The 56316-nt window shown below is 64.0% G+C and carries 50 protein-coding genes and 1 tRNA gene (1 of these 51 only partly in view); 22 read left to right on the forward strand and 29 right to left on the reverse strand.

The window, feature by feature from the left end:
• Window positions 1-403: 403 nt before the first annotated feature.
• The 3 genes from GGQ99_RS24505 to GGQ99_RS24515 all read right to left on the reverse strand — a co-directional run bounded on the left by GGQ99_RS24505 (window position 404) and on the right by GGQ99_RS24515 (window position 7000).
• Entirely contained in the window at window positions 404-2119 is a 1716-nt protein-coding gene (locus GGQ99_RS24505) for an ABC transporter permease (protein ID WP_246389735.1), read from the reverse strand.
• Window positions 2120-2200: 81 nt separating this feature from the next.
• Window positions 2201-3247, reverse strand: coding sequence for a Fe(3+) ABC transporter substrate-binding protein (locus tag GGQ99_RS24510; protein ID WP_183264569.1), 1047 nt, complete (start codon window positions 3245-3247; stop codon window positions 2201-2203).
• 249 nt (window positions 3248-3496) lie between these two features.
• Window positions 3497-7000: a PAS domain S-box protein gene (locus GGQ99_RS24515; RefSeq protein WP_183264570.1), complete on the reverse strand. Its 3504-nt coding sequence runs from the start codon at window positions 6998-7000 to the stop codon at window positions 3497-3499.
• Window positions 7001-7242: 242 nt separating this feature from the next.
• Here GGQ99_RS24515 and GGQ99_RS24520 point away from each other — a divergent pair, with 242 nt between their 5' ends.
• Window positions 7243-7701 (forward strand): phasin, encoded by a 459-nt coding sequence (locus GGQ99_RS24520; RefSeq protein ID WP_108609133.1) that lies wholly within the window; start codon window positions 7243-7245, stop codon window positions 7699-7701.
• A 259-nt stretch (window positions 7702-7960) separates the two neighbouring features.
• Window positions 7961-8037: transfer RNA gene (locus GGQ99_RS24525), tRNA-His, on the forward strand.
• 235 nt (window positions 8038-8272) lie between these two features.
• On the opposite strand, the gene GGQ99_RS24530 is transcribed toward GGQ99_RS24525, so the two are convergent.
• On the reverse strand, window positions 8273-8584 hold the full coding sequence (locus tag GGQ99_RS24530) for a hypothetical protein (RefSeq protein ID WP_183264571.1): 312 nt from the start codon (window positions 8582-8584) through the stop codon (window positions 8273-8275).
• Window positions 8585-8926: 342 nt separating this feature from the next.
• Between GGQ99_RS24530 and GGQ99_RS24535 the strand changes: the two genes are divergently transcribed.
• Window positions 8927-9301 (forward strand): hypothetical protein, encoded by a 375-nt coding sequence (locus GGQ99_RS24535; protein WP_183264572.1) that lies wholly within the window; start codon window positions 8927-8929, stop codon window positions 9299-9301.
• 35 nt (window positions 9302-9336) lie between these two features.
• On the opposite strand, the gene GGQ99_RS24540 is transcribed toward GGQ99_RS24535, so the two are convergent.
• From GGQ99_RS24540 to GGQ99_RS24560, 5 genes are all read right to left on the reverse strand, one after another.
• Window positions 9337-10155 (reverse strand): ABC transporter permease, encoded by an 819-nt coding sequence (locus GGQ99_RS24540; protein WP_183264573.1) that lies wholly within the window; start codon window positions 10153-10155, stop codon window positions 9337-9339.
• A gap of 1 nt (window position 10156) precedes the next feature.
• A complete protein-coding gene (locus tag GGQ99_RS24545) occupies window positions 10157-11068 on the reverse strand; it encodes an ABC transporter permease subunit (RefSeq protein ID WP_183264574.1) in 912 nt (303 codons plus the stop codon).
• Window positions 11069-11076: 8 nt separating this feature from the next.
• Window positions 11077-12216, reverse strand: coding sequence for an ABC transporter ATP-binding protein (locus GGQ99_RS24550; RefSeq protein WP_183264575.1), 1140 nt, complete (start codon window positions 12214-12216; stop codon window positions 11077-11079).
• A gap of 67 nt (window positions 12217-12283) precedes the next feature.
• On the reverse strand, window positions 12284-13384 hold the full coding sequence (locus tag GGQ99_RS24555; RefSeq protein WP_183264576.1) for a polyamine ABC transporter substrate-binding protein: 1101 nt from the start codon (window positions 13382-13384) through the stop codon (window positions 12284-12286).
• 241 nt (window positions 13385-13625) lie between these two features.
• Window positions 13626-14576, reverse strand: a complete 951-nt coding sequence (locus GGQ99_RS24560; protein ID WP_183264634.1) for a DMT family transporter — start codon at window positions 14574-14576, stop codon at window positions 13626-13628.
• A 237-nt stretch (window positions 14577-14813) separates the two neighbouring features.
• Between GGQ99_RS24560 and GGQ99_RS24565 the strand changes: the two genes are divergently transcribed.
• Together GGQ99_RS24565 and GGQ99_RS24570 are read left to right on the forward strand one after the other, a co-directional pair.
• Window positions 14814-15362, forward strand: a complete 549-nt coding sequence (locus GGQ99_RS24565) for an NADPH-dependent FMN reductase (RefSeq protein ID WP_183264577.1) — start codon at window positions 14814-14816, stop codon at window positions 15360-15362.
• Window positions 15359-16588, forward strand: coding sequence for an MFS transporter (locus tag GGQ99_RS24570; RefSeq protein ID WP_183264578.1), 1230 nt, complete (start codon window positions 15359-15361; stop codon window positions 16586-16588). Before GGQ99_RS24565 ends, GGQ99_RS24570 begins: the two co-directional genes overlap by 4 nt.
• Window positions 16589-16591: 3 nt before the next feature.
• Here the strand turns inward: GGQ99_RS24570 and GGQ99_RS24575 are convergent, their stop codons facing one another.
• Window positions 16592-18034 carry a helix-turn-helix domain-containing protein gene (locus GGQ99_RS24575; RefSeq protein WP_108609148.1) on the reverse strand — a complete coding sequence of 481 codons (1443 nt, stop codon included), beginning with the start codon at window positions 18032-18034 and terminating at the stop codon, window positions 16592-16594.
• Between the two features lie 244 nt (window positions 18035-18278).
• Between GGQ99_RS24575 and aceA the strand changes: the two genes are divergently transcribed.
• The 3 genes from aceA to GGQ99_RS24590 all read left to right on the forward strand — a co-directional run bounded on the left by aceA (window position 18279) and on the right by GGQ99_RS24590 (window position 20581).
• Entirely contained in the window at window positions 18279-19568 is a 1290-nt protein-coding gene (gene aceA / locus GGQ99_RS24580) for an isocitrate lyase (protein WP_018426580.1), read from the forward strand.
• Window positions 19569-19663: 95 nt separating this feature from the next.
• Window positions 19664-19906, forward strand: coding sequence for an SMc00767 family acetate metabolism repressor (locus tag GGQ99_RS24585; RefSeq protein ID WP_018426579.1), 243 nt, complete (start codon window positions 19664-19666; stop codon window positions 19904-19906).
• 234 nt (window positions 19907-20140) lie between these two features.
• Entirely contained in the window at window positions 20141-20581 is a 441-nt protein-coding gene (locus GGQ99_RS24590; RefSeq protein ID WP_183264579.1) for an ANTAR domain-containing protein, read from the forward strand.
• 3 nt (window positions 20582-20584) lie between these two features.
• On the opposite strand, the gene GGQ99_RS24595 is transcribed toward GGQ99_RS24590, so the two are convergent.
• Complete coding sequence (locus tag GGQ99_RS24595; protein WP_108610030.1) at window positions 20585-21286, reverse strand: HAD family hydrolase; 702 nt, start codon at window positions 21284-21286, stop codon at window positions 20585-20587.
• Between the two features lie 149 nt (window positions 21287-21435).
• Here GGQ99_RS24595 and GGQ99_RS24600 point away from each other — a divergent pair, with 149 nt between their 5' ends.
• The 3 genes from GGQ99_RS24600 to GGQ99_RS24610 all read left to right on the forward strand — a co-directional run bounded on the left by GGQ99_RS24600 (window position 21436) and on the right by GGQ99_RS24610 (window position 25206).
• Window positions 21436-22869, forward strand: coding sequence for a glutamine synthetase family protein (locus GGQ99_RS24600; protein ID WP_108609150.1), 1434 nt, complete (start codon window positions 21436-21438; stop codon window positions 22867-22869).
• Window positions 22870-22992: 123 nt separating this feature from the next.
• Window positions 22993-24279, forward strand: coding sequence for an NAD(P)/FAD-dependent oxidoreductase (locus GGQ99_RS24605; protein ID WP_183264580.1), 1287 nt, complete (start codon window positions 22993-22995; stop codon window positions 24277-24279).
• A gap of 225 nt (window positions 24280-24504) precedes the next feature.
• Entirely contained in the window at window positions 24505-25206 is a 702-nt protein-coding gene (locus GGQ99_RS24610) for an RNA polymerase sigma factor (protein WP_108609153.1), read from the forward strand.
• On the opposite strand, the gene GGQ99_RS24615 is transcribed toward GGQ99_RS24610, so the two are convergent.
• Window positions 25203-26327, reverse strand: coding sequence for a beta-ketoacyl-ACP synthase III (locus tag GGQ99_RS24615; RefSeq protein ID WP_183264581.1), 1125 nt, complete (start codon window positions 26325-26327; stop codon window positions 25203-25205). The two genes, GGQ99_RS24610 and GGQ99_RS24615, sit on opposite strands and share 4 nt — an antisense overlap.
• A gap of 108 nt (window positions 26328-26435) precedes the next feature.
• The gene (locus tag GGQ99_RS24620; RefSeq protein WP_183264582.1) at window positions 26436-27182 is read right to left on the reverse strand and encodes an SDR family oxidoreductase; all 747 of its coding nucleotides are present in this window, start codon (window positions 27180-27182) and stop codon (window positions 26436-26438) included.
• 259 nt (window positions 27183-27441) lie between these two features.
• Here GGQ99_RS24620 and zwf point away from each other — a divergent pair, with 259 nt between their 5' ends.
• From zwf to GGQ99_RS24645, 5 genes are all read left to right on the forward strand, one after another.
• Window positions 27442-28911: a glucose-6-phosphate dehydrogenase gene (gene zwf / locus GGQ99_RS24625; protein ID WP_108609156.1), complete on the forward strand. Its 1470-nt coding sequence runs from the start codon at window positions 27442-27444 to the stop codon at window positions 28909-28911.
• 5 nt (window positions 28912-28916) lie between these two features.
• Window positions 28917-29618: a 6-phosphogluconolactonase gene (gene pgl / locus GGQ99_RS24630; protein ID WP_183264635.1), complete on the forward strand. Its 702-nt coding sequence runs from the start codon at window positions 28917-28919 to the stop codon at window positions 29616-29618.
• Window positions 29619-29746: 128 nt separating this feature from the next.
• Window positions 29747-31570: a phosphogluconate dehydratase gene (edd, locus tag GGQ99_RS24635; protein WP_183264583.1), complete on the forward strand. Its 1824-nt coding sequence runs from the start codon at window positions 29747-29749 to the stop codon at window positions 31568-31570.
• Window positions 31571-31626: 56 nt separating this feature from the next.
• The gene (locus GGQ99_RS24640) at window positions 31627-31881 is read left to right on the forward strand and encodes an AbrB/MazE/SpoVT family DNA-binding domain-containing protein (protein WP_108609159.1); all 255 of its coding nucleotides are present in this window, start codon (window positions 31627-31629) and stop codon (window positions 31879-31881) included.
• Window positions 31878-32285 carry a PIN domain-containing protein gene (locus tag GGQ99_RS24645; protein WP_183264584.1) on the forward strand — a complete coding sequence of 136 codons (408 nt, stop codon included), beginning with the start codon at window positions 31878-31880 and terminating at the stop codon, window positions 32283-32285. The genes GGQ99_RS24640 and GGQ99_RS24645 overlap by 4 nt, the downstream gene beginning before the upstream one ends.
• A gap of 25 nt (window positions 32286-32310) precedes the next feature.
• Here the strand turns inward: GGQ99_RS24645 and GGQ99_RS24650 are convergent, their stop codons facing one another.
• From GGQ99_RS24650 to GGQ99_RS24675, 6 genes are all read right to left on the reverse strand, one after another.
• Window positions 32311-32661: an MliC family protein gene (locus GGQ99_RS24650; protein ID WP_183264585.1), complete on the reverse strand. Its 351-nt coding sequence runs from the start codon at window positions 32659-32661 to the stop codon at window positions 32311-32313.
• Between the two features lie 95 nt (window positions 32662-32756).
• Complete coding sequence (locus tag GGQ99_RS24655; protein ID WP_183264586.1) at window positions 32757-34286, reverse strand: ABC-F family ATP-binding cassette domain-containing protein; 1530 nt, start codon at window positions 34284-34286, stop codon at window positions 32757-32759.
• A gap of 304 nt (window positions 34287-34590) precedes the next feature.
• On the reverse strand, window positions 34591-36246 hold the full coding sequence (locus GGQ99_RS24660; RefSeq protein WP_183264587.1) for a vWA domain-containing protein: 1656 nt from the start codon (window positions 36244-36246) through the stop codon (window positions 34591-34593).
• 76 nt (window positions 36247-36322) lie between these two features.
• The gene (locus tag GGQ99_RS24665) at window positions 36323-37285 is read right to left on the reverse strand and encodes a GlxA family transcriptional regulator (RefSeq protein WP_108609163.1); all 963 of its coding nucleotides are present in this window, start codon (window positions 37283-37285) and stop codon (window positions 36323-36325) included.
• A 67-nt stretch (window positions 37286-37352) separates the two neighbouring features.
• Complete coding sequence (folD, locus tag GGQ99_RS24670) at window positions 37353-38249, reverse strand: bifunctional methylenetetrahydrofolate dehydrogenase/methenyltetrahydrofolate cyclohydrolase FolD (RefSeq protein WP_183264588.1); 897 nt, start codon at window positions 38247-38249, stop codon at window positions 37353-37355.
• Between the two features lie 112 nt (window positions 38250-38361).
• Complete coding sequence (locus tag GGQ99_RS24675) at window positions 38362-40677, reverse strand: GumC family protein (protein ID WP_183264589.1); 2316 nt, start codon at window positions 40675-40677, stop codon at window positions 38362-38364.
• Window positions 40678-40839: 162 nt separating this feature from the next.
• Here GGQ99_RS24675 and GGQ99_RS24680 point away from each other — a divergent pair, with 162 nt between their 5' ends.
• The gene (locus tag GGQ99_RS24680; protein ID WP_183264590.1) at window positions 40840-42135 is read left to right on the forward strand and encodes a lipopolysaccharide biosynthesis protein; all 1296 of its coding nucleotides are present in this window, start codon (window positions 40840-40842) and stop codon (window positions 42133-42135) included.
• A 1-nt stretch (window position 42136) separates the two neighbouring features.
• Here GGQ99_RS24680 and GGQ99_RS24685 read toward each other — a convergent pair whose 3' ends face one another.
• The 3 genes from GGQ99_RS24685 to GGQ99_RS24695 are packed head-to-tail and all read right to left on the reverse strand — an operon-like array spanning window position 42137 to window position 44963.
• Window positions 42137-43012, reverse strand: coding sequence for a DUF6492 family protein (locus GGQ99_RS24685; protein WP_246389736.1), 876 nt, complete (start codon window positions 43010-43012; stop codon window positions 42137-42139).
• Window positions 43013-43023: 11 nt separating this feature from the next.
• Window positions 43024-43791: a WecB/TagA/CpsF family glycosyltransferase gene (locus GGQ99_RS24690; RefSeq protein ID WP_183264591.1), complete on the reverse strand. Its 768-nt coding sequence runs from the start codon at window positions 43789-43791 to the stop codon at window positions 43024-43026.
• Window positions 43788-44963 carry a glycosyltransferase gene (locus tag GGQ99_RS24695; RefSeq protein ID WP_183264592.1) on the reverse strand — a complete coding sequence of 392 codons (1176 nt, stop codon included), beginning with the start codon at window positions 44961-44963 and terminating at the stop codon, window positions 43788-43790. The genes GGQ99_RS24690 and GGQ99_RS24695 overlap by 4 nt, the downstream gene beginning before the upstream one ends.
• 170 nt (window positions 44964-45133) lie before the next feature.
• On the opposite strand from GGQ99_RS24695, the gene GGQ99_RS24700 reads away from it, so the two are divergent.
• The 4 genes from GGQ99_RS24700 (at window position 45134) to proC (ending at window position 49451) form a co-directional block, all read left to right on the forward strand.
• Window positions 45134-46132, forward strand: a complete 999-nt coding sequence (locus tag GGQ99_RS24700; protein WP_183264593.1) for a glycosyltransferase family 2 protein — start codon at window positions 45134-45136, stop codon at window positions 46130-46132.
• Entirely contained in the window at window positions 46101-47408 is a 1308-nt protein-coding gene (locus GGQ99_RS24705) for an O-antigen ligase family protein (protein ID WP_183264594.1), read from the forward strand. The genes GGQ99_RS24700 and GGQ99_RS24705 overlap by 32 nt, the downstream gene beginning before the upstream one ends.
• A 45-nt stretch (window positions 47409-47453) precedes the next feature.
• On the forward strand, window positions 47454-48569 hold the full coding sequence (locus GGQ99_RS24710; protein WP_183264595.1) for a metallophosphoesterase: 1116 nt from the start codon (window positions 47454-47456) through the stop codon (window positions 48567-48569).
• A 66-nt stretch (window positions 48570-48635) separates the two neighbouring features.
• Window positions 48636-49451 (forward strand): pyrroline-5-carboxylate reductase, encoded by an 816-nt coding sequence (gene proC, locus GGQ99_RS24715; RefSeq protein WP_108609171.1) that lies wholly within the window; start codon window positions 48636-48638, stop codon window positions 49449-49451.
• On the opposite strand, the gene GGQ99_RS24720 is transcribed toward proC, so the two are convergent.
• The 4 genes from GGQ99_RS24720 to modA all read right to left on the reverse strand — a co-directional run bounded on the left by GGQ99_RS24720 (window position 49452) and on the right by modA (window position 52522).
• The gene (locus tag GGQ99_RS24720) at window positions 49452-49793 is read right to left on the reverse strand and encodes a winged helix-turn-helix domain-containing protein (protein WP_183264596.1); all 342 of its coding nucleotides are present in this window, start codon (window positions 49791-49793) and stop codon (window positions 49452-49454) included. It lies immediately after the preceding gene.
• A 15-nt stretch (window positions 49794-49808) separates the two neighbouring features.
• Window positions 49809-50921: a molybdenum ABC transporter ATP-binding protein gene (gene modC / locus GGQ99_RS24725; protein ID WP_183264597.1), complete on the reverse strand. Its 1113-nt coding sequence runs from the start codon at window positions 50919-50921 to the stop codon at window positions 49809-49811.
• Window positions 50918-51613, reverse strand: a complete 696-nt coding sequence (modB, locus tag GGQ99_RS24730) for a molybdate ABC transporter permease subunit (protein WP_183264598.1) — start codon at window positions 51611-51613, stop codon at window positions 50918-50920. The genes modC and modB overlap by 4 nt, the downstream gene beginning before the upstream one ends.
• Window positions 51614-51715: 102 nt before the next feature.
• Window positions 51716-52522, reverse strand: a complete 807-nt coding sequence (gene modA / locus GGQ99_RS24735) for a molybdate ABC transporter substrate-binding protein (RefSeq protein ID WP_183264599.1) — start codon at window positions 52520-52522, stop codon at window positions 51716-51718.
• A 275-nt stretch (window positions 52523-52797) separates the two neighbouring features.
• Between modA and GGQ99_RS24740 the strand changes: the two genes are divergently transcribed.
• The gene (locus GGQ99_RS24740) at window positions 52798-53649 is read left to right on the forward strand and encodes a sulfite exporter TauE/SafE family protein (RefSeq protein WP_183264600.1); all 852 of its coding nucleotides are present in this window, start codon (window positions 52798-52800) and stop codon (window positions 53647-53649) included.
• A gap of 60 nt (window positions 53650-53709) precedes the next feature.
• Here the strand turns inward: GGQ99_RS24740 and pcaF are convergent, their stop codons facing one another.
• The 3 genes in view from pcaF to GGQ99_RS24755 are tightly spaced (each overlapping or abutting the next) and all read right to left on the reverse strand, a layout consistent with a single transcriptional unit that may run on beyond the window.
• A complete protein-coding gene (gene pcaF / locus GGQ99_RS24745) occupies window positions 53710-54915 on the reverse strand; it encodes a 3-oxoadipyl-CoA thiolase (RefSeq protein ID WP_183264601.1) in 1206 nt (401 codons plus the stop codon).
• The gene (locus GGQ99_RS24750; RefSeq protein WP_183264602.1) at window positions 54908-55717 is read right to left on the reverse strand and encodes a CoA-transferase subunit beta; all 810 of its coding nucleotides are present in this window, start codon (window positions 55715-55717) and stop codon (window positions 54908-54910) included. Before GGQ99_RS24750 ends, pcaF begins: the two co-directional genes overlap by 8 nt.
• Window positions 55714-56316 carry the 3' portion of a CoA transferase subunit A gene (locus GGQ99_RS24755; RefSeq protein ID WP_108609177.1) on the reverse strand. Its footprint extends 255 nt past the window's final position, so the window shows 603 of its 858 coding nt (coding positions 256-858); its start codon lies beyond the right edge, outside the window; the stop codon is at window positions 55714-55716. Before GGQ99_RS24755 ends, GGQ99_RS24750 begins: the two co-directional genes overlap by 4 nt.

Raw genomic sequence — 56316 nt, forward strand, 5'->3', positions numbered from 1 at the left:
GCCGTCGCCGACATCCCGCGCACCAAGTCGGGCAAGATCACCGAACTCGCCGTCCGCGACATCGTCCATGGCCGACCCGTCAAGAACCAGGAAGCACTGGCAAATCCCGAAGCGCTCGAGCTCTACAAGGACATCGAAGCCCTCGGGAGCTGAGGGCCTCATGCTTAACGAAGGGTAACCACCAAATTTACCTAGACTTCAGGAGTGGTACACTTTCGTAAACTTATCATTATCTCGGTAAGGAGCTGTTAAGGTTCGACCCCGATAGTCATGCCTAACTTGAAGGGAGAAATCCCTTTCCTCGTCTTCGAGGATGGCACGTTAGCTCAAGTCCCCGTTGTAAACAGCATCTCCTTTCAAGGCGCCAATCTGGCGCCTTTTTCTTTGGCGTTTGTTGGAGAAGCTAGAGCGACGCCTCGGCGTCGCGCACCAGAGCGCCGGAAAGCAGTACCACCGGCACCATGGCGGTGATGATGATGACGATGGCTGCGACGGCACCCTCCTCCGGCACGCCGCGCGAGGCGTTCTCATAGACATGGGTGGCGAGGGTGCTGAAGCCGAAGGGGCGCAGCAGGATGGTCGCCGACAGTTCCTTGACGGTATCGACGAACACGAGAACGGCGGCTGTCAGGATTGCCGGCTTGAGCAGCGGCAGCAGCACGCTGGTGGCACTCTGCGCCGGCGTCTTGCCGAGGCTGCGGGCGGCCTCGTCGAGGCTGCCGGGCAGCTTTTCCATGCCGGAGCGGATCGCGCCCTCGGCAAGCGCGACGAAGCGGATGGTGCAGGCGAGGATGACGGCGGCGGCCGAGCCGGTGAGCAGCAGCCCGGTGGAGACGCCGAGATAGGCGCGGGCGAAGGCGTCGACCGAATTGTCGAAGCGGGCAAGCACGAAGAGCAGGCCGAGGCCGAGGATACCGCCTGGCAGGGCGTAGCCAACCGACGCGAGCCGGACCATCGCCGCCATGCTGCGTGTCTTCGACAGGCGCTGGGCGTTGAGCAGGAACAACGCGATGCCGACGGTGACGACGGCGGTGATCGAGGCAGTCATCAGGCTGTTGACGAAGGCGCGTGCGACGTCGGGCGAGGCGAACTGTTCAAGGCGGCGCGATGCATACTGGCCGAAGATGGTGATCGGCACGCCGAATCCGCTGAGGATGGGCAGAAGCAGGGCCGCGGGCATGGCAAAGCGTGTCCAGCCCTTGAGCGCAAGGCGCGGCGGGTGGACCTTGAGGTGGGTGCCGCGGCCGGCATGGAAGCGTTGGCGGCGGCGCGCCCATTGCTCGGCGACCAGAAGCAGCACGACCAGCACCAGCATCAGGATGGCGATCTGCGCCCCGCCTTCGAGGCTGCCGCGGTTGAGCCAGGTGGTGTAGACGGCGACGGTGAGCGTGCGGACGCCGAAATATTCGGCCGCACCGATGTCGTTGATGCTCTCCATCAGCACCAGCGCCACGCCGGCGACGATGGCCGGCCGCGCGACGGGCAGCAGCACGCGCCAGAACACCCGCGCCGGCGAGGCGCCGAGCGTGCGCGCGACATCGGCGATATTGCGTCCCTGCATGAGAAAGACGATGCGGGTGGTCAAATAGACATAGGGATAGAGCACAGAGGCAAGCACGAAGGCCGTGCCCCAGGTCGAGCGTATGTCGGGAAACCAGTAATCGCGGATGGTCTGGAAGCCGAAGACGGCGCGGACCAGGCTCTGCACCGGCCCCTGATAGTGGAAGAACTCGCCGAAGGCATAGGCTGCGAGATAGGGCGGCACGGCAAGCGGCAGCACCAGCGCCCAGGACAGCATGCGGCGGAACGGAAAATCATAAGCGACGACCGCCCAGGCGCAGGCGACGCCGGCAACCGATGTCAGCGCTGCCACCATGACCAGCAGCGCAAGCGTGGTGCGCGTGGCGCCCGGCAACACGTTTTCGATCAGGTGCGGCCAATCCTCCCCGGTGCCGGAAAGGGCGACGAAGACAAGCGAAAACACCGGCAGGACGACGACGACGGCGATGGCGAGCGCCAGCGTGCCGAGCAACGGGTGGCGCGAGCGCTTGACGGGCAAAGCTCGGGCGTCCGCGGCAATCGCCTCGCCCGAAATCCCCTGACCTGCTCCGCTTGTCATCGGCAAGGCCGCTCCCCGGCAATGCAGAAAAGCCGGACCGATTGCCCGGCCCGGCTCTTCTTCAGTTCATATACCCGCCTATCAGCTGCTCGGGCCGTCGTCGAGGCCGACGCGGTCGACCATCTCGGAGGCAGCCTTGCGGCCCTTGGCGATGTCGACCAGCGGCAGCGTGTCAGCCTTCAACTCGCCGAAAGCCTTGACGGTCTCGGACGGCTCGAGGCCGGGCTCGACCGGGTATTCGTAGTTCTTCTCGGCGTAGACCTGCTGGGCCTCGTGGCTGGCCAGGAAGCGGATCAGCTTGACGGCGTTGTCACGGTTGGGCGCGTTCTTGGCGAGCGCCGCACCCGAGATGTTGACGTGAGTCAGGCCGTTCTCGAAGGTCGGGAAGAGCACGTTGATGGCGTTGCCCCATTCCTTTTCCTTCGGGTCCTTCTCGTTGTTGCGCATCAGGCCGACATAGTAGGTGTTGCCGATGGCGATGTCGCACTCGCCGGCAGCGATGGCGCCAGCCTGCGGACGGTCGCCGCCGTCGGGCTTCTTGGCGAGGTTGGCCTTCAGGCCCTTCATCCACTCTTCGGTCTTCTCAGGCCCCCAATGGGCAATTGCTGCCGAGAACAGGGCCAGATTGTAGTCGTGCTGGCCCGAACGCATGCAGATCTTGCCCTTCCACTTGGGATCGGCGAGCTCGGCATAGGTGATCGCCGTGTCCTTGACGCGCTCCTTGGAGGCGTAGATCACGCGGGCGCGCTTGGTGACGCCGAACCAGTTGCCTTCCGGATCGCGATACTCGGCCGGCAGCAGCTTGTTGATTTCCTCGTCGACCAGCGGCTGGGTGACGCCCTTTTCCTTGGCCGAGGTGAGACGGGCGATGTCGACGGTCATGATGACGTCGGCAGGCGAATTCTGGCCTTCCGCCTGGATGCGTTCCTCAAGACCCTTGTCGAGGAACAGCACTTCGGTCTTGATGCCGGTCTCGGCGGTGAAGGCATCGAGCACCGGCTTGATCAGATCGGGCTGGCGATAGGTGTAGATGTTGACCACGCCATCGGCGAGCGCCGAGGTGGTGAAGAGCGCCGCAATCGCGAGGGCGCCGCCGGCAATTGCCGACCTGGCGTTTCCAAACTTCATTTTTTCTCTCCTGGCCAAAGGGGGCAAAGTCCCTTGAGGAACATATGGCAGCCTCGCTCGCGAGACCCCCTTCCCTATGGCCATTGTGACACTTGCGGTCAAGTTTAAAGGCCAACAAATTCAATAGTTTAGAAATGTTCTAAACTGGACTGTTTTTCACCGGATTCAATGGCTTGTTCGACAAATTCTAACAACAGCCGGCGAGGATCACGCAGATGTGCACAAAATGTCGCACCCGGCGGGCGCCCACTACTCTGCGAGAACCCTCGTCGAGGGGAAGGTCACCTCTATCAGAGTGCCTTCGCCCGGGGTCGACGCAATGGTGAAACGGGCGCGATTTGCCTCGACCATCGCCTTGGTCAGCGGCAGGCCGAGGCCGGTTCCGTCGCCCCTGCCGCGCTTCAGCGAATTGATCTGCTTGAACGGTTTCAGCGCCTGCTCGATCTCGGCCTGGCTCATGCCGATGCCGGTGTCGCGCACCCGCATGACGATGTCGCCCGAGGTTTCGTAGGCGGTGGAAACGATGACCTGGCCGCCAGCCTGGGTGTAGCGCACGGCATTGGACAGGATGTTGAGCGCGATCTGACGGATGCTGCGCCGGTCGGCGACGATTTCCGGCAGGCGCGAGGCAAAGCTGGAGCGGATGATGACGCGCTCGCGATTGGCCTGAGGCTGCATCATGGCCACCGTCTCGGCGAGCGTATCGTTGAGCGACACCGCCTCGTAGTCCATCTCCTGCTGGCCGGCCTCGATCTTGGAGATGTCGAGCAGGTCGTTGACCAGATCGAGCACATGATTGCCGGAGCGGTTGATGTCGCGGAGATAGTCGCGGTAGCGGTCGTTGGCGACCGGTCCGAACTTCTCGTCGACCATCAGTTCGGAGAAGCCGATGATGGCATTGAGCGGCGTGCGGATCTCGTGGCTGATGCGGGCGAGGAAATCGGTCTTCTGCGACGACGACCGCTCGGCCACAGCGCGCGCCTGGGTCAGTTCCTCCTCGGCGCGCTTCCACTGGGTGATGTCGCGGACGACAGCGCAGAAGCCGCTGTCGTTGGGCAGGCGGCCAATGGTCATGAACAGCGGTATGAAGCGGCCCTGCGATTCGCGGCCGATGACCTCGCGGCCATCGTTGAGCACGCTCGCCACGCCATGCTCGGACAGGCCGACCAGATAGTCGCGCGCGGCGCGCTGGCTCTCGATGGCAAACAGCGAATGGAACTGCTTGCCGGTGACCTCGTCGCTGTCGAAACCGAACAAAGCTTCGGCCGGGCGGCTGATCGAGCGAATGGCGCCGTCGCGGTCGATGAGCACGACGCCGTCGGTGGCAGTGTCGATGATGGTGCGCATCTCGGCGAGACGCTCTTCAAGCTCGGCTATCTGGCCTGAGGCGTCGTCGAGGTCGTCATCGCCGCTGATGCGACGTACCACCAGCATCAGCGCCTTGCCGTCCTGCCAGGGCACCGAGCGCAGCACCGCCTCGATCGGAAACTCCTCGCCGTCGCGGGTCTTCAGTTTCAGCTCATGGTCTGAGCCCGGTTCGTCGCCGTAGCTCTCGGCAAACAGCGCGTCGAGGCCGCCGGCCTGCGCCAGTTCATCGACCGAACCGTAGCCGGTCAGGTCGAGAAACTCGGCATTGGCATAGTGCAGCACGTCGCCGGCATGGATGAGCACCGGTACCGGCAATTCCTCGAGGATCGGGGCATCGACGGGCGTGTCGCGTCCCCCCGAGAACGACGGGATGACGTCCTCAGTGCGCAGCGGAGGCCTTGCGGGCTCGTCGCGCGGAGGTTCGGCCTGTTCGGCTGCCGGTTCGCTTGCTCGCACGGACGACAGAGCCACGACCTCTGCACCCTCGCCCGCCGGCTGATCTTCCGGCGCCACCTGAGTGGCACCAGGGGCATCCTGTTCGGCAAGTTCGGCGGCGGCGGCTTCGGAATAGCCGGCAATTTCGGCCGACGCCGCTTCGCCGTTGTTCTCGGCTGCCGCCACGTCCGCTTCTGGTGCGCCCGATCCTGGCTGCTGCCGAGCGGCGACAATCTCGCCCGCCCGTTTGAGCTTTTCGCCGATCTCGCGGAAGGCGTTGCGCTCGACGGACGAAAGCCCCTTGCCGTTGGCGGGCTCCTCCGGCGCGGTCGGCCGATGCTCGGCAAGCCGGATCACCTTGTCCGAATAGCGGCGATCGTGCGTCGGCTCGATTTCCAGCGCCGGCACCTCGCCGGAGAATGGGTCGGCGGGAGCGGCTGCTTCGGCTGCGGGCCCGTCCGATGGAGCAGTCCCGGCTTCCGCCTGCTCAGCAGGGTCGACGGCCCCCGGTTCGGCGGCCGAAGACGCAGGTTCCGCCAACTCTTCGGCGGCGTCTTCAGGCGTAGCTTCCAGCGGCGGCGTGCCGTTGGGCACCAGGGCCAGGCCGATGCGCTCGTGGTCGATCACGGCCTCAGCCGGGCGCGCCACGCCAAATCCTCGAAAACCCTCGAAACTGCGGTCGCGCCCATAAACCGGCAATGCGGCGAGATCGACCGGGATACGCTGTTCCGAGCCGGCCACCGGCCATAGCACCGAACGGCCCGACCAGGTGTCGCGGCGCTGGAGCAGTCCGGCGATCTCGCCGGAGGGATCGAGCTCGAACGTGTTCGAGACATCCTGGAAGCGCCGGCCGATGACATCGGCTGCATGCTCGCCGACCACGGCGGCGAATTCAGGCGAAATCGCGCTGAAACGTCCCTCGGCATCGGTGCGCCAGACAAAGCGGACCGGTGCCGCCGATCGTTCCGTCACCGGCTCGGGGCGTTTCGCCGGCGGCCCGGCGGCCTCGCCAGTCACGACAGCCGGCCTTTCCACGAGTTCGGCGACAGATCCCGGCTCAGGCAGCTTGGGCGAATGCTGCGCGGCAGCCATCTCGCGGACCGCGGCCCCGCCTCTGCTTTCGCGTTCTTCCGGGCTGAAATACCAATGATCGTGGTCTGAATGCGGAGAGACTTGTGGCTGCGCTGGGGCGGTCGCCTGAGTCCGCTGGGGATCGGCATCCCGGGCAGGCTCCAGCGCAGGTCCGGCCGGAGCCTCCTCGGGGGGGCTGCCTTCGAAGGCTTCGATGCGTTCATCGACGACGACAAGCAGATGCCGCGCCGGATCGTCGACAAGCCGCGCCAGTCCGGCAGGCAGGTAGCCACCGGCGGCGGGGATGGCCCGCTTGATGATGCGGTCGCGTTCGCGGCTGACGGCAGAGACCAGACCGGCAAGGGTCGAGGTGGCGATGCCAAGGTCGGCAAATCCCTCGGTCGCCGCTTCTATTTCGCCTCGACCATCGACAAAGGCGAGAAAATGCCCCGGCTCGGTGAAGCCACGGATGGCGTTGGCGGCAATGTCCCTGACGCCGCGCGCGCTCGCCTGGGTTACGGGAACGGCAAGCATGATTGCGGTTTCGTCATCGGGCAGCCGGACCGAGCTCGCCGTGAAGGCCACGGCGCTGCTGGTCATGCCCGATGCCACCCGCACCATGATGGCGCGGTCGCTGCCGATTTCGGGAAAGCCCGAAGTCGCGGCGATCTGCCGACGCGCCGCCAGGCCCAGGCGCGCCGGGGCGCCGATCACCGCATCGATGTCGTCATAACCGAGCACGGCAGCACCCGGACCATTGGCCCAAACAACGTCCTCGAGGTCGGCAGTCAACACGACGATAGCGTCGCCAGCAGCAAAATGCTGCCTGACACGGTCGACCACCGCGACGTCGATGAAGGAATAGGCTGCTGACGGCATTCACATAACCCGCAAGGCACGCATTCTCGTAATTAACGCTTTGTTAATAAAAGCCGTCATCGCCAAGGTCTAGCAAACAGGTGTCATAGAGCGAGATTATTCTCGCCACGTGGTTAACCCCGCAGAAGCCAGAAATGGTGCACTGCAACATAGATATTGCATTGCACCATAAAATGCCCTATATGAGATATGCGAATAAACGAGACGGGTGACAACACCCCGTCCAGTCACAGGGTGAGACAATGTCCAAGACCAAAACCGCAGAATTCGCAGACACCATCGAAATGCCGAGCTTCGACGTTTCCAAGGCCACCGACCAGTTCCGCGTCTTCGCAGAAAAGGGCGTCGAGCAGTCCAAGGAAGCCTACACCAAGCTCAAGACCGGCGCCGAAGAGGCGCAGAAGACGATCGAGACCAGCTATGAGACCGCCCGCAGCGTGACCAACGAGCTGTCGCTCAAGGCGATTGCCGCACTCCGCACCAATGCCGAAGCCGGCTTCTCGCATCTCGAAGCTCTCGCCGGCGCCAAGTCGCTGTCGGAAATCGTCGAACTGCAGACCTCTTATCTGCGCAGCCGCGTCGAGCAGACCGTCGAGCAGGCCAAGGACTTCCAGGCCGTTGCCTCGAAGGCCGCCGAAGACGTTTCGAAGCCGGTCAAGACCGCCTTCGAAAAGGCGCTGAAAGACCTCAAGGCCGCTTAACAGCGTCCGACAAGATACCCGGCGGGCGGTTCCTCCTCCCTCTGCCTGCCGGGCGAAGCGGCCAGCACCTCCTCCCGCTGGTCACACAAAGGAAAAGGCCGGCACCTCCTCCCGTCGGCCTTTTTCTTTTTCCGGGGCTGATATCCCGCTGAATTCAGCGACTTCGCGCTATGGGCACAAATCGCCGCAGTGGATGGTTCGCAAAGCTCTTGAAATGTGTTGGAATTGTCCGTAAGGACGCTGCGCCAGAGCAAGGCACGCGGTTGTAGCTCAGTTGGTTAGAGCGCCGGATTGTGGATCCGGAGGTCGGTGGTTCGAGCCCACCCAACCGTACCAACACCTTCCCCCGACAGACTGATATGCACGGCAAAGCCTGGTTTTCCTGATGGCGTTGTGCGTCGTCACATCCCTATCGCAATGCTTGCCACCAACATGGCGATTCGGACTGAGCACACCGTTCCGCGATTCGCGGCTCGGCAATCGGCAGCAGCGCACAACGCAAAACGGCGCGCCTCGCTTGAAGCGCGCCGGTTTTGCGGTCTCTGGGACGAAGGTGTCGTCCCGGCGTTTGTTACTGGCAGGGGGCCAGGTAGGTCACCGGCCTGCCATTGCGGTCATACATCGGCCGACCGCGGTTGTCGTACTGGTGGTAACGGCATTCGCCAGGTGCGGTGCCCGCGCCGATCATTGCGCCGGCGAGGCCGCCAATGACGGCGCCAGCAACGGTCGAGCCCGTATTGCCGCCGATGGCCTGGCCGACCAGGGCGCCGCCCACCGCGCCGACGGCACCGCCGCCGACAGCGCGTTCCTGCGGGGTGTTACAGGCCGTAGCGGCCAATGCGACGAAAGACAAAACTGCAGCTGTGGCGAGAAAACGCGTCATTACCCCTACTCCTCAAAGTTGATCGCCATGACGCTATCATGGCGACATTGGCTTATCCAGCGGCACATCCTTGGAAAGGTTAGCCTTTTTGCGCCGCTCCAAGATCAGCCTATACTTGCGGACGAGCGATCTCCGGGGTTGCCGATGTAGCGATGGCTGTCACCCGTTGCGCGGCTTGTTCGTCACGCAAGCGCTGAACCTTACGTGCTTATCCGCCAAAACATGGCTTCGCATCGAGATCTGTAACTACAACATGGATCTGCAATACATAAAATCTGCCATAAAGCTTTCATCTCTCCTTCTGGCGTCATGTGACTTCATGGCGACTTTCAGGAGAGAGCAATGACAAGACTTTACCTCGCCGCCATCATCATTCTAACTGCAAATACAGCTGCCTGGTCGCAAATGATGCCGCTGAGAGGCGGTCGCGCGCCTGACGGATACATCTCCCTGTCTTCAAACATCACCATTTCCATGCCATTCGACAAATCGCAAGACATCGAAGCGCAGCAGAAGGCGGCAATGGAATCCGTCTACCGGATGATCAAGAACAGTTGCGAGCTCGTCGTCGACGCGTTTGCCGAGAGCTGCGAAATCACCGGCGTCAGCAGCAACGTCAACATGAGCAACCGAAACGACCGCGAAATGTCCGTGACGGTCAGCGGCCAGGTGCAGATGGTTGCGAAGCCCAGAGCGGTCGCCGCTCCCAATCCGTGAGCGGCGACAAATCGCCAGATCGTAAATGCCGCAGCCTAGCCCCGCTGCGCCGCCTGTTCGTCGCGCAGGCGCTGAACCTCGCGCCGCTTGTTGACCAGCGAGGCGGCGATGACGCCGACGGCGACGATGCCGATCAGGATGGTGCAGGCGGCGTTGATTTCGGGCGTCACGCCAAGCCGGACCTGGCTGTAGATCTTCATCGGCAAGGTCGTTGCGCCCGGACCGGAGGTGAAGCTCGAAATCACCAGGTCGTCGATCGACAGGGTGAAGGCGAGCATCCAGCCGGAGACGATCGCCGGCAGGATGACCGGCAGCGTGATCTGGAAGAAGGTCTTGACCGGCGGCGCGCCGAGATCCATCGCCGCTTCCTCGAGCGAGCGATCGAAGGTGACCAGCCGCGACTGCACCACCACCGCCACGAAACACATCGAGAAGGTGATGTGGGCGAGCGTCAGGGTGAAGAAGCCGCGGTCGAGCCCGACGGCAACGAACAGCAGAAGCAACGACAGGCCGGTGATGACCTCGGGCATGACCAGCGGGGCGAACACCATGCCCGAAAACAGCACCCTGCCGCGAAAGCGGGTGTAGCGGGTGAGTGCCAGGGCGGCGAGCGTGCCGAGCACGGTGGCCAATGTCGCAGACACCAGGCCGACGCGGATAGTCACCCAGGCGGCATCCATCAGGCCCTGATTGTGGAACAGCGAGACGTACCACTTGGTCGAGAAGCCGCCCCAAACGGTGACGAGCTTGGATTCGTTGAAGGAGAAGATAACCAGAAGCACAATGGGCAAATAGAGGAAGGCAAAGCCCAGCACGATCGACGTGATGTTGAAGCGACTCCAGCTCGCGTTCATCTCAGCGCCCCTCTTCCTGGGCGCGGGCCTGCGCCTGCTGGAAGAACATGATCGGGACGACCAGCAAGAGCAGCAGGATGACGGCCACCGCAGAGGAGACCGGCCAGTCGCGATTGGCGAAGAACTCGTTCCACAGCGTCTTGCCGATCATCAGCGTCTGCGAACCGCCGAGCAGGTCGGGGATGACGAACTCGCCGACGGCCGGGATGAAGACCAGCAGGCAGCCGGCGATGACGCCGGGCAGCGACAGCGGAAACGTGATTTTCCAGAAGGCGGCGATCGGCGGGCAACCAAGGTCCTGCGCCGCCTCGATCAGCGAATAATCCATCTTCTCAAGCGCCGAATAGAGCGGCAGGATCATGAACGGCAGGTAGGAATAGACAATGCCGATGAAGATCGCCGTATGGGTGTTCAGGATCACCAGCGGCTGGTCGATGATACCGGTGCCGAGCAGCAGTTGGTTGAGCAGCCCCTCGGGCTTGAGGATGCCAATCCAGGCGTAGACGCGGATCAGGAAGCTGGTCCAGAACGGCAGGATCACCAGCATCAGCAGCGTCGGCCTGATCGTCGCCGGCGCGCGCGCCATGCCGTAGGCAATGGGATAGCCGACCAGCAGCGCCAGGAATGTCGAGATGCCGGCGATGACCACGCTCGATACGTAGGCGTTGAAATAGAGCGCGTCCTGGGTCAGCCAAAGGTAGTTGTCGAAGCTGAATTCGCCGATCTGCGACATCAGGCCGGAAAAGCCGTCGGCAAGGCCAAGGACGGGCGTATAGGGCGGCATGGCAATGGCCGTCGTCGAAAGCGATATCTTGAAGACGATGACGAACGGAATGAGAAAGAAAAACAGCAGCCAGAGATACGGAACGAGGATGACCAGGCGGTTGGTGATGGCCGAGAGGGGGCTTTTCATCTCTCCACCTATCGCGTCAGAACGACGCCGGCGTCGTTGCGGAATGAGATCCATGCCTTGTCATCCCAGCTCAGCGGGTCCTCGGTGGCGCGCGTCGCATTGAGCGAGCTTGCCTTGACCACCTGGCCATTGCCGAGCTGGACGTGGAAGATGGTCATGTCGCCAAGATAGGCGATGTCGTAGATCTCGCCTTCCATGACATTGTCGCCGCTTTCCGGCTTTTTCGACGAGACCTTGATCTTCTCGGGCCGGATGGCGAAGGCGACCTCGCTGCCGGCCGCCGCATCGCCGGCATTGGCGGTGCGTATGGTGACGCCATTGGCGCTGGCGATGGTGGCGCCCGCGCCGTCGCGGTCGGCGACCTTGCCTTCGAACATGTTGATGTTGCCGACGAAGTCGGCGACGAAACGCGAGCCTGGTGCCTCATAGACCTCGGCTGGCGTCGCCACCTGCATCACCTCGCCCTTGTCGAGGATGGCGATGCGGTCGGCCATGGTCATGGCTTCTTCCTGGTCGTGGGTGACGACGACGAAGGTCAGGCCGAGCGTCTGCTGCAGGTCCATCAGTTCGAATTGGGTTTCCTCGCGCAGCTTCTTGTCGAGCGCGCCAAGCGGCTCGTCGAGCAGCAGCACCTTGGGCTGCTTGGCGACTGCGCGGGCGAGCGCGACGCGCTGGCGCTGGCCGCCCGAAAGCTGGTGCGGCTTGCGCTTGGCGAACTGGCTGAGCTTGACCAGCTTGAGCATCTCGGCGACACGCGTGTCGATGTCGGCCCTGGCCATGCCGTCCTGCTTGAGGCCGAAGCCGATATTCTGCTCGACCGTCATGTGCGGGAACAGCGCATAGGACTGGAACATCATGTTGACCGGCCGCCGGTAGGGCGGGATGCCGCGCAGGTCCTGGCCGTCGAGCAGGATCTGGCCAGAGGTCGGCTCCTCGAAACCGGCCAGCATGCGCAACAAGGTCGACTTGCCGCAGCCCGATGCGCCGAGAAGCGCGAAGAATTCGCGCTCGTAGATCGACAGCGACAGGTTGTTGACCGCGGTGAAGTCACCAAAACGCTTGGTGACATTCTTGAATTGAATGTAGGGCTTGGCGTCTGGCTTGTTCCAGGGCGCAAACTCCCTGCGGATATTGCCGAGCGATTTCATTTCCCTCTCCCACCTGCCCCTGATGCGAAATCCCGGCGCGCCATGGCGCCGGGATCGGGTGGCCTGGCTATTGTCCCGTGACGATCTTGGTCCAGCTGCGGGTGACGGCGCGCTGGGTCTTGGGATCGTAAGGCGGCACGGTAAAGAGCTTGGCGAGCGTTGCCTCATCCGGATAGATCGCCGGATCGCCTGAAATCTCCTTGTCGATGAACTGCTGAGACGCCTTGTTGCCGTTGGCATAGAAGATGTAGTTGGAGGCCTTGGCCGCCACTTCCGGCTTCATCATGTAGTTGATGAACTCGTGCGCCTCGGCGACGTGCTGGGCATCGGCCGGGATCGCCATCTGGTCAAACCACATCTCCGCGCCTTCCTTCGGGATGACGTAGTCGACGACGACACCCTGGTCCGCTTCGGCGGCTCGGTCACGTGCCTGGAAGACGTCGCCCGACCAGCCAACCGCCAGGCAGATGTCGCCGTTGGCGAGCGCGTTGATGTATTCCGACGAATGGAACTTGCGGATCGACGGACGGACCTGGAGCAGTGTCTCTTCCGCCTTGGACAGGTCGCCCAGTTCGGTCGACTGGGGCTTGAGGCCGAGATAATTCAGCGTCGTCGGGAAGATGTCGGTCGGCGAATCCAGCAGATAGACACCGCAATCGGCAAGCTTGGCCAACTGCTCCGGCTTGAAGACGACATCCCAGCTGTCGATCTTGTCGATGCCGAGGGCCTCCTTGATCTTCTTCTGGTTGTAGCCGATGCCGACCGTGCCCCACATGTAGTTGACCGAGTATTCGTTGCCCGGATCGTAGGCGGCGGTACGCGAACTCACGACGTCCCATACATTCGCCAGGTTGGGCAGCTTGGATTTGTCGAGCTTCTGATAGACGCCGGCCTGAATCTGGCGCGCCAGGAAGGGGCTGGCCGTGGGGACGACCACGTCGTAGCCGCTGCCGCCGGCAAGCAGCTTTGTTTCAAGTATCTCGTTGGAATCGTAGACGTCATAGACGACCTTGATGCCGGTCTCCTTGGTGAAGTCCTCGATGATGGAAGAATCGATGTAGTCCGACCAGTTGTAGACGTTGACGACCCGCTCCTGGGCGCTGGCAGTGGTCGCAAAAACAGCGATAAGGGCTGACGCGGCGGTCAGCCAAAGCGCTCTACGGTTCATGGCAGTCTCCTTTTCCGGACGCGCCCGTCCCGGCACATCCTGATCCCTTACAAAAATCGAGTGATGAAGGTAGCGCGCTCCCGCCGGCTCGCAGTTCGGCGCAAACGTGATGGCGATTTACAGCTGCGGACACCGAAGCCCCGGCAGTGGAACCTGGCAAGATACGCCTGTGTTGTTGTTACCCTCGGAGGTCAGCCTGCCCGCCGGACGGTAGCATTGTCAATGGTAAACAAGACATCGCTCAATCAGGCATGGGGACGCCCGTGATACCCGGCCTTTGGGGCCGTGCCTGGCGCTTGAATTCCAAGGTCAGATGCACCAGCAAGGCCGAGAAGATGACGGCTCCGCCGACAATGGTGCGCGTCGACGGCACCTCAGCGTGGACGAGCCAGACCCAGATCGGGCCGAGCAACGTCTCGAAAGTCCCGATCAGCGCGGCAATGGCCGCCGGAATGAGCCGCGCGCCGGTGGCAAAGCAGGCAAGGCCGAGGCCAAGATTGAGCGCGCCGAAGGCGAACAGGAAACCCATGTCGTGCGGCGTCACCACAAACATCGACGCTTGTGAAGCGGCAAAGGTCGCGGCGATCAAGGTGCCCAGGCATGTGGCCGGCGTCATCCGGACATGGGCGAAGCGACGGGTGATGACGGTGGCGATGGAGAACGCCACGGCGATCAGCAGAGCGAGGCCGTCGCCAATGGGCGACACGGCGCCGTCGAGCGATTCGGAGACCATGATGGCGACGCCCGAGATGACCGCGAAGATCGCTACCCATGTCGCCGTGGCAACACGTTCGCGAAACAGGACCCAGGCAAACAGCGCCGCCAGCAGCGGCACGCCGGCCTGCATGAGCAGGATGTTGGCGACGGTGGTGTAGGCAAGCGCCACGACAAACGAGGTCGAGGCGGTGGCAAAGCAAATCGCCACGAGCAAGCCGGGAACCCCCATCTCGCGGAACAAGCGTAGCGTGCCGCGCATGCCATCGCGCCAGGCCATGAAGGCCAGCAGGAAAGCGGCCGCCCAGAACGAGCGCCAGAACACGATTGTCCAGCTGTCGGGAGCCTCGATGAAGCGGGCAATGGCGCCGCCCAGGCTCCACATCAGCGCCGACAGGAAGACCAACACCACGCCAATGCGCTGCTCGCCCGTGCTGCCGGTCGAGCCCAACTGCGAAGTTGATGCCTGTTCGCCCATGCGTGCGTCCGTCGCCTCCCCCTTGGCGTGGTTGGACCGCACACGCCTTGCCTCCGATAGCCGAGCAGCCGCGCGTTGGCGAGGTCCAGTGCCCCTATCCCGTTAGGGCACTTGCATAAGCCGCATATGTGCACTCCAGAACTTTCAGATCCTGTCATTTATGCGCTTGACCTCAACTTACCTTGAGGTTCTAAAGACACGGCTCCGACGCCCGCATTGAATTGCAGCCATGCCGAAATGCCGCCGAAAACCAAGCTCGCTGTGATCTATGGCAGCGCCCGCCAGGGCCGTTTCTGCGACGTCGTGGTCAATTGGGTCGCCTCCCAGATCCGCGGGCATGACCAGTTCGCGCTCGAGCTGGTCGATCCGCGAGACCTCAGCCACGACCGCCACGACATCGCGCGCCGCCTCGACGAGGCGGATGCGTTCATCATCGTAACGCCCGAATACAATCACGGCTACACCGCCGACCTGAAAGCGCTGATCGACGCGCACAGCATTCAATGGCAGGCCAAGCCACTTGCCTTCGTATCCTATGGCGGCATCTCCGGTGGCCTGCGCGCGATCGAGCAGCTACGGCTGGTCTTTGCCGAACTTCACGTCGTGGCGATTCGCGACACGGTGAGCTTTGCCTTCGCTTCGAAGAAGTTCGATGCCAGCGGCGCGCTGATCGAACCCGGGGAACCACATCGGGCGCTGGCCGTCTTGCTGGCGCGCCTGCGGTGGTGGGCAGTCAACCTGCGCGAAGCCCGCGCCAACGCGCCCTATTTCGAGGTGGCAGCATGAACATCGCCCAGCAAGTCCAGGTCGCGAATGCGACGCCTGCCCCCGAGCGCCATGCCGCGCGCAATACGACGCTGCTGCTGATCAGTTCGCTGACCATCATGTCGGGCGCGACCATTGCACCGTCGCTGCCGGCGATCGAAGCCCATTTCGCAGGCAGCGCCAATGTCGAGATCCTGACCAGGCTGGTGCTCACCCTGCCAGCGCTGTTCATCGTGATCTGCGCGCCCTTCGCCGGCGGGCTGGCCGACCGCTTTGGCCGTCGGCCGCTGCTGATCGCAGCCGCACTGCTCTATGGCCTGAGCGGGATGTCGGGCATCTTCGGCAATTCTCTGGTGGGGTTGCTGATTGGCCGCGCGCTGCTCGGCGTGGCGGTGGCCGGCGTCATGACCACCGCAACCGCGCTTGTCGGCGACTACTTCAGCGGACCTGCACGCGACCGCTTCATGGGCTATCAGTCGGCATTTGTCGGCGTTGGCGGCCTGATCTTCCTGACCGGTGGCGGCATGCTCGCCGAAATGCACTGGCGCGCGCCGTTTGCCGTCTACGGGCTGTCGCTACTGTTGATCCCGGCGGTGATGGCCTTCATCAAAGAGCCGGTTCGCGCACAACGCTCCACCCACGCAGCGTCCGCACCAAGCGGCAGCGGCACCGTGTGGCTGGCCGTCATGGCAGTCTATGCCGCGGCGGTGATCAACAGCGTCGCCTTCTACCTGCTGCCGACGCAGCTGCCGTTCCACCTCAACGCCATGGGCATTGGTTCACCTGCCGTGGCCGGGCTGGCGATCGGCGTGGGCAACATGGTGGGGGCAGTTGTCGCCCTTTCCTATGACCGGTTGCGAGCAAGGCTCGGGACGACCGGCGTGTTCGGTCTCGCCTTTGGCCTGACAGCCATCGGCTATGTACTCCTCGGGTTGGCGGAAACGCTCGCGCCGGTGCTGGCAGCGGCAGGCGTGGTTGGCCTGGGGCTCGGCATGATGATGCCCAACATCGCCGCCGCCGCCATGGCCGTCGCATCGCCCGACATGCGCGGGCGTATTGCCGGCGGCATGACGGCAAGCGTCTTTGCCGGCCATTTCATCTCGCCCTTCGTCAGCCAGCCAATGATTGCGGCATTCGGATTTGCCAACACCTACGTCTACGTGGGCGCAGGTGTCGGCGTTATCGCCCTGCTCGCTGGGGCAATAGCAGTCACATATGCGCGGCGCGTTCCGGCTTCTGTCGCCTGAAGCCTATTGGAAATCGAAGGCCGACAGGCCGGTCACCATCTCGTCGAGGCCGAGCGGCCTCGTGATCGGCGGCTCGGCGCGCGACAGGCATCCGGAACGTTCGCAAAGCCGGCAAGCGGGCCCGATCGGCGTCGCCGCCACGACACCCGGCTTGGCGCCGACGGCCTGGGCGGGCAAGGCCGCGCCATAGACGATCTCGTCGCGAAAGGCGATGTCGCAGCCCAGCAGGATGGCCGTGCGCCTCGGCCGCTCGCTGAAGGCGCCCTGCGGCCCTTCCAGCGTGCGGGCGACGCAGAGGAACTCGGCACCATCAGGCATCTCGACGGCTTCGACGAAGATCTGGCCGGGCTGGGTGAAGGCGGCATGGACCGGCAGTTTGGGGCACCCGCCTCCGAATCGGCTTTGCGGGAACCCTTGCGCGCCGGCCTTGCGGAAGCGGTTGCCGGCATTGTCGACCTCGAGCATGAAGAACGGCACCGACGACGTACCCTGCCGCTGAAGCATGGTCAGCCGATTGGCCGCCTGCTCGAACGACACGCCGAAACGCGAACGCAGCACATCGACATCGTAGCGGGCGCGCTGGGCGGCTGCGTGGAACGCCTGATAAGGCATCATCAGCGCGTGTGCTGCGTATCGGCCGAGTTCGAAACGGGCAAGCCGCCGTGCCTCGTCCGAGGTGAGTTTCAGCGCCTGAAGCTCGGCGGCAACCGCCACCTGCATGCGGATCAAGCTCGCTTCCATCGCGACTTCACGCAACTGGTCGAATGGTGACAGCCGCTCGGACAGGAACAGGCGCTGCGAATGGCGGTCGTAACGGCGGCGCCAGTTGGGCATGGTGGCGACCGGCAACACCTTGACGACGATGCCGTGCTCGCGCCGGAGCCAGGCCTTCAATGCGCCAAACAGATCATCGCCAGGGTCGAGCAGCGTCGTGAACGCCTCTGCTTCCTCTTCCAGCGAGGTGAAATGATTGGGCCGGCGTTCGAAGACCTCATGCACCTCGTCGATCGGCAGGCGCGCACCTGACAACGCAGTTGTGTGCCCCTCGCGTGCGAGCAATTCGGTGAGATCGGACAGGCGTTCGGCCTGCTCGCGATAGGCGCGGAACAGCTTGATGACCGCCGCCGCCGCATTGGGCGCAGCCTCGGCGATCTCCACCAGCTCCTGGTCGCCCGGCAACTCGCCAGACAACAGCGGGTCGGCGAAGACCTCGCGTAGTGCCGCGATTGAACCGCGCGCCTCGCCTTGCAACTCGTCTGGGTCGACCTTGTAGACCGAGGCGAGTTTAAGGATGAGCTGGACCGTCAGCGGCCGCTGGTTACGTTCGATGAGATTGAGATAGGACGGCGAAATGCCGAGCCCCTCGGCCATCGCCGTCTGGGTCAGCCCCTTCTGGTTGCGGATGCGCCTGATGCGCGGTCCGGCAAAGATTTTCTGCTCGGCCATCGGCTTTTACACCATTTTTACAACGAAAGTAGGGGTTTCACCCTACCCATCCTTTTACATTCTTTACAATTTTACAGTCGCTATCTGTCAAACACAATACAGGTTTTCCCTAAAGTCGTCCGCAAATTGTTGAATTTTCTGGCTGGTTTGGCGCTGGGATGTAAAACAAGTCACATAGAAATCGCCGCAAAAACCCAAGACGCGGTGGCCGCCCCTAGAACCAAGTGACCAGACGGAGTCGACAATGACCGATTTTTACAACCTCGTCCCTTCAGCCCCGGAAGGCCGTTTCGACGGCATCGAGCGCCCCTACTCGCCGGAGGACGTGAAGCGGCTGCGCGGCTCCGTCCAGATCAAGCAGACCCTGGCCGAGATGGGCGCCAATCGCCTGTGGAAGCTCATCCATGAGGAAGACTTCGTCAACGCACTCGGCGCCATGTCGGGCAACCAGGCGATGCAGCAGGTCCGCGCCGGCCTGAAGGCGATCTACCTCTCGGGCTGGCAGGTCGCTGCCGACGCCAACACCGCTTCGGCGATGTATCCCGACCAGTCGCTCTACCCGGCCAATGCCGCGCCTGAGCTGGTCAAGCGCATCAACCGCACGCTGCAGCGCGCCGACCAGATCGAGACCTCGGAAGGCAAGGGCCTGTCGGTCGACACCTGGTTCGCCCCGATCGTGGCAGACGCGGAAGCCGGCTTCGGCGGCCCGCTCAACGCATTCGAGATCATGAAGGCCTTCATCGAGGCGGGCGCTGCCGGCGTGCACTTCGAAGACCAGCTCGCTTCGGAAAAGAAGTGCGGCCATCTCGGCGGCAAGGTGCTGATCCCGACCGCTGCGCACATCCGCAACCTCAATGCGGCTCGTCTCGCCGCCGACGTGATGGGCACGTCGACGCTGATCGTCGCCCGCACCGACGCCGAAGCTGCCAAGCTGCTGACCTCCGATATCGACGAGCGCGACCAGCCCTTCGTCGACAAGGATGCCGGCCGCACCGTGGAAGGCTTCTACCAGGTGAAGAACGGCATCGAGCCCTGCATCGCCCGTGCCATCGCCTACGCTCCGTTCTGCGACCTGATCTGGATGGAAACCGGCAAGCCGGACCTCGCCCAGGCGAAAAAGTTCGCCGAAGCCGTGCACAAGGCGCATCCGGGCAAGAAGCTGGCCTACAACTGCTCGCCATCGTTCAACTGGAAGAAGAACCTCGACGACGCGACGATCGCCAAGTTCCAGCGCGAGCTGGGTGCGATGGGCTACAAGTTCCAGTTCATCACGCTGGCTGGCTTCCACCAGCTCAACTTCGGCATGTTCGAGCTGGCCCGCGGCTACAAGGACCGCCAGATGGCGGCCTATTCGGAGCTGCAGGAAGCGGAATTCGCAGCCGAAGTGAACGGCTACACCGCGACCAAGCACCAGCGCGAGGTCGGCACCGGCTACTTCGACGCCGTGTCGATGGCGATCACCGGCGGCAAGTCGTCGACGACCGCGATGCACGAGTCGACCGAACACGAACAGTTCCGTCCGGCCGCCGAATAGGCCTGACGACAGAAAAAGCCCCGGAGGCAATTGCCTCCGGGCACCTGCCAGAGGCAACGCCCAACAGGGCAAAGGCAACACCGAGGAGAACCACGATGGCACCGCGTACCCGTGTCAAGGAACGAGCCGAAGAACAGGCGACCACGATGAGCGCCGACCAGCAGGCCGTGATCCGTATCGTCGCCAACGACCTGCACCGGCTCAACCAGTCGGTCATGAAGGCAGTCGAGGCCGGCGTGTCGGTGGAATTGGTCCGCTCGGCCCGCCACCATGGCGGCAACGGAAACTGGGGTGACCTGCTGATCCCGGTCATCGTCACCCAGCAGCCGCACGGCTAAACTCACTTCCCCCTTGCCCCCCGGGTCCCGTCCGCGGCCATGCCGTGGGCGGGACTTGCTTTTAAGGTACTGCAAGCTGGTCTGTGGCGAACATGCGGGAATGCTGAAACTTACGACTAAAGTTACACCTCATTTTGAGTGTATTACTTGACACTTCTCATACATGACGCGAAACGTATGGGACCGAACGCAACCTCGCATTGAACAATCGCCCCCCAGCTGTCGGCCAAGCCAATGAAGCGAAATGACCTGAATCCGGGCCACGCCCCGGGTACGAATGCGCGCGATCACCAGATTGCCGACCTGTCGAAGGTGCTGGTCGTCAGTCGCTCGCCGATCAATCGCGTCGTGGTCGCCAAGATCGTCGAACGCTCGGGCCTCAAGACGATCTCCGAGGAGCCCGACAGCGCCCTGTCGGTGCTGCGCAGGATGGCGCCGGGCACGATCATCCTGGACGGTGGAAGCGACAACAAGGATTGCGATGCGCTGATGCCATCGATCATGTCGCTGAGGCTCGCGTCGGGCAACAAGCTGCCTTCGGTGATCCTGCTTTCCAACCGGGCAGGCACGCCTGAGAGCCTGTCGCTGCCCAGCGCCGTCGACATCGTGGTCGCCAAGCCGATCACGCCGGAGCGGCTCCAGCCCGTCGTCGAAAAGCTCATTGGCCGCGGCTGAGGCTTAGCCGAGACCTTTCAGAAGCTCCGACAGCTCACCGAGATGCGGCAGCTTGCGGAAGCGCTCCGCAGCGGTCGGCTCGTCGACATGCTCGTAGGCCCAGGTCAGGTCGTGGGGAATGTAGACGCCCCAGCTGCCGGCCTCGATGGCCGGCACAACGTCCGATTTCAACGAATTGCCGACCATCATCGCCCTGTCGGGACCATCGCCGTGGCGGGCGAAGATGCGCTCGTAGGTCGGGCGCGACTTGTCGCTGACGATCTCGACGGCGTCGAAGAAATCGCCAAGGCCCGACTGCGCCAGCTTGCGCTCCTGGTCGAACAGGTCGCCCTTGGTGATCAGCACCAGGCGGTAGCGGCCGGCGAGCGCTTCAAGCGTGTCGTGGACATGCGGCAGCGTCTCGATCGGGTGGCTCAGCATCTCGCGGCCGGCGGCAAGGATCTTTTCGATCACCGAAGCCGGCACGCGGCCCTCGGTCACCTCGATCGCTGTCTCGATCATCGACAGCGTGAAGCCCTTGATGCCGAAACCATAGGTGCCAAGATTGCGCTTCTCGGCTTCGAGCAACCGCGACATGAGCTGTTCCTGCTCGCCATGATCGGCCAGAAGTTCGGCGAAATGCCGCTCGGTCATGCGGAAGAACTGTTCGTTCTGCCACAGCGTGTCGTCGGCATCGAATCCGATGGTGGAAAGGCGGGTCGAAATGGAGGTCATGGCGATCATCTAGGTCAAGAATCGCCTGAAAACCAGCATTCTGGACCTCACAACTCGCTAGAATCGCTGATTTGCCCCCCTTTTCTTCCGTCATCAGGCCCGGCTATACTCGGTAACCTGCAACCACAACCTGGTGATTGATGCCGCCTGCAAAGAAGGAAGTCCGTCCGACCGCTCGGAGGGCTCGCGCCCGCACGCCTGCTTTCGTCAAGAACACGCGCGGTGTACGCAACTGGAAAGAAGCCTCCGAATGGCTGGAATGGCGCGGCATCGAGGACATAGAGTGCATCACGCCCGACCAGGCAGGGGTCGCCCGCGGCAAGATGATGCCGTCGAGCAAGTTCACCTCCAACACCTCGCTGGCGCTGCCTTCCGCAGTGTTCATGATGACCATTTCCGGCGGTTATCCCGAAGACGGCAACGGCTTCGAATATCCCGAAGATGACGGCGACCTGAAGCTGGTGCCCGATCTGTCGACGCTGAGTGTGGTTCCGTGGGAGGACGACCCCACCGCTCAGGTGATCTGCGACCTCGTCCACCAGGACGGGCGCCACGTCGAGTTCACGCCGCGCAACGTGCTCAAGCGCGTGCTCGCCGCCTATGAAAAGCGCGGGCTGAAGCCAGTCGTCGCACCCGAGATCGAGTTCTACCTGGTTCGCAAGAACCCCGACCCGGACTATCCGCTGACCCCGCCCGTCGGCCGCTCCGGCCGCCCCATCGGCGGCGGCGCGGGCTATTCCATCGCCGGCGTCAACGAGTTCGACGAACTGATCGACGACATCTACCATTTCTCCGAGGCCCAGGGCCTGGAGATCGACACGCTGATCCACGAGGAAGGTGCGGGCCAGCTCGAGATCAACCTGCGTCACGGCGACCCGATCGAACTTGCCGACCAGGTGTTCCTGTTCAAGCGCACGATCCGCGAAGCGGCGCTGAAGCACGATACCTACGCCACCTTCATGGCCAAGCCGATCCAGGGCCAGCCGGGTTCGGCGATGCATATCCACCAGTCGATCATCGACAAGAAGACCGGGAAGAACATCTTTTCCGCCGAGGACGGCTCGGAGACCGAGGATTTCTTCCACTTCATCGGCGGCATGCAGAAGCATGTGCCCAATGCGCTGGTGATGTTTGCGCCTTACGTCAACTCGTACCGTCGGCTGACGCAGGCGGCTTCCGCCCCGGTCAACAACAAATGGGGCTACGACAACCGTACCACCGCCTTCCGCGTGCCGCGTTCCGACCCTGGCGGGCGGCGCGTCGAAAACCGCATCCCGTCTTCGGACGCCAACCCCTACCTGGCGCTCGCCGCATCGCTGGCCTGCGGGTTGATCGGACTGACCAACAAGCTGCCGTCCGAAGCGCCGGTGCTGACGACCGCCAACGAGGACGAGATCGACCTGCCGCGCGGCCTGCTCGAAGCTGTCGACCTGTTCGAGGCCGACGAGGAACTGACCTCGCTCCTGGGACGGTCGTTCGCCACCACCTATGCGGCGATCAAGCGGGCCGAGTTCGAGACCTTCATGGAAGTGATCAGTCCGTGGGAGCGGGAGTATTTGTTGCTGAACGTGTGAGTGAGGGAGCGAGTAGGGAATAGCGAGTAGCGAACGAGATTTTTCCGCCCCGCTACTCACTACTCACTACTCGCTACTCGCTATTCGCTATTCGCTTCCCCCGCCCGGAGTCCCCTCCGCACCATGCCCTACCTCTCCCCCATCTCGCCCGGCCTTTCCTGGTACGAAGACACCGCCGGCCCGCGGCCCGAGTACCCTGCCCTCGACGGCGACAAGCAGGCCGACGTCGTCATCATCGGCGGCGGTTTCACCGGGCTTTCGGCAGCGGCGCATCTTGCCAAGGCAGGCACCAATGTCGTGCTGATCGAGGCGCATCGCTTCGGCGACGGTGCATCGGGGCGCAATGGTGGCCAGCTCGGCACCGGCCAGCGTGCCTGGGCGGAGGAACTGGAGGGCGAATACGGCTTCACCCGCGCCAAGGCGCTGTTCGACCTCGCGGAAGACGCCAAGGCGCATCTGCTGGAATTCTCGGCCACCAACGACATCGACATCGACTACATGCCCGGGCAGATGTCGGTGGCGCACAAACCGCGCTACGTCGACGACTACAAGGCCCATGCCGAGATCATGGCGAACCGCTTCAACTATCCGCACATCACCTTCATGGACGCGCGGGAAACGGCGGAGCGGCTGGGTTCGACGCATTACTACGGCGGCACGCGCGACACAGGCACGGGCCACATCCACCCGCTCAAGCTGGTGATCGGCACCGCAAGGGTCGCGGCGGCAGCCGGCGCACAGCTGTTCGAGAAGACGCAATCGACCGGCATCACCTCGCAAGGCGGCAAGGTGCGCGTGACGACGGAGCGCGGCACCATCACGGCGCAGAAATGCCTGATCGCGGTCAACGCCTATGGCGGCAAGCTGGAGCCGATCAGCGCCTCGCATATCATGCCGATCGGCTCGTTCATCGGCGCGACCGTACCGCTAGGCGCGGACTCAAAGGTGATCCCCGGCGGCGAGTCTGTCGACGATTCACGCTTCGTGGTGCGCTATTTCCGCAAGTCCAGGGATGGCAGGCTGCTGTTCGGCGGGCGAGAGATCTACGCCGTCAACGACCCCAAGGACATCCACATCCACATCCGCAAGCAGATCGCCGAGATCTATCCTGCGCTGAAGGATGTCGAGATCACCCATGGCTGGGGCGGCTATGTCGGCATCACTGTGCCGCGCAAGCCCTTCGTGCGCGAGGTGATGCCCAACGTTATCTCCGTCGGCGGCTATTCCGGCCACGGCGTGATGCTGTCCAACTTCTTCGGCAAGCTTTACGCCGAGACCGTCGCCGGCAACCGCGACCGGCTCAAGCTGATCGAGGACCTGAAGATACCGCCCTTCCCCGGCGGCCGGCGCTTCCGCGCGCCGCTGCTGTTTCTGGCGCTCAACTGGTTCGCGCTGAGGGACAGGATCTAGCCCGGCAAAACGCACATCCCGCGCCAGGACCGCCCTTGCCCGGGAACCTTTTCCGACAGGCCGCATCCAATGGTTCGGAAGCCGCTGCATGGCGCAGGGGCTACCAACAGGGTATTGTCAGGTGCCGCATGCAAACGCCAGCATGTTGGGGCGGATCGTCGTCTGCGTGCCGCCTGCACAAGTTGCAGCGATGGCAGCGCCGGACCGAAAAATGGAGGCGACAACATGCACCTGGCAATCTTGCGGCAACAGGTCGATCTCGACGGACACCGCGACGAGGAACTGGTGGCACTCGCGCGCCAAGGCGGCGAAAATGCCATCCGCGCGCTCATCAAGCGCAACAACCAGCGGCTCTTCCGCGTCGCCCGAACCGTCACCCGCGACGACGCGGAGGCCGAGGACGTGGTGCAAGAAACCTACGTCAAGGCCTTCACCAGGCTCGACAGCTTCAAGGGCGACGCGCTGTTTTCGACATGGCTCACGCGGATCGCGCTCAACGAAGCGCTCACCCGCATCCGCAAGCGACGGCCGGTCGCCGAGTTGGAGGAACTGGATGTCGCTGCCGCAGCCAACGGAGGCCAGGTAATCATGTTTCCGACATCGCTGACCCCGCCTGGCGCCGACGCCGAACTGGCTCGCGGGCAAGCGCGCGAACTGCTCGAACAGGCAATCGACGAATTGCCGGAGATCTTCCGCCTCGTCTTCATCCTGCGCGATGTCGAGGAAATGAGCATCGAAGAGACGGCAGCCCAGCTCTCGATCAAGCCGGAAACCGTCAAGACGCGCCTGTTTCGGGCGCGCCGTCTGATGCGGACAGCTATCGAAAGAAGGCTCTCGACGGGCTTTGCCGAATTGTTCCCGTTCAATGGCTGGCGCTGCGAACGCATGGCCGACCGGGTGGTCGAGCGGCTTCGCGGAGAAGCCTAGATCTTCCTGACGATGACGCTGCCGGCAGAATAGCCGGCACCGAACGAGCAGATCACGCCGAGGCTGCCCGACGGCAGGTCGTCGGAGAATTTCGAAAACGCGATGATCGAGCCGGCCGAGGAGGTGTTGGCGTAGTCCTGCAGCACGTTGGGCTGCTCCTCACGGCTCGGCTCGCGGCCCAGCACCTTCGAGCCGATCAGGTCGTTCATTCCCTTGTTGGCCTGGTGCAGCCACAGCCGCGACAGGTTTTGAGGATCGATACCCTGGTCGGCGAGGTGGCCCAGCATCAGTTCGGCCACCATCGGCACCACCTGCTTGAAAACCTTGCGGCCCTCCTGATGGAACTGCATGTCGCGGCGGTCGGCCATGTGGCCTTCGCGTGTGCGGCGCAGGAAACCGTTGTTGTTGCGGATGTTGTTGGAAAACTCGGTCAGGCAGCGGGTGGCCAGCACCTCATAGGCGTTGTCCGTCTTCACATCGTCGGCGCGCTGGAGCACGACTGCGGTGCAGACATCGCCGAAGATGAAATGGCAGTCGCGGTCGCGCCATTCCTGGTGGCCGGAGGTGATCTCCGGATTGACCATCAGGATGGCGCGGGCCGAGCCGGTGCGGATCATGTCGGCGGCAAGTTGGATGCCGAAGGTCGCCGAGGAACAGGCGACGTTCATGTCGAAGGCAAAGCCCTTGATGCCGAGCGCCTGCTGCACCTCGATGGCAATCGCCGGATAAGCACGCTCGTGGTTGGAAGCAGCGCAGATGACGGCGTCGATATCGGCAGCGGTGAGCCCGGCCTTCTTCATCGCCTTGTCGGCCGCCTTGACCGAAATCTCGGCCATCAACGACAGCTCGTCTTCGGCGCGCTCGGGCAGCACCGGATGCATGATGCCGGGATCGAGGATGCCGAACTTCGAGACGACGTGGCGGCGCTCGATGCCGGATGCCTTGACGATGAACTCTTCCGACGACATCGCCATCGGCTCACGCTCGCCGGCCTCGATGGCGTCGGCATGGAGCCTGTTCTGGCGGTGGGCATATTCGTTGTAGGAGGCCACCAACTCGGCGTTGGTGATGACTTCCTCCGGCGTGAAGATGCCGGTACCGCTAATCGCAACCCTGTGCATGGCGTTTCCTGCTGGTTTTCAACCATTGGAATAGGGTTCCGACGTCGCCGGTCAAGCTTTGCGGGCCCCATTTCAGGCCGAGATGCGGTTACCTCGCGGCAGAAACGCTCAAATGCAGCGCCCGCCGTCGACTTCCATCGCCACGCCGGTAATCAGCGATGCCTCGTCGGAAACGAGGAACAGCGCGGCGTTGGCGATGTCGAGCGGCGTCGAGAAGCGGCCGAGCGGGATCGAAGCTTTGAACTTTTCGCGAATCTCCGGTGTGTCCTTGCCCATGAATTTTTCCAGCATTCCGGTTTCGCCGGCAACCGGGCAGAGGCAATTGACGCGGATGTTCCTGGGCGCCAGTTCGACCGCCATCGACTTGGTGGCGGTGATCGCCCAGCCCTTCGACGCATTGTACCAGGTCAGCCCCGGGCGCGGCCTGAGCCCTGCCGTCGAGGCCGTGTTGAGGATCGCGCCGCCGCCCTGGCGCTCCATGATCGGCACGATGGCGCGGGCGGAATGATAGATCGCCTTCATGTTGACGGCGGTGATGAGGTCGAAGACGTCTTCCTCGACATCGACGAGGTCGCCGTTGCGATGGGTGTAGCCGGCATTGTTGACCATGATGTCGATGCGACCGAAGGCGCTCTTGGTGGCATAGACCAGTTCGTCGAATTCGGAGCGTTGCGACACGTCGGTGGTGACTGCAATCGCATCATTGCCGATTTCGGCCGCGACGCGCTCGGCTTCCCTCGCATTCAGGTCGGCGACGACCACTTTCGCGCCCTCCTCGGCAAAACGCCTCGCCATGCCCTCGCCGAAGCCGGCTGCCGCACCTGTTATGATCGCTACCTTGTCCTTGAGTCGCATCGTCCTGCCGCCCCGTCGATTTTCTGCATGTCCGGTCTAGCGGTCGTCACAGTTCATCGCAATGCTGGGCGCGAGGTAGTGCGCCCGATGCACCGACGCCAGCGGCTTATTCTTGGAAACGGGAGCGCCGAAGCCCTATGCTCGGTGGACATGATCGCAGCATCGAAAACGAAACTGTGACACCGAGGCACTGGCGTTTTTAAATCGATTAGCATATATCGGTCGGCGACATCACGGCCGTCCTGGAAACGGATAGAACATGACAAGCCAGATCATCCCCGTCGATCCTTTCGACTTCATCATTTTCGGGGGCACCGGCGATTTGTCGGAGCGCAAGCTGCTGCCGGCGCTCTATCACCGCCAGCGCGACCACCAGTTTTCCGAGCCGACGCGCATCATCGGGGCGTCGCGCACCAAGATGGACGACAAGGAATTCCGGGCCTTCGCCAAGAAGGCGATCTCCGATCACGTCAAGCCGGAATACATCGAAGAGGCCGAGCTCAAGACCTTCCTCGACCGGCTCAGCTACGTCACCGTCGACGCCAAGTCCGGCGACGGCTTTGCCGAGTTGAAGAAGTCGGTCGGCGACAGCAAGCGCATCCGCGTCTTCTACCTCGCCGTGGCACCGAGCCTGTTCGGCGACATTTCCGACCACCTCAAGGCGCACAAGCTGGTTACGGCCGACTCGCGCATCGTCGTCGAGAAGCCGATCGGCCGCGATCTGGAGTCAGCCAAGGCGCTGAACGACATCATCGGCGACGATTTCGGCGAGCACCAGATCTTCCGCATCGACCACTATCTCGGCAAGGAGACGGTGCAGAACCTGATGGCGCTGCGCTTTGCCAACGCGCTCTACGAGCCACTGTGGAACTCCGCCCATATCGACCATGTGCAGATCACGGTGGCCGAGACCGTCGGCCTGGAAGACCGCGTCACCTACTACGACAAGGCAGGCGCGCTGCGCGACATGGTGCAGAACCACATACTGCAGCTGCTTTGCCTCGTCGCCATGGAAGCGCCCGCCTCGATGGACGCGAATGCGGTTCGCGACGAAAAGTTGAAGGTTCTCAACGCGCTGAAGCGGGTCAACGGCAATGAGGCGCCCAAGCAAACGGTGCGCGGCCAGTACCGCGCCGGCGCTTCCGCCGGCGGCCCGGTGAAAGGCTACATCGAGGAACTCGGCGCCGACAGCACCACCGAGACCTTTGTCGCGATCAAGGCCGAGATCGCCAACTGGCGCTGGGCCGGGGTGCCGTTCTACCTGCGCACCGGCAAGCGGCTGGCATCGCGCGTCTCCGAAATCGTCATCGAGTTCAAGCCGATCCCGCATTCGATCTTCGGCGAAAGTGCCGGGCCGATCTTCAACAACCAGTTGGTCATCCGCCTGCAGCCGGACGAAGGCGTCAAGCAGTTCATCATGATCAAGGATCCCGGTCCGGGCGGCATGCGCCTGCGCCAGATCCCGCTCGACATGAGCTTTGCCCAGTCGTTCGACGGGCGCGCGCCTGATGCCTATGAACGCCTGATCATGGACGTGGTGCGCGGCAACCAGACGCTGTTCATGCGCCGCGACGAGGTCGAGGCGGCGTGGAAATGGATCGACCCGATCCAGCACGCCTGGGAAGGCAGCCGCCAGGAAGCCCAGGGCTACACCGCCGGCACCTGGGGCCCGTCTGCGTCGATCGCGCTGATCGAACGCGACGGCCGCACCTGGCACGAGAGCAATTGAGCGCCATGGCTGGCATTGCGCCCCACTGGAACGAGTTTGCCACGCGGGAAGAGCTGGCGGCTTCGCTGGCAAGCGCTGTGGCCGACGCGTTGCGGGCTGCGATCGGGCGCCGCGGAGAAGCGTTCCTGGCCGTTTCAGGCGGCTCGACGCCTGGCCGCTTCTTTGCCGCACTGTCGAAGGAAGCGCTCGACTGGAGCAAGGTAACCGTGACGCTCGTCGACGAGCGCTTCGTGCCCGAGAGTTCGCCGCGTTCGAATGCGGCACTGGCCAAGGCCAGCCTGCTTCAGAACGAGGCTTCGGCAGCACGCTTCGCACCGCTGTTCCATGAGGCATCAACGGTCGAAACGAGCGCCGATCTTGCGGATGCGGAAATCCGCACCCTGCCCTGGCCGCTCGATGCGACGATTTTGGGCATGGGCGGCGACGGCCACACGGCTTCGTTCTTCCCGGATGCGGACGGGCTCGACGCCCTGCTCGATACGGCATCGGCGCGCATCGTCATGCCGGTTCATGCCGACAGCGCCGGCGAACCCCGGCTGACGCTGACGCTGCCCGCGCTGGTCGGGGCCGGGCTTGTCGTCGTCCACATCGAAGGTGCGGAAAAGCGCAACGTCATCGAGGCGGCGCTCGCGTCGGAACCGGCCTTGCCGATCCGCACCGTGCTCGACCGGGGGCCCCGCGCCGCCGAGATCTACTGGGCGCCCTGAGACGGGCGCTCGCGTCACCGGCGTCCGAATAGCGCCGTGGCGCGTTGAACAAGGCATGCCCCCTCACGGACCATGCCGCAGGCCCGAAGCTCCCCCGGTTCGGGCACCGAGTTGAAAGGACTGAGGTCATGACCGCCAGGAACGACATCCAAGCCATCACCGAACGCATCCGCGAGCGCTCGCGGGTCAGCCGCGAGATTTACCTCGGCCGCGTTGATGACGCCGCCGGCAAGACTGCCAACCGAGGCGTGCTCTCCTGCGGCAACCTCGCCCATGGCTTTGCCGTGTGCAGCCCTTCGGAAAAGGTGGCGCTGGGCGGCGACAAGGTCGCCAATATCGGCATCATCACCTCCTACAACGACATGCTGTCGGCGCATCAGCCGTTCGAGACCTATCCGCAGCTGATCAAGGATGCTGCGCGCGAAGCCGGCGGCATCGCCCAGGTGGCAGGCGGCGTGCCGGCGATGTGCGACGGCGTCACGCAAGGCCAGCCCGGCATGGAGCTGTCGCTGTTCTCGCGCGACGTGATCGCCATGTCGGCGGCCATCGGCCTCAGCCACAACATGTTCGATGCAGCCGTCTACCTCGGCGTCTGCGACAAGATCGTGCCGGGTCTGGTGATCGCAGCACTGACCTTCGGCCACCTGCCGGCGATCTTCGTGCCCGCGGGACCGATGACTTCGGGCCTGCCCAATGACGAGAAGGCCAAGATCCGCCAGCTCTACGCCGAGGGCAAGGTCGGCCGCGCAGAACTGCTCGAAGCGGAATCGAAGTCCTATCACGGCCCGGGCACCTGCACCTTCTACGGCACCGCCAATTCCAACCAGATGCTGATGGAAATCATGGGCCTGCACACTCCGGGCGCCTCCTTCGTCAATCCGGGCACGCCGCTGCGCGATGCGCTGACGCGCGAGGCCGCCAAGCGCGCGCTGGCGATCACCGCGCTCGGCAACGAATACATCCCAGCTGGGCGCATGATAGACGAGCGCTCAGTGGTCAACGGCGTCGTCGGCCTGCATGCCACGGGCGGGTCGACCAACCACACCATCCACCTGATCGCCATGGCGGCGGCCGCCGGCATCCGCCTGACCTGGCAGGATATTTCCGACCTGTCGGATGCCGTGCCGCTGCTTGCCCGCGTCTACCCGAACGGGCTTTCCGACGTGAACCATTTCCAGGCAGCTGGCGGCATGGGCTTCCTGATCCGCGAACTGCTCGACGCGGGACTGCTGCACGAGGATGTGCAGACAGTGTGGGGCGAAGGACTGCGGCCATATGCGGTCGAAGCCCAGCTCGGTGCCGACGGCTCCGTCGTGCGCGAACCCGCCCCCAAGCAAAGCGGCGACGAAAAGGTGCTGGCACCGGCATCCAAGGCGTTCCAGCCGAGCGGCGGCCTCAAGGTGCTCGGCGGCAATCTCGGCCATGCCATCATCAAGACTTCCGCCGTGAAGCCCGAGCGTCGCATCATCGAAGCACCGGCATTGGTGTTCGACAGCCAGCAGGGCCTCAACGACGCCTTCAAGGCCGGACTGCTCGACCGCGACTTCGTTGCCGTCATCCGCTTCCAGGGCCCCAAGGCCAACGGCATGCCGGAACTGCACAAGCTGACCACGGTGCTGGGCATCCTGCAGGATCGGGGCCACAAGGTTGCGCTCGTCACCGACGGCCGCATGTCGGGCGCCTCGGGCAAGGTGCCGGCGGCGATCCACGTCACGCCGGAAGCGCTAGAGGGCGGTCCGATCGGCCGCGTCCATGATGGCGACATCGTCCGGCTCGACGCCGAGATCGGCACGCTTGAAGTGCTGGTGCCGGCCGGGGATCTTGCGCTGCGCCCAGCCCCGGTCTGCGACCTCTCGGGCAACGAACATGGCATGGGCCGCGAGCTGTTCGCCGGCTTCCGCCAGATGGCCGGCCGCGCCGACCATGGCGCGAGCGCGTTCGGGACGGCGTGACCTCAGCTTGAAAGTAAGGCAGTTCTGCCTTACTTTCTGGGATCAGGAGCCATGCCATGCAAACGCTGACGGTAACGTCGAAGGGCCAGATCACGGTGAAGAAAGAGGTGCTGAGGCACCTCGGTGTCAAACCAGGCGACAAGATCCTTCTGGATCTGGCCCCTGACGGCAACGTCGTGCTCAAGGCAGCGCCGCACGAACGACACGGGATCGAAGCCATATTTGGCATCTTTCATGATCCCGGCCGCGCACCGGTTTCCGTTGAGGACATGAACAAGGTCATAGCAGACGCCTGGGCCGGCAAGCGGTGAAGGTCGCTGTCGATACCAATGTTCTCGCTCGCGCGATGCTGGCGGACGACCCTGGCCAAGCCGAGGTCGCCCAGGCCTTGCTCGCGGAAGCGGACCTAATCGTCATTCCCCTGGTCACTCTCTGCGAGCTGGTCTGGGTTCTCAGCAGCCTCGGGATAGAGCGAAAAGCGATAGCGCGAGGGATCGAAGACACGCTTAGTTCACGGCATGTCGTCGTCGATCACGCCGCAGTGGCTGCCGGCCTTGCTCACTTGCGGGCTGGCGGTGACTTCGCGGATGCAGCCATGGCTTACGAGGGCTACAAAGCTGGCGCCGAGCAGTTCGCGACATTCGACAGGAAAGCCGCTCGGCTGTTGGCCGCCGAAGGCAAGCCGGTGACCCTGCTCAAAAGCCGGGCGGAATAGCTCTGCAGCGCCCCGACCTTCAGCGCTACTTCTCCGCCGTGCAGGAGAAGACCGGCGGAGCGTCCTCGCCCTTGGTCAGGTCGTAGAGGTCGGCGCTATTACCCTTGGTCCACCAGACATATTGCTGGCCAGCGTATTTGGCGCCGCTGCCGCTCAGGACCGTGACAGCCACGACGATCTCGTCGCCCATCGTGAGTACAGCGAGGGAGTTGCTGCCGGCATTGATGTACTCAGCCTTCACGTCGCGGTCGCCACACTTGTAGCTGGCCGTCTGTCGGTCGACCGCAGCATTGCCGGGCAACTCGAAAGTGACGGTGGTTGCCGAGGCCGTATCTGCGACTGATGTCAGCACGAGTGCCGCCAGGAACAAACGCATTTCGACCTCCGTTGCCTTCGCTTTTGCGGGAACGATAGCACGGCGAAAAGGCCTGCCGAAGCCAAAGCTCCAACAGGCCTTTCTCGCACCGAAGGCTATGCGCCGTTTTTTGCCACGTCGGCGAAGAAGCCTTCCGGGCTCTCGACTTCGATCAGGCGCTTCTTCTCGATCTGCCAGAAACGGTTGCCGACGGCGCGGACGAAGCTGCGGTCGTGCGACACCAGCAGGCAGCTCGCCTCGTGCTTGAGCAGTTCGTCCTCCAATGCCTCCTGCCCGTCAATGTCGAGGTGGTTGGTCGGCTCGTCGAGCAGGTAGAAGTTCGGATTGGTGAGCCTCAGCACCAGCATGCCGAGCCGAGCCTTCTGGCCGCCGGACAAGCGACCGATCGGATTGGCCTGCATCTCGACAGTCATGCCGGCGCCGGCAAGCAAGGTGCGGGCGCGCTGCTCGCCGAGTTCGAAGCGCCGCGTCAGAACGGCCAGTGGCGCATCGCTGTCCCTGAGATCGGACAGGCCCTGGTCGCCGTAGCCCAGCACCAGCGAAGGCGTCGCCTTGATGCCGTCCACCGCGACGTCCGGCTGGGCGATGGCGCGCCTCAGCATATTGACCAGCCGCGTCTTGCCGGTGCCGTTGCGGCCGAGCAGTACGACGCGGTCGCCCTGGCGGATCCACAGCCTGCCAGTCTTAAACAGAACCGTGCCGTCGGGCGTGGTGACAGGCGCATCGTCGAGCGTCACCAGCACCTTGGCATGCGTGCCGCGATTGGCGAGCTTTATCGCACCGGCCGACCGCTCCAGATGGGCGGGGCGTGCAGCGTCCTCCAACTTGTCCGCCCGCTCCTTCAGCTGCTTGGTCTTCACCACCAGCAGATCGCTGCCCGAGTTGATGCCGATGTTGTTGAGCTTGGCGGCTTGTCGGCGCAGTTGCTGCGCCGTCTTCATATCTTTCTCGAAGCGGCGTGCATCCGACGCGTCGATCTCGTCGAGCGCTTCCCGTGCCCTGGAATAAGGCAGCGAGAACACTTGCGAGTTCTCGGGGCGCAGGAACAGCGTCCGGTTGGTCACGGCGTCGAGGAAGGCGCGGTCGTGGCTGCAGATCACCACCGGCACATCGCGCGGCAGCGCATTCAGCCAGTTTTCGAGCTGGGCTATACGAGCGAGGTCCAGGTGATTGGTCGGTTCGTCGAGCAAAAGCATGTCGGGTTCGGTCACCCAGACGCGGGCGAGCATGGCCAGCCGCTGCCAGCCACCGCTCAGTTGCGACAACGGGCGCTGGCGCATCTCCTCAGGCACATCGAGTTCATCGAGCACGATGTCGACGCGCCAGCTTTCGCTTTCGGCCTGATCGGCCGGCAGCGCCTGCAGCACCGCCTCGAAGAAGGCCACATCGCGCAGGCTGGCCGGCACGTCCTGCTCGACATGGCCGACGCGCAAGCCGCGCGCCCGGGTGATATCGCCTGTCGTCGGTTCGAAAGCGCCTGTGATCGAGCGCAGCAGCGTGGACTTGCCGCGGCCGTTGGCAGCGACGATGCCGAGCCGGTCGCCCGGTTCGATGGAAAGGTTGAGATTGGAAAAGAGCGGAGCACCGAGCGTTACGCCAAGCGACCTCAGATTGATCAAAGCCATGTTCGTTCTCTGGTCTGTCCGGACCTTCGCCCGCATCCGATCTTACGAGATGCTTTTGGGGAGCCAAGTCCGGTGAGTTGTCCAGATGCGATCGAGCACAAGGCTCGATGCCGCATCACCACTGAGGGCAGACCGGGAGAGAGTTGCGCTTTGGCGCGTCGTCCGAGGTCAGCCCTGCAAACGCATTTGCAGGGCGTGGACAGGGCCGCGCTGGCGGTGGAGATAGAAATGCTCGATCACGCAGCCCTCCTTTGTCGTTCGAGTTGCGCCGCTTTCATAGCTGCAATAGCGGCGCGAGACAATGCTACTGCACGGTGAGCTCGGTGCGCTCGCCCGCCTTGACGCTGGCAGAACCTTCCTTCTTGCCGGCATCGCCCAGGTCGGCCTCGACGACATAATCGCCCTCAGGCAGCGTGGCCTGGTGCTTCTGGTCGTAGGCGTAGCCAAAATCCTTGCGGTTGCCCTGGATGTCCTTCTTGGCCGCGTAGACCCGGATCTCCTTGGCACCCGGAGCCTCGATCGCCAGCACGCCGGCGCCGAGCACGGCGGTCACGTCGCCCGCCTCGCCGACACGAACGTTGAAGGGCTGTTCGGCCTCGGCCTGGTCCATGCGTGCAACGACGACATAGTCGCCGGCCGGCAGGTCGAACTTGTTGTCCGGCCCGTAGCCATAAGTGACTTGATCGCGCGTGCCGTCGATCTTCTTCTTCGCCTTGTAGATTCTGACATCGAGGCCACCGGCGTCGACCTTGTCGCCGCCCTGGGCATAAAGCGCATTGACCACCACGCGGCCGACGCCTGCGACGATGTCCTTCTCGACGGTCTGACCGGCGGCGAACTGGATCGTCTCATTGGCCTCGCCCTGGCCGATGGTGACCTTCACCTTGGTCTCGCCGGCCGGCAGCACCACCTTGGTCTCGCCGTAGTAGGTCGCCGGGTGGTCGCCACCGGGGAAGTCAAGGACGACGGCCGCACCGGTGTTGATGTCGCCACCTTCGCTGGGGCGTGGCCTGACGATCAGCGTGCCGGCGTTGAGCACAAAGAGCGGTTTGTAGGCCTGGCCCGCTTCGACCTTCAGCGGCTGCTCGACCGCCGCCTCGCCGAGCGTCGCGCGGATGACGTAGTCGCCGGCTTCCAGCGATCCCTTGTAGTTGCTGTACTCGGTGGTGATACGTTCGCCCTTGGTGCCGTCGGCATTGGCCTTGTAGATTTCCCAGGCGTTGCCGGCGTCCTTCAGCGGCGCTCCGCCTTCGGCCAGCGTCAGCTCTGGAATGAAATTGAACTCCGGCTTGGCCGGTTCAGGCGCCGGCGCGGGTTCAGGGGCCGGCGCGGGCGCAGGCTCGGCAACCGTCTGGGCGAGCGCGTCCTCGAGCCCTTTCGCATCGGAAGCCTGGATATACTTGCCGCCGGTGTTTTCGGCGAGGCAGGCGACCTGCCTGCCCTCCTCCGCCGTCAGGCCGAAGCCGACGACATGGGCGGTGAAATCGACTCCCGACTGCTCAAGCTCCTTGCCCAGTGCGCAAGGGTCGGCGTTGCAGGTCTCCAGCCCATCGGTGATGAGAATGACGGTTGCCTTGTCCTCGGTGTATCTGAGGTCTTCGGCAGCCTGCTTGACCGCGGCAGAAAGCGGCGTCTTGCCCAAGAATTTCATGCTGTCGGCGGCAGCGGTAATGGCAGATGCCGAGCCGGACGCCGGCGGCACCACCAGCTCGATGTCGGAACAACTGCCCTTTTCGCGATGGCCATAGGCCATCAGGCCAAGTTCGGTGTCGGCGGGAATGGTGGTGAGCACCGAACGGAGTGCCTGGCGGGCGATCTCCAGCTTGGGCTTGCCATCAATCTGGCCCCACATCGAACCCGAGGCGTCGAGCACGATGATGGCACGGTCGGCGGCACTCGCGCCCGCCACTCCCGCCAGCATGAGGACAGACGTCAGGATGCCTCGTGTGAACGCCTTCATGCTGCCCCTCGCCGATTCAGACCGTTTGTTCGAGGAAGCTAAACTTGGGGCCTGCCGCTGACAACCCTGGCAGCGCTCAATAGGTGGTCCGGCGCTCTTCGCTCGGCGGGCGGCCGAACTGCAGCCGGTAGCTCTGGGCGAAATAGGAATGCGAGGTGAAGCCGGTGGCGATCGCCACGTCGAGGATCGGCATGTTGGTCTGGCGCAGCAGCTCGCGGGCACGCTCGAGCCGGAGCCGCATGTAATAGCGGCCGGGCGTCACATTGAGATGGCGCAGGAACAGCCGCTCGACCTGACGAACCGACAGGCCCGCCGTCTTGGCAAGCTGTACCGCTGACAAGGGTTCGTCGAGATTGTCGGCCATCAGCTCGACAATGCGCTTGAGCTTGTCCGACTTGCCGGTGAGGTCGCGTTCGGGGCCGACCCGTTGGCGGTCGCCGGCATTGCGGATGCGCTCGTGCTGGAACTGGTTGGCGACCTCGTTGGCAAGGTTGGCGCCGAAATCGCGCTTGATGATCTCGAGCATCAGGTCGATCGAGGTGGTGACGCCGGCACATGTGTAGCGCTTGCGGTCGATCTCGAAGACGTTGTTGGTGCATTCGATATCGGGAAACTTCTCCATGAAGCCGGCGCGGTTTTCCCAGTGGATGGTGCAGCGGTAGCCGTCGAGTTGGCCGGCCTCGGCGAGAAGGTAGGAGCCGACCGATAGCGCTCCCAGGGCTGCGCCGCGGCGACCCCATGAACGAAGCGCGCCGAGCACCTTGCTCTTGCCGGGGAATTCGGTGGAGACGCCGACGCAGACGAACATGATCTCGACCGCCGGGACGTCGGCGACGGAATAATCGACCTTGAGCGGCAGGCCGTTGGAAGCGATGACCGCTTCGCCATCGGCCGAAACCGTTGTCCAGCCATAGACGTCGCGGCCGAGCAGGCGGTTGGCGGTGCGACATGTGTCGATCGCGGCAACCAGCGAGAACATCGAGAACTTGTCGACGAGCAGGAAAGCGAACTGGCGGCCTTCGGGATGAGGTTCTGACATGACGGCCAGGCCTACAGATTACGCCGACTTGGAAGCGGCGCCGCGATCAACAACGCCGCCCGCATTTTCAAAGGCCCTTGTATTCGAGGCCGGCGTGGCGATGGGCCGACACCAGCGTGTTGGCCATCAGCATGGCAATGGTCATTGGACCGACGCCGCCCGGCACCGGCGTTATGGCGCCGGCAACCTTTGCCGCGGAAGCGAACTCGACGTCGCCGACGAGGCGCGACTTGCCGTCGCCCTTGTCGGGCGCCGGTATGCGATTGATGCCGACATCGATGACGGTGGCGCCCGGCTTGACCCAATCGCCCTTGACCATCTCCGGCCTGCCGACGGCTGCAACCAGGATGTCTGCCGTGCGGCAGAGCGCCGGCAAGTCCTTGGTGCGGCTGTGGGCGATGGTGACGGTGGCGTTGGCCGCGAGCAGAAGATGGGCCATCGGCTTGCCGACGATATTGGAGCGGCCGACGACGACGGCGCTGAGGCCCGAAAGATCCTTGCCGTGCTTGCGCTCGATCAGCAGCATCGAGCCAAACGGCGTGCACGGCACGAGCGCAGTGTCGACCTCGCCGGTGGCAAGCTTGCCGACATTGATGAAATGGAAGCCGTCGACATCCTTGTCGGGCGCAATGGTCTGGATGATCTTGCCGGCGTCGATATGGGCCGGCAGCGGCAGCTGAACGAGGATGCCGTGGATCGAAGGATCGACATTCAGCTTTTCGACCAGCGCGACCACATCGGCCTCGGACGTTTCGGCAGCGAGCGTGTGCTGGACCGACAGGAAGCCGCACTCCTTGGCGGTACGCGACTTGTTGGCGACATAGACCTGGCTTGCCGGATCCTCGCCGACAATGACCACGGCCAGGCCAGGTTTGACGCCATGCGCGGCAAGCGCCGCCGCTGATTTCTTGACGCCTTCGACGACCTCTGCCGCGACAATCTTTCCGTCAATGATCTCAGCCATGTTCACTCCCTATGCAGGCACTGCTGGCGCGGCATTGTCATCAAAATTTCGACCCGCAACCCCGCCATTGCGGCGTCCGGTGCCGTAAACTCGAAACCGCAGTGCGGAATATTCAGAAGTAGCGGCGCGAACGGCGCTCGCGCAACTGGTTTAGCTCCTTGCGGACCTCGCGCAGGCTTTCGCTGATCTCATCGATCTGGCTGCGCGGCAACGGGGCCTCGGCTTGCGGCATGGCGCTCGCGGGCTCAGGCGCTGATGGAGCCTGTGGCGGCATGGGCGGCCAGGGATGATATCCGGAGGAAGCCGGCGGATAGGCATAGGTTGTCGCGTAGCCCGGAGGCGGAGGACCATAGCCAGGCTGCGAATAGGGCGGATAGGACTGCGGGAAGCCACCGTCTGCTGCCTGCGGCGCCACCTCGGCGGGCAACGACGGCGAGGCAGGCGCGGCCGCAGTGGCAGGGGACGGCTCCGCAACCTGGGGTTCCGACAGCGGCGCCGGTTCCGCATCCAGCCTTGACGAAGGCACTTCAACGCGGTCGTCCGGTCGGCCGCCCTCATTGTCCTCCACGGGCGCGGAGCGGCGCGGCGTGGGCCGAGCCCGAGCGCGCCGATTGGCGGTGTCGCGCAGGCTTTCGAGCGCCCCGCGCAGGCCGCCGAGGCCGACGCCGACGGCGAAGCCGGCCAGCATGCCCGCCAGAGAGATCATGGCGCGCGACGGCCCTGTCGATTCCAACGGCGGCGAGGCAACCGAAATGACGCTGACATTGGCCGAGTTGATATCCTTCTGCTCACCGGTCTCGCGCGCCCGAAGCAGGTACTGTTCATAGACTGCGCGCTTGGCGGTGACGTCGCGTTCGAGCTCGCGCAGCGTGACCAGTTCGTCAGCGACTTCGCCCTGGCGCACCTTGAGCTGGGCAAGCCGGGCGGCGAGTTCCTGCTCTAGCTGCACGGCCCGCTTGAGTTCGACCTGGATGGAGGCCGCGACCCGGCGCAATTCGGTTGCGATGCGTTCGCGGGCGCCGCTCAGCTGGGCCTCGACGGCGAGACGCTCGGGGTGACGCGGGCCGAGCCTCACCGCCGCCCGGTCGGCCTCCTGGGTGAGGGCTGCATACTGCGCGCGCAGCTCGGTGATCGCCGGCGAATTGATCGCCTCGGGCAAGGTGCCGCTCAGCACCGAATCGATGCCGAGGCTGCGGGTCGAGGCGGCCCGCGCATTCAGCTCCAGGGTACGCGAGCGCGCAGCGGTCAACTGGTCGTTGACGCGCTGGATCTCGTCGTCGGTAATCAGCCGCCCCTGCGGATCAATGAGTTCGTTTTCGGCCTTGAAGGCTTCGACCTTGCGCTCGGCGGCTTCGACGGACTTGCGCATCTCGTCGAGCCGGGCATTGAGTTCGTCGGTCGCACGGCCCGCACTACCGGACTGCAGCTCGCCGTAGGTCTGCATGAAGACCTCGGTCATGGTGTTGGCGATGAGCGCCGACTTTTCCGCGCTCTCCGTCTTGGCACCCACCGAGATGACGAAAGTCTTGCCGCCACGCTCGACGGTCAATGCCTCGGCGAGATGGGTCGTCGCCAGCGCGTGCCTGTTATCGACGGCACCTGTCGCCTTGTCGTCAGGCGAGATCAGCGAACGGACGAAGGAACGAACATCGAGGCCGCTGCCGGCCGTGCCGTTGAATTCCGGATCTTCGTCAAGATTGAGCTTGTCGACCACCTTGGTCAGGACTGTGCCCGATGTCAGCACCCGCACCTGGTTCTCGACGATGGCCAGCGTCGCCTCCGACGACAGGCCGCCCTCGGTCAGTTCCCGGTCCGTGAGCTTCAGGTTGCGCGGATCGACGATCATCTCGGTCCAGGCCTGATACATCTTCGGCATGGAAAGGGCGATCGCCACGCCCGCAAGCGCGCCGAGAAGCGTGGTCGAAGCAATCAACAGCTTGGATCGGCCAATGCCGCCGATGACCTTCATCGGGTCGATCAAAGGTTTCCAGCGCACATCGTCCGGGTCGTCCTGTTCGTCGAACGACTGGACCGCTTGCGGCTGAGCTGGCGTGCTGACGACTGCCGGCGCAACGGCCGGCTGGGACGGCCCCACCAGCCTTTCGCGCCAGCCGCCGATCAGCGAAGACTGGGCCGGCTTGTGCGGATCGTCGGCAGCTTGAACTACAGAGTCAGTTCGCGTGTGCGTGTCCGCCGCCATTTCGGTGGCCCGCTCTGCCTCGGAGCTGCGCGCGGCTATCTCCGCCTCGCGGCGAATACGAGCCATGCGATGGCGCGTGGCCGCATCCTGCGCATCCGGCTCGGGATGCTCGTCCGTGCCTAATGACAGCAGCGAAGCGCCTTGCCGCTTCGGAGCCGCGTCGTCCTGGGCGAGCGCGAGCAGCGATCCCTTGCGCCTGCCATCCTCGCGGTTCCCAGAATCGGCCATGTCTTGGGTTGCTTCCATGCACTGGGACGGATCAGGCGTCCGGTTCTTAACCCAAGCTAAACAGGCATGGGAAACAAAAGGTTAATTTTGTCACTTCAACGCTCCCCTGCCGCGCTTGCAAAACGGCACATTAAGCTTTGCGTCCTATCCTGCAGCCGGATCATGACCCAGGCCAACGACATACCGCGCATGCCGCTGCGCGAACGTATCGGCAGTTTCCTGTTGGAACGGCGCGCAATGCTGCGCGACTATTTCTCGGCAGTCAGCGGTTCGGCGGGCCGGCTGGTGTTCTCGCTGATCTATTTCGTGGCGCTGGCCAACACGTTGTCCATCGCCGATTTCGGCCTGTTTGCCACGGCGTCTGCTGCCGGCGTGATGCTGTCGCGCACGCTCGCCTTCGGTTTCATCTCGGCGCTCTACCGCACCGCCACGATCAGGCCGCGGCTGATCGGAAGCTATACCGCCGGCTTCCTGATGCTGTCGCTGCTGTCGCTGCCGGTGCTCGCCGCTGCCTCGGCGCTGACCTGGCTCCTGTTCTTTTCGAGCACGTTGTCGGCTGGCATCTTTGCCACCGTCATCTTCGCCGAGGCGCTGCTGTGGCGACCGGTCGAGGTGGCGATGATCGTCAACAACGGCCTCGGCCGCTTCGGCCGCGCCGCAGTGCTGGCTATCCTGACTTCGGCGATCAAATCTGCCGCCGCTGTGCTGTTCATCTTCTGGCCGACATCCACGATCGAAGCCTGGGCCTGGTTCTACGTCGCCTGCAATGTCGTTTCGCTTGCCGTCGCCTTCGGCGTCTTCTACCCGCGCCAGAGGCTCCGGCTGACGCCAGATCTCTATTGGCGCCGGCTTTCAGACTCGATCTATGTCGCCGGCGCGGAAGTGCTGTTCTATCTCCAGATGGAGTTCGACAAGCTTCTGGTCCTGGCCATGGGCGGGCCGCACCTCGCCGGCATCTATGCCATCGTCATGCGATTGGTCGACCTCACCGCCATCCCGATCCGCACATTCTCGATGATGCTGGTGCAGCGCATGATGCGCGCGCCGCAAATGCTGGCGCGGTTCAAGGTCAAGCTCGGCATCGAGGCCGGAATCCTGCTCGTCTCGACCTCGGCGCTGCTGTTCCTCGCCGTGGTGCTGCATTTCTATCCCAATTTCCTCGGCCGGAATGTTTCCGAGGCCGCGCCGCTCGTCGGCCTGGCCCTGTTCGTGCCGGCCTTGCGCAACCTCGTCGAATATCACGCCGAGTTGCTGTTCGCGCGCGGGCAGACGCTGATCCGCGCCGGCAATCTGGCCTTGCTCGCCGGCCTCAAGGCCGCATTGCTGTCGACCCTGCTGGTGCAGGTGGCCGACACGGAAAGCTTGGTGTGGTCGCTGAACGGGATGTTCGCGCTGCTCTATCTTGCGTCGGCAGCGGTGACCTATACGGCACTGCGCCGGCCCGCCAAGGCGATCTAGGTCAGGCGCCGACAAGCTTCCTGATACGGCCTAGATCGGTGCCGATGAAGGATTGCATGCCGATCGCCACCTGCTCCGGCGACATCTCGGAGACGAATGCCTCGAATTGCGCATCCGACAGCGGCGTGCCGGTCCAGTGGACGCGGCAGAATTCCTCGGAGCCGTGGAAATGCCCGGCCCCGCCAGCGACTTCGTCGACGAAGCGGCCGTATATCATGCATTCGGAAAATCTGCGCCGCGCGCACACCGCCTCGACCCAGTGCCGGCCGCTCACCTGCTCGACGCGGGCAAGCATGTCGCGCACGCTCGAACGGCGCCAGGCGATCAGGGTCGAGATGTAGTCGTGCGGCGAGACCTCCGGCGCCTCGATGCCAAGCACGGCGGCGGCGTTGCGCGACCAGACATGGTGATTTTCGTGATCCGGGCGAAGCAAGGCGTTTTCGCGGATGAACAGCCGCAACTTGCCGTCGCGCCAGAACCGGGCGCAGTCGAACGGCCTGAGGAAAGCGACGTCGGAATCGACATAGACGAGGGTTTGCTGCTCGATCCGCTCGGCGATGGCGATGCGGCGCAGTTGCTGCACATGCCAGCCACGCAGCGGCGGCGCCTTGAAACTCAGCCAGATACGGCGCTTGAACAGGCTCGTCGGGTCCGGCAGGTCACGCAGCCAGGACGGCAGCAGGTCGCGCTCGTCTATGACGGTACGCTGTCTGCTCTCCAGTTGGCGGAACAGCGCCACATCGCGGTGCTCGACCAGCAGATAGTGGTGCGACGCACCAGTGACATGGCGGTCGACTGTCTCGCACAACAGGCGGCAGCGCTCGAAATCGGCAGCGTAACTGGCCGTCACCAGAGCCGCGTCGGCAACAGCAGGCATGCCGCTTGCGTTCAAGAACGATCCCCAGCCAGCTTTTGGCGCAGCACGCGCAAGAGGAAAAGCGGATTGCCGACGATATAGCGCCGCCACAGCCGCCCAGGCTCGATGACCAGCCGGAACAACCATTCGAGGCGTAGCCGGCGCATCCACTCCGGCGCGCGCGGCACCGAACCGCTGAGGAAGTCGAGCAGCGCTCCAACGGCGATCGGCAAGGTGCAGTGCTCCGGTCCCAGGTTGCGTGCGATCCAGAATTCCTGGCGCGGCACGCCCATGGCGACGAGCAATATGTCCGGCCGCAAGGCGGCCAGAGAGGCGATGACCGCGGGCTCTTCCTGTGCAGTGAAGAAGCCGTCGTGGACGACCACAAACCGGTGCTGCGGCGCAATCTCGCCCAGGCGCTGGGCTGCCCGTTCGGCATTTTCGCGCGTGGCACCGAGTAGGCCGACCGTCAGCGGCTTGTCGGCCGCCAGGAGCAAGGCCGGCACGAAATCTGTACCGTTGAGATTGGCCGGAAACGGTGCCCCGTAAAGCCAGCGCGCGGCAATGTCGACGCCGATGCCGTCGGCCAAGACCAGGAAATCGTCCAGTGCGGCAGCAAATTCCTTGTTGGAACAGGCCACGTTGGCGTTGTGGGCATTGAGGAACCCGACCTTGGTGAAGGTCTTTTCCCGGATGAAACCGGACAACAGCGAGACCGCCTCTTCGCGCCCCAGGCTGGCAACTCGAATCCCGAGGATGCGCCGGAACGTTGCGGCCGGGTTGGAGATCGTCAGGCTCAAGCGACAACCTCGCGCGTGCCGGCACCAAGCCTGGCGAGACCGAGCGCAATCGCACGATCCAGCGCCGCGATCTGGCGACGGTGGAAGTCGGTGCCGTCGACGTCGGCCACGCGCTGATCGACAGTTTGTTCGAGCGCCCTGGCGAAGGCTGCGGGATCATCAGTCATGATGCAGTTCCGAGGCTTATGGGCAATGCCGCGCAACGAATGCGCCGTCGCCACCGACGGCAGGCCGAGTTCAAAGGTCTCGATGGTCTTGAGCTGGACGCCGCTGCCGGAGGTGCTGACCAGCGGGATGACGGCGGCACTGCGCACGAAAGCCTGGGCATTGGGCACGCGGCCAACGAACTTGACGCCGGGATGCGGCGAGGAAACACCGGCCGGAACGCTGCCAGCGATGTGGATGCGGAAATCCGCGCGCAGATGCGGAACCACCTTGCCCAGGAACCAGTCGAGGCCGATGCGGTTTGGCTCCCAGGTCCAGGTGCCGATGAGAGCCGCGTCGCAATCGATCGGGCGCGTGCCGGGTGCGGACGGAAGTTCGGAACGGGTGACCAACGGCAGCGCAACCGAGCGTGTGTCGGAGGCGACGCCGAGTTCGGCCCGGTCCTCTTCGGCCAGCGTGAAGACGAAGCGCGCATTGCGGCACAACCGCTTCTCGATCACCTCGAGCAGCCTCGCCTCGCGCCGGAACAGGGTGCGCTGGAAGGCACCCTTGGCGGCCAGCGAATTCTCCGCCGCCGAGCGGAACTCGACATTGTGCGCCACGAAGATCGACTGCTTGTCGCGAAAGACGTTTTCGAAAGCCGCGGCCATTTGAACGGAATTGAGGATGTAGCCGTCGAACGGCCCTGCAGCCTGGATCGCATCGCGCACCGTTTCCTCCGAGACCACGCGCAGCTTGGCCGACGCGAATGTCAGGCCGGAGGCAATAGCGCTCGCCAGCCATGCAAGCTTGCGCGGCAAGGGTGCAGTGTCGGTGCGCACGTCGAGCGAACCGAGCAGGACGGTATTTTCCGGATCGGACGGTGCCTTGCCCGGCCAACCGAAACCAAGCACGGTCACGCGCACGCCGTTGCGGCGCAACGCGTCGATGATCGCCTGGTTGGCGATCTCGTAGCCCGAGGAAAGTGCTCCGTCGGGCACGATCGATGTAGCAAACAGCAGATGCATCACAACAGATTCCTGACCCACGGCTAACAGGCTGCGGTGAAGTCTTCATTAAGCAATCTGGCCGTTGTTGTGCAAACGCAACTGGCGGGAAGCCTCCGAGGCGCCATTATTTAACTCACCGTTATCGTGCCGATGCTAGGCAAGGACATCGTAAGAATCGGCGTTTTTCCATGACCGTCCTGCCACCCCTCAAGTCCGTGACCATCGCCGGCCAGTCGCCTTCGCTGGCCAATGACGTCGTGGACGTGGTTGTGACGCTGCCGACCTTCCGCAGGCCGCAGCAATTGCTGGCGACGCTCGATTCGCTCGCCAGGCAACAGACGGCGCGCCGCTTTGCGATCATCGTCATGGAGAATGACGACGAGGGCCGCGAGGGCTTGAACGCGGCACTGCCGCTGTTTGAGAGCGGCAAGATGGCCGGCATGGTGATCATCGCCCATGAACGTGGCAATTGCAGCGCCTACAATGCCGGCTGGCACACCGCACTTCTGCACTTTCCGAATTTCACCCAGTTGCTGGTGATCGACGACGACGAACTGGCCGACCCCTTGTGGCTGGAAACCATGTGCAGCACGCAGTTGCGGCTCGACGCCGACATCGTCGGCGGGCCGCAGCTTCCTGTGTTTGCCAATCCGTCGCATCAAACATGGGCCAAGCATCCGGTGTTTGCGCCGCCCTACTCCAGCACCGGACCCGTCCGGGCGCTGTTTTCCTCTGGCAATCTGCTGCTCACCCGCAACGTGCTGCTGGCGATGGGGCCTCCGTTCCTCGATTTGCGCTTCAACTTCATGGGCGGCGGCGATTCGGATTTCCTCAGCCGGGCCGCGCGGCGCGGCTTCAGGCTCGCCTGGTGTGCCGAGGCCAAGCTGTTCGAGAACGTGCCGGCGCGGCGCGTCGAGGCCGACTGGATCCGGGCGCGCGGCCTGCGCAACGGCGTCATTTCCACGCTGGTCGCCAAGAAGCAGTATTCCGGGGCGCCGCTCGCCAATACGCGGGTGTTCCTGAAGAGCCTGACGCTGCTGATCTTCTCGCCGTTGCGCGCACTTTTGCGGCTGATCTGGACCGGTTCGCCTTCGGTCGCCGCCTATACGATCCATGTCGCGCTGGGCCGCGTGCTCGCCGATTTCGGTTATGCCAATGAGCAATATCGGCAGCCTGAAAAGAACTGATGCGGCGCCGCTGTCGGCAGCGTTCACCCGTTCGGGTGTCGCCACCGCCATCGCGACGGTGCTGCTGACCGTGGTGATCGTCTCGTTCCGCCCGTTCCAGCCAGCAGGCGCCGATGTCGCCGGCGGCGGCGACATCGTCAACCAGCTTGGCTTCGGCTCGCTCGGCGGACTGTCGATCTTCGCCCTGCTGACATTCGCCGCTCCCGACCGGCTGCGTGCGCTGGCGAGTATGCCTTGGGCGATCCTGCTCTGCTTCTTCATGATTTCGGTGGTGACCGCGACCGATCCCGGATCTGCGTTCCGTGCTGCGTCCTTCACCCTGATCGGCATCCTGGCCATGGCGACCGTGCTGGCGCTGCCGCGCAACGCCGATGCCTATTCGACGGTGCTCGCCGTATCGGGACTGGTCGTCGTCGGGCTCTGCTATGCCGGCGTGGTGCTCAACCCGGGCGTGGCGATCCACGGCGCCGACGGTGTCGAGCCCCAGCATGCCGGGCTGTGGCGCGGCGCGTTCTCGCACAAGAACATCGCCGCCCCGGTCATGGCCTGCTACAGCTTCGCCGGCATCTACCTCTTCCGGCGCGGCTGGCAATGGTCGGGCGCGATTTTGTTCGCCGCCGCCATGTTCTTCATGTTCCATACCGGCTCCAAGACCACGGCCGGCCTGGTGCCGCTGTCGATCATGGTGGTCATCCTGCCAGGCCTGATCGGCATGCGGGCGGGCGCGCCGGTGTTGTTTGCGATGGCCATTGTCGGCACGGCGCTCGCCACGCTGGGTATCGTCTTCATCGATCCGCTGAAGGATCTTGCCGCCTACTTCGTCCCCGACCTCACCTATACCGGCCGCACCACGCTGTGGGCCTATGCCGGCGAGATGCTGGCCAAGCACCCTTGGTTCGGCTACGGCTACGAAAGCTTCTGGGGCACGCCGCTGCTCACCGAAAGCGAGCGCGCCTTCGACCAGGACTGGGACATCCGCGCCATCGTGCACGGCCATAACGGCTATCTCGACCTCGCGGTGCTGATGGGCATCCCAGCGCTTGTCACGGCGGTCTACGCTTTCCTGATCGCACCGCTGCGCGACTACATGCGCATTCCGCTGACCAAGGAGAATGTCTTCCTGGGCGACATGTTCATGATGGTGGTGCTGTTCACCGCGCTCAACGCCTTCCTCGAAAGCTTCTTCTTCCGCCGGGCCGACCCGGTGTGGCTGTTCTTCGTCTTCGGCGTGCTGGGGCTGCGGCTGGTGTCACGCGTGGTGATCCGCAAAGCCTGATCCTGAGCTCTTGATCCCACCCGGCACGCACGACATTCTGGCGCCATGGCCACCGCTGTTTCCAGACGCCAGCTGCTCGCCGGGTCGCTCGGTATCGGCATCTTGCCGCTGCTGCGGACCTTGCCGGTGCGAAGTGCCGCATGGCCGAAGGCCGACGCGACCTTCCTGTTTGCTGCAGACATCCATGCCTGCCGCATGGCAAGCGGGCTCAGTCCGAACTGCCAGACCGAAGGCAAGACGGACGAGAACCTGCGTCGGCACATCGCGGCCCTGAACGAGGTCGCAAAACTGGAGTGGCCCAGCGAAATCAGTGGCGTGTCGTCGGGCCTTGCCAGCGCCGGCACACGAATCGGCCGTCCGCTCGGCCTGGTCATCGGCGGCGACATGACCGACGACGGCGGTGGGCAGGTGACGCTGCCGCACGAGGGCACCCAGCTCTTGCAGTTCAGCCATCGCTACCAGGAAGGAAACGACCCCGACCGCGTGCATGTGCCGGTCTATGTCGGGCTCGGCAATCACGACCTCGATCAGGATGGGCCGCCGCAGCATGTCGACTGGTACCGGCGCGAGCTACGCGACTATGTCGAGATCAACCACCGGCCAAGCGTGTTCTTCAAGCCACCGGTCCCGGCCACCAACTATGACGCGCCGTCCGACTGCTACTCCTGGGACTGGGGCGGGCTGCATCTCGTCCAGACGCACAGATTTGCCGGCGACACGGCCAAGGACGCGCCGAGCGCGCTCGGCTGGCTGAAGCGGGACCTCAAGACCTTTGCCGGCGACGGCAGGCCGGTGATCCTGTTCCAGCACTATGGCTGGGACCAGTTCTCGATCGAAAGATGGGACCCCGGTGCCCGCCAGTTCAACGACACCGGCAGCGGCAAGCCGCACTGGTGGAGCGACGACGACCGGCGCGCGCTGCTGGCTGCCATCGACGGAGCGAACGTGATCGCCGTCTTCCACGGCCACCAGCATGAGACGCCAATGATCTACAGGCGCGACGGGCTGGACCTTTTCAAGCCGAAAGCCGGTTTCATGGGTGGCTTCGCGGTCGTCCGGGTGACCGACGGCTTCATGGATGTCGTGCTGGGGGAAGCCGGGGCGCGCGGCAGCGTCACCTTCACCAACGCCTTCGGCAAGAGACTGGACGACACACGCTGAAGTGGCGTTTCCGCCCTTCCGCATGGCTGCAAGACGGTCTATGTCAGGATGTTCGGAGGGCTTTGAATGACCATCAGACTGATCCTCGCAGGTTGCGGCAACATGGGCTACGCCATGCTCACGGGCTGGCTGAAATCGGGCAAGCTCGCGCCAGCTGAGACATTCGTCGTCGAGCCAAACGCCGAACTGCGCGCCCGCGCCGCCGAGCTCGGCAGCCGCGTCGCCTCGGAAGTTGGCGGCATCCCGGCCGATGCCGATCCCGAAATCATCGTCATTGCGGTCAAGCCGCAGGTCATTCGCGAGGTCACTGCCGGCTACCGCCGCTTCGGCAACGGCCGTGCGACCTTCGTCAGTGTCGCTGCAGGCACATCGGTCGCCACCTTCAGCAACATCCTCGGTGTACGGACGCCGATCGCGCGCTGCATGCCCAACACGCCCGCCGCCATCGGCAAGGGCATGATGGTGGTCTATTCCAACGACCACGTCACGGACGCCACAAAGGCGCGGGTCGCGGACCTGCTGTCGGCCAGCGGCGAAGTCGCGACGATCGCCGACGAAGGCCTGATGGACGCGGTCACCGCCGTCTCCGGCTCGGGACCGGCCTACATCTTCCACTTCATCGAATGCCTGACGGCAGCGGCCGAGAATGCCGGACTGGCGCCGAAGACGGCGTCGCTTCTGGCGATGCAGACGGTCTATGGCGCTGCCAGCCTGGCCGCCGAAAGCCGCGAGGACCCGGCCGTGCTGCGCCGCCAGGTGACCAGCCCCAACGGTACGACTGCGGCAGCGCTCGGTGTGCTGATGGGCGAGGATCGTCTCAAGAACCTGCTCACCGAAGCCGTCGAGGCGGCCCGGCTGCGCTCGGTCGAACTCGGGAAATAGCTACTTCGTATCGGCTTCGGCCTGCAGCGCCTTGATATGGGGCGCGGCCGCCTCGTAGACGGCGCGCTCCATGTCGCGGAACTGGCGGATGACCTGCTCGCCGACCTCCGTGAGCTCGGCGCCGCCACCGTGCTTGCCGCCGGTCTTGGCCGCGACCAGCGGCTTGCCGAACATGTCCTTCATCTCTTCGACAAGATCCCAGGCGCGCTTGTAGGACATTTCCATGGCCCGCGCCGCCGCCGAGATCGAGCCGGTGGCTGCAATCTGTTCGAGAAGCTCGATCTTGCCCGGACCCAGACGGCCCTTCGGATCGAGATAGAGGCGCAGGGTCAGGGACGGCATCGGCTACTCCAGTCTTCAGCTGGTTAGCACAAGCGGCGCCCCCGGAGAAAGATTGGCGCGATCGAAGGCAACAGTCTTGATGACCGCAAAAACGTCGCGCCCGACAGTCAGCTGCAGCGTTTCGAGCGACTGGCGCGTGATACGCGAGACGAGCATGTCGCCATGGCAGTCGAGGCGAAGGTCGACCTGCGCGCCGTTGACTTTGCCGATATCAACGATCCTGCTCGGCAGGATGTTGAGCGCACTGAGGCCCTGGGGCCGCTCGGTGGCGATCATGACGTCGCGCGCCCGAACCCGGACACGCACGACAGCGCCTTCAGGCAGGGCGACACGAGGCACGCGCATCTCGCCGGCGGCAGCGCCAAGCACGGTCATGCCGAAGCCTTCGTCGTGACGCAGCACCTTCATGTCGAGCACGGCACCGCCCTCGCCCACTTCCTCCGGTGGCAACAGGTCGAGCCTTTGCATGATCTCGGTCGTCGGACCCGAAGCTGCGACCTTGCCCTCGGCCATGACGACGACGTCGGTGGCGAGGCGGGCGACCTCGGCAATCGAATGGCTGACATAGACGATCGGGATCCTGGTCTCGTCGCGCAGGCGTTCGAGATAGGGCATGATCTCTGCCTTGCGGGCATCGTCAAGCGAGGCCAGCGGCTCATCCATGAGCAGCAGCCGAGGGCTTGCCAGCAGCGCCCGGCCGATGGCGACACGCTGCTTTTCTCCACCGGACAACAAAGCTGGACGCCGGCCCAGCAGGTGGCCGATGCCGAGCATCTCGACCACGCGGTCGAATTCGGCGTAGCGCTCGCCTTGCGGCGTGAACCAGCGGCCATAGCGCAGGTTCGAGCGTACCGTCAGATGCGGGAACAGCCTGGCATCCTGGAAGACGAAACCGACGCGGCGCCTGTACGCGGGCACGAAACGGCGGTTTGCGGTGTCGACCAGCGTCCGGTCGCCGATGACGATGCGGCCGGCGTCGGGGCGTATCAGCCCGGCGATGATGTTGATGAGCGAGGTCTTGCCCGAACCCGAAGGTCCGAACAGTGCCGTCAGGTGACCGGCGCTCTCGAAGCTGGTTTCGAGGTCGAGCGCGCCGAGGCGGTGGTGGACAGCGACGGAGAGCGTCATCCGATATCCAAGCGTTGGCCAATGCGGCGAGCAAACATCTCGGACACCACAAGCGCTGCCATCGAGATGGCGATGGAGATCAGCGTCAGCCGCATGGCTCCGGCATCGCCGCCCGGCACCTGGGTGAAGGTGTAGATCGCCGACGGCAATGTCTGGGTTTCTCCGGGAATGTTCGAGACGAAGGTGATGGTGGCGCCGAACTCGCCCATCGCCTTGGCGAAGGAGAGGATCATGCCGGCAACGATGCCGGGTAGGATCAGTGGAAGCGTCACCGTCAGAAACACCCACAAGGGGCTTGCCCCGAGCGTGCCGGCAGCCGCTTCGAGCCGCCGGTCGACCGCCTCGATGGAGAGCCTTATGGCGCGTACCATCAGCGGAAAGCCCATGACCGCGCAGGCAAGGGCGGCACCCGTCCAGCGGAACGAGAAGACGATGCCGAAATACTCGTCGAGAAACGAGCCGATCGGGCCGCGGCGACCGAAGCTCAGCAGCAGCAGGTAGCCGGTGACGACAGGCGGCAGGATCAGCGGCAAATGGACGACCCCGTTGAGCAGCGACTTGCCCCAGAATTTCCCACGCGCCAGCAGCAAAGCAATGGCGATGCCGAAAGGCAGGCTGGCAGCCATCGCCCACAGCCCGACCTTGATCGACAGGCGGACCGCATTCCATTCGTCAGGAGTGAGGTCCAGCATTGCCTAGTCGCATTCCCTCAAAAAGCCTGTCCCACCCCGCCGTGCGGGATGGGACACAGATTGTCGTTGCGGCAAGAATACCGGAGAGCGGTAAACCACTCCCTAGTTGGACACCACCGGCGCAAGCATGGTGAAGCCCTGGGCCTCGAACAGTTCCTTGGCCTTGGCGGACTGAAGATATTTCACGTAAGCAGCAGCGTCCGCGCTCTTCGAGTCCGCCGTCACGCCGACCGGATAGACGATGGGAGGATGCGAGTCTTCCGGGAACACACCAACGACCTTGACGCCGGGTTCTGCAGTCGCGTCGGTCTGGTAGACGATGCCGAGCGGGGCTTCACCCGTCGACACGAGCTTGAGGGCGGCACGCACGTTTTCTGCCTGGGCGATCTTGCCCTCGACCGACGACCAGACACCGAGCTTTTCGAGCGCGGCCTTGCCATACTTGCCGGCGGGCACCGCCTTGACGTCGCCCATGGCGAGACGGCCGTCGCCAAGCAGAGCGGCAAGGTCGAAATTCGCAGCGATGTCGGCCTTGGCGGCGGAATCCTTCGGCGCAACCAGCACGATGCGGTTGCCGAGCAGCTTGACGTCCGAGCCGTCCTTGATCAGCTTCTTGTCGGCAAGATACTTCATCCAGTCGAGATCGGCCGAGATGAACACGTCGGCGGGTGCGCCTTCCTCGATCTGCTTGGCGAGGGCCGAGCTCGCGGCGTAGGACGCGGTCGCGGATTTGCCGCTCTCGGCCTTCCAGGCGGCGTCGACGGCATCGAGTGCGTTCTTGAGGCTGGCGGCGGCGAACACGACCACGTCGCCATCGGCGCGCGCCGAAGGCAGGCCGAACGAGAGCATCGCCGCCAAGCCGCCCGCAGCGGCCACAAGCCGCAACCCAAATCCCCTACGCGTGAACATCGTCATTCCTCCATGATTGACCAGGCCGCAGCCCGGCTGCGGATTCGTTATATTCATACGAATATAGCACTCCCCGCACAACCACCCATCCGGGTGGTTTTCGGCAAAACTGTTGCCGGATTTTGGGAGGTTGCGTGATTGGACTTGCAGTCCGGGGGAGACTGGCCCGTCCGTTCATGGCATATGTCTCGCTCTCACCTTGGGGCATGCAGACGTGGCACCTTGTGTCCGGCGACACCCTGTCCATTCAGCCACGCCAACACGAGTTCCCCGAAATGTCCGGCATCACCATGTTCGAAATCATCTGGCTCGCCATCGCGCTGCTCGGCGCGGGCGCCGTCACCGGCCTTCTGGCCGGTGTGTTCGGTGTCGGCGGCGGTGCGGTCATCGTGCCGGTGCTGTATGAATTGTTCCGCATGGTCGGCGTGCCGGAAGAGGTGCGCATGCCGCTGTGCGTCGGCACCTCGCTCGCCATCATCATCCCGACGTCGATCCGCTCGTTCAGCGCCCACAAGGCCAAGGGCGCGGTCGACATGACGATCCTGAGGCAATGGGCGGTGCCGGTGGTGCTCGGTGTGTTGATGGGCAGCGTGATCGCGCGCTATGCCTCGCCGGATCTGTTCAAGATGGTGTTCGTCGTCGTAGCCGGCATCTCGGCGATCAGGCTGCTGTTCGGCAAGGATTCATGGCGCCTCGGCCTCGACATGCCGGGCAAGCTCATCATGAACGCCTATGGCTGGCTGATCGGGGTGCTGTCGAGCCTGATGGGCATCGGCGGCGGGCAGCTTTCAAACCTGTTCATGACCTTCTACGGCCGTCCCATCCACCAGGCGGTGGCGACGTCCTCGGGTCTCGGCGTGCTGATCTCGATCCCCGGCGCGCTTGGCTATATCTATGCCGGATGGCCGCGCGCGGCGGAATACCCCGATGTCGCCGCCCTGCAGTTTCCGCTGTCGCTCGGCTATGTCTCGCTCGTCGGCCTGATCCTGTTCGTGCCGACCAGCGTGCTGACCGCCCCTTTGGGCGCGCGGCTGGCGCACGCGCTGTCGAAACGCAAGCTTGAAGTCGCCTTTGGCATCTTCCTGCTTTTGATCAGCCTGCGCTTCCTGATCAGCCTCGTCGGCTGATCTTCCAAATCAAAACGCCCGGCAGTGCCGGGCGTTTGCATTCTCGGGACAGACAGCGGATCAGGCGCGCTCGAGTGCGACCGCGATACCCTGCCCGACACCGATGCACATGGTGGCAAGCGCCAGCTTGCCACCGCGCAGGCCGAGCTCCAGCGCCGCGGTACCGGCGATGCGGGCGCCCGACATGCCCAGCGGATGGCCCAGTGCGATGGCCCCGCCATTCGGGTTCACGTGCTCCGCATCCTCGGCGATGCCGAGTTCGCGCAGCACGGCGATGCCTTGGGAGGCAAAAGCTTCATTGAGTTCGATGACGTCGAAGTCGGCCGGGCTGATGCCGAGCCGGGCGCACAGCTTCTTGGTCGCCGGTGCCGGGCCGATGCCCATGATGCGGGGTGCTACGCCCGCCGCCGCACCGCCAAGCACGCGAGCGATCGGCGTCAGGCCGTACTTCTTCACCGCAGCTTCGGAGGCAACGATGAGGGCTGCCGCGCCATCGTTGACGCCCGAGGCGTTGCCGGCGGTCACCGTGCCGCCCTGACGGAACGGCGTCGGCAGCTTGGCCAGCGTCTCGATGGTCGTGCCGGCGCGCGGATGCTCATCCTTGGCAACGACGATCGCATCGCCCTTGCGCTGCGGGATCGTCACCGGGGTGATCTCCTTGCCAAGGCGACCGTTTTCCTGCGCGGCGACGGCCTTGTTCTGGCTGCGCACGGCAAAGGTATCCTGATCGGCGCGGGAGACGGAAAAGTCCTCCGCGACGTTCTCACCGGTCTCGGGCATCGAATCGACGCCATACTGCTTTTTCATCACCGGGTTGACGAAGCGCCAGCCGATGGTCGTGTCGTGGATCTCGGCATGGCGCGAGAAAGCCGCGTCGGCCTTGGGCATGACGAAGGGCGCGCGGCTCATGCTCTCGACGCCACCGGCAATCATCAGCTCGGCTTCGCCGGCCTTGATGGCGCGGGCAGCAGCAATCAGCGCGTCCATGCCCGAACCGCAGAGGCGATTGATGGTCGTGCCGGAGACTTCCTGCGGCAGTCCGGCCAAAAGCAGCGACATGCGGGCCACGTTGCGGTTGTCCTCGCCGGCCTGGTTGGCGCAGCCGAAGATCACGTCATCGACGGCAGCCCAATCGACCGAGGCATTGCGCTCCATCAGCGCCCTGAGCGGCACGGCGCCGAGATCGTCTGCGCGGACCGAGGACAGCGAACCGCCAAAGCGGCCTATCGGGGTGCGGATGTAGTCGCAGATATAGGCCTCAGCCATCCTTGGATCCTCTCTTTGCGGAAACTGCCTCGCCCTTGTGGGCGGCGTCGGTGCGCGCCTTTAGATCACGCAGCGTCTGCAATTCCAACTGCGTCGGAACAGGTGTTTCCTCCAGCGTATCGGCGAATTTAACCGTCCAGCCGCAGGTCTCCTGGACCTTGTCGCGGGTGACGCCAGGGTGCAGTGAAACGACGGTGAATTCCTTGGTCACCGGATCCGGCTTCCAGATGGCGAGGTCGGTGATCAGCAGCGTCGGGCCCTTGGTGTCGATGCCGAGGCGCTTACGATGGTCGCCGCCGTCGCCATGGCCGAAGGAGGTGTAGAAGTCGATCTTTTCGACCATGCCGCGCTTCGACTGCGCCATGGTGATGTAGATTTCCTTCGACGAGGTTGCGATCTCCGGCGCACCGCCGCCGCCCGGCAGCCGGGTCTTGGGATGGGCATAGTCGCCGATGACAGTCGTGTTGATGTTGCCGAACTTGTCGAGCTGGGCCGCGCCGAGGAAGCCGATCGAGATGCGGCCGCCCTGGAGCCAGTAGCGGAACATCTCCGGCACCGAGACGGTGGTGACGGCAGTGTCGCACAATTCGCCGTCGCCGATCGACAGCGGCAGCACGTCGGGCGCGGTGCCGATGGTGCCGGATTCGTAGATCAGCGTGATGTCTGGCGCATGGGTCAGGCGTGCGACGTTGCAGGCGGCCGACGGCGCGCCGATGCCGACGAAGCAGACATCGTCGCCCTTGAGCGCGCGCGAGGCGGCAATCGTCATCATTTCATTGGGGGTGAAGCCGAGCTCGCTCATGCCACGTTCCTCAGGTGTTCGACGCGTCCGGCGAAATCGTCGGCGGTCTTTTCGATGACGTTCTTCTGCATCCACTCGCGGAAGCGGTCGCGGTCGGCGGCGATCTCGTCCCATTCGAGATAGGAGGCGTTGTCACGGATATAGTAGCCATGGGCATAGGACGGGTGCGCCCCGCCAGGCACGACGGAGATCGCGGTGACCGACCAGTTGGGCAGCACGGTCAGGTTGGGGTGCAGGTCGTCGAAATTGTCGACCACTTCCTCGACGGTCACCACCGCGCGCTTGGCAGCAAGGGCTGCCTCCTTCTGGATGCCGATGATGCCTTCGACGAGCACGTCGCCGCGCTTGTTGGCCTTCTGGGCATGGATGAAAGTGACATCCGGACGAACCGACGGAACAGCCGCCAGCACCTCGCCGGTGAACGGGCAGGTCACCGACTTGATGTTCGGATTGACCCTGGCGAGCTCGGCGCCGCGATAGCCGCGGAAGATGGCGCAAGGCAAGCCGGCGGCGCCCGCCTCATAGGCATTGGCCATGGCGGCGTGGCTGTGCTCCTCGATCTCCAGCGCATGTGGAAAACCGTTCTCGACCGCATCGCG

The organism is Aminobacter niigataensis, from assembly GCF_014200015.1.
Lineage (GTDB): Bacteria > Pseudomonadota > Alphaproteobacteria > Rhizobiales > Rhizobiaceae > Aminobacter > Aminobacter niigataensis.

Coding starts and splice junctions, on each gene's coding strand:
- GGQ99_RS24505 (WP_246389735.1), bottom strand. CDS start 2,119: ATGACAAGCGGAGCAGGTCAGGGGATTTCGGGCGAGGCGATTGCCGCG.
- GGQ99_RS24510 (WP_183264569.1), bottom strand. CDS start 3,247: ATGAAGTTTGGAAACGCCAGGTCGGCAATTGCCGGCGGCGCCCTCGCG.
- GGQ99_RS24515 (WP_183264570.1), bottom strand. CDS start 7,000: ATGCCGTCAGCAGCCTATTCCTTCATCGACGTCGCGGTGGTCGACCGT.
- GGQ99_RS24520 (WP_108609133.1), top strand. CDS start 7,243: ATGTCCAAGACCAAAACCGCAGAATTCGCAGACACCATCGAAATGCCG.
- GGQ99_RS24530 (WP_183264571.1), bottom strand. CDS start 8,584: ATGACGCGTTTTCTCGCCACAGCTGCAGTTTTGTCTTTCGTCGCATTG.
- GGQ99_RS24535 (WP_183264572.1), top strand. CDS start 8,927: ATGACAAGACTTTACCTCGCCGCCATCATCATTCTAACTGCAAATACA.
- GGQ99_RS24540 (WP_183264573.1), bottom strand. CDS start 10,155: ATGAACGCGAGCTGGAGTCGCTTCAACATCACGTCGATCGTGCTGGGC.
- GGQ99_RS24545 (WP_183264574.1), bottom strand. CDS start 11,068: ATGAAAAGCCCCCTCTCGGCCATCACCAACCGCCTGGTCATCCTCGTT.
- GGQ99_RS24550 (WP_183264575.1), bottom strand. CDS start 12,216: ATGAAATCGCTCGGCAATATCCGCAGGGAGTTTGCGCCCTGGAACAAG.
- GGQ99_RS24555 (WP_183264576.1), bottom strand. CDS start 13,384: ATGAACCGTAGAGCGCTTTGGCTGACCGCCGCGTCAGCCCTTATCGCT.
- GGQ99_RS24560 (WP_183264634.1), bottom strand. CDS start 14,576: ATGGGCGAACAGGCATCAACTTCGCAGTTGGGCTCGACCGGCAGCACG.
- GGQ99_RS24565 (WP_183264577.1), top strand. CDS start 14,814: ATGCCGCCGAAAACCAAGCTCGCTGTGATCTATGGCAGCGCCCGCCAG.
- GGQ99_RS24570 (WP_183264578.1), top strand. CDS start 15,359: ATGAACATCGCCCAGCAAGTCCAGGTCGCGAATGCGACGCCTGCCCCC.
- GGQ99_RS24575 (WP_108609148.1), bottom strand. CDS start 18,034: ATGGCCGAGCAGAAAATCTTTGCCGGACCGCGCATCAGGCGCATCCGC.
- aceA (WP_018426580.1), top strand. CDS start 18,279: ATGACCGATTTTTACAACCTCGTCCCTTCAGCCCCGGAAGGCCGTTTC.
- GGQ99_RS24585 (WP_018426579.1), top strand. CDS start 19,664: ATGGCACCGCGTACCCGTGTCAAGGAACGAGCCGAAGAACAGGCGACC.
- GGQ99_RS24590 (WP_183264579.1), top strand. CDS start 20,141: ATGAAGCGAAATGACCTGAATCCGGGCCACGCCCCGGGTACGAATGCG.
- GGQ99_RS24600 (WP_108609150.1), top strand. CDS start 21,436: ATGCCGCCTGCAAAGAAGGAAGTCCGTCCGACCGCTCGGAGGGCTCGC.
- GGQ99_RS24605 (WP_183264580.1), top strand. CDS start 22,993: ATGCCCTACCTCTCCCCCATCTCGCCCGGCCTTTCCTGGTACGAAGAC.
- GGQ99_RS24610 (WP_108609153.1), top strand. CDS start 24,505: ATGCACCTGGCAATCTTGCGGCAACAGGTCGATCTCGACGGACACCGC.
- GGQ99_RS24615 (WP_183264581.1), bottom strand. CDS start 26,327: ATGCACAGGGTTGCGATTAGCGGTACCGGCATCTTCACGCCGGAGGAA.
- GGQ99_RS24620 (WP_183264582.1), bottom strand. CDS start 27,182: ATGCGACTCAAGGACAAGGTAGCGATCATAACAGGTGCGGCAGCCGGC.
- zwf (WP_108609156.1), top strand. CDS start 27,442: ATGACAAGCCAGATCATCCCCGTCGATCCTTTCGACTTCATCATTTTC.
- pgl (WP_183264635.1), top strand. CDS start 28,917: ATGGCTGGCATTGCGCCCCACTGGAACGAGTTTGCCACGCGGGAAGAG.
- edd (WP_183264583.1), top strand. CDS start 29,747: ATGACCGCCAGGAACGACATCCAAGCCATCACCGAACGCATCCGCGAG.
- GGQ99_RS24640 (WP_108609159.1), top strand. CDS start 31,627: ATGCAAACGCTGACGGTAACGTCGAAGGGCCAGATCACGGTGAAGAAA.
- GGQ99_RS24650 (WP_183264585.1), bottom strand. CDS start 32,661: ATGCGTTTGTTCCTGGCGGCACTCGTGCTGACATCAGTCGCAGATACG.
- GGQ99_RS24655 (WP_183264586.1), bottom strand. CDS start 34,286: ATGGCTTTGATCAATCTGAGGTCGCTTGGCGTAACGCTCGGTGCTCCG.
- GGQ99_RS24660 (WP_183264587.1), bottom strand. CDS start 36,246: ATGAAGGCGTTCACACGAGGCATCCTGACGTCTGTCCTCATGCTGGCG.
- GGQ99_RS24665 (WP_108609163.1), bottom strand. CDS start 37,285: ATGTCAGAACCTCATCCCGAAGGCCGCCAGTTCGCTTTCCTGCTCGTC.
- folD (WP_183264588.1), bottom strand. CDS start 38,249: ATGGCTGAGATCATTGACGGAAAGATTGTCGCGGCAGAGGTCGTCGAA.
- GGQ99_RS24675 (WP_183264589.1), bottom strand. CDS start 40,677: ATGGCCGATTCTGGGAACCGCGAGGATGGCAGGCGCAAGGGATCGCTG.
- GGQ99_RS24680 (WP_183264590.1), top strand. CDS start 40,840: ATGACCCAGGCCAACGACATACCGCGCATGCCGCTGCGCGAACGTATC.
- GGQ99_RS24685 (WP_246389736.1), bottom strand. CDS start 43,012: ATGCCTGCTGTTGCCGACGCGGCTCTGGTGACGGCCAGTTACGCTGCC.
- GGQ99_RS24695 (WP_183264592.1), bottom strand. CDS start 44,963: ATGCATCTGCTGTTTGCTACATCGATCGTGCCCGACGGAGCACTTTCC.
- GGQ99_RS24700 (WP_183264593.1), top strand. CDS start 45,134: ATGACCGTCCTGCCACCCCTCAAGTCCGTGACCATCGCCGGCCAGTCG.
- GGQ99_RS24705 (WP_183264594.1), top strand. CDS start 46,101: ATGAGCAATATCGGCAGCCTGAAAAGAACTGATGCGGCGCCGCTGTCG.
- GGQ99_RS24710 (WP_183264595.1), top strand. CDS start 47,454: ATGGCCACCGCTGTTTCCAGACGCCAGCTGCTCGCCGGGTCGCTCGGT.
- proC (WP_108609171.1), top strand. CDS start 48,636: ATGACCATCAGACTGATCCTCGCAGGTTGCGGCAACATGGGCTACGCC.
- GGQ99_RS24720 (WP_183264596.1), bottom strand. CDS start 49,793: ATGCCGTCCCTGACCCTGCGCCTCTATCTCGATCCGAAGGGCCGTCTG.
- modC (WP_183264597.1), bottom strand. CDS start 50,921: ATGACGCTCTCCGTCGCTGTCCACCACCGCCTCGGCGCGCTCGACCTC.
- modB (WP_183264598.1), bottom strand. CDS start 51,613: ATGCTGGACCTCACTCCTGACGAATGGAATGCGGTCCGCCTGTCGATC.
- modA (WP_183264599.1), bottom strand. CDS start 52,522: ATGTTCACGCGTAGGGGATTTGGGTTGCGGCTTGTGGCCGCTGCGGGC.
- GGQ99_RS24740 (WP_183264600.1), top strand. CDS start 52,798: ATGTCCGGCATCACCATGTTCGAAATCATCTGGCTCGCCATCGCGCTG.
- pcaF (WP_183264601.1), bottom strand. CDS start 54,915: ATGGCTGAGGCCTATATCTGCGACTACATCCGCACCCCGATAGGCCGC.
- GGQ99_RS24750 (WP_183264602.1), bottom strand. CDS start 55,717: ATGAGCGAGCTCGGCTTCACCCCCAATGAAATGATGACGATTGCCGCC.